At 61.6% G+C, this 55,247-nt stretch carries 59 protein-coding genes, 4 tRNA genes and 1 pseudogene (1 of these 64 running past the window's edge); 22 read left to right on the top strand and 42 right to left on the bottom strand.

The window, feature by feature from the left end; translation table 11 throughout:
* The 3 genes from ettA to VVR41_RS06535 all read right to left on the bottom strand — a co-directional run.
* Positions 1-315, bottom strand: partial view of an energy-dependent translational throttle protein EttA gene (ettA, locus tag VVR41_RS06545; protein ID WP_321103789.1) — the 5' portion only. The gene continues 1,356 nt to the left of window position 1, outside the view; 315 of the gene's 1,671 nt are visible here — the first part of the coding sequence; the start codon lies at positions 313-315; its stop codon lies beyond the left edge, outside the window.
* A 67-nt stretch (positions 316-382) separates the two neighbouring features.
* The gene (locus VVR41_RS06540) at positions 383-886 is read right to left on the bottom strand and encodes a single-stranded DNA-binding protein (RefSeq protein WP_368524085.1); all 504 of its coding nucleotides are present in this window, start codon (positions 884-886) and stop codon (positions 383-385) included.
* Positions 887-1,039: 153 nt separating this feature from the next.
* Positions 1,040-3,064 carry a bifunctional copper resistance protein CopD/cytochrome c oxidase assembly protein gene (locus VVR41_RS06535; RefSeq protein WP_368524084.1) on the bottom strand — a complete coding sequence of 675 codons (2,025 nt, stop codon included), beginning with the start codon at positions 3,062-3,064 and terminating at the stop codon, positions 1,040-1,042.
* Between the two features lie 75 nt (positions 3,065-3,139).
* Here VVR41_RS06535 and VVR41_RS06530 point away from each other — a divergent pair.
* From VVR41_RS06530 to VVR41_RS06480, 11 genes are all read left to right on the top strand, one after another.
* Positions 3,140-3,213, top strand: a tRNA-Arg gene (locus tag VVR41_RS06530).
* A gap of 127 nt (positions 3,214-3,340) precedes the next feature.
* Positions 3,341-3,808, top strand: a complete 468-nt coding sequence (locus VVR41_RS06525) for a hypothetical protein (protein ID WP_368524083.1) — start codon at positions 3,341-3,343, stop codon at positions 3,806-3,808.
* Between the two features lie 64 nt (positions 3,809-3,872).
* Positions 3,873-4,004 carry a hypothetical protein gene (locus tag VVR41_RS06520; protein ID WP_321103785.1) on the top strand — a complete coding sequence of 44 codons (132 nt, stop codon included), beginning with the start codon at positions 3,873-3,875 and terminating at the stop codon, positions 4,002-4,004.
* A gap of 239 nt (positions 4,005-4,243) precedes the next feature.
* Positions 4,244-5,632, top strand: a complete 1,389-nt coding sequence (locus VVR41_RS06515; RefSeq protein WP_409338286.1) for an MFS transporter — start codon at positions 4,244-4,246, stop codon at positions 5,630-5,632.
* 21 nt (positions 5,633-5,653) lie between these two features.
* On the top strand, positions 5,654-6,052 hold the full coding sequence (locus VVR41_RS06510) for a hypothetical protein (RefSeq protein ID WP_368524082.1): 399 nt from the start codon (positions 5,654-5,656) through the stop codon (positions 6,050-6,052).
* Positions 6,052-6,360 carry a transcriptional regulator gene (locus VVR41_RS06505; protein ID WP_321103783.1) on the top strand — a complete coding sequence of 103 codons (309 nt, stop codon included), beginning with the start codon at positions 6,052-6,054 and terminating at the stop codon, positions 6,358-6,360. Before VVR41_RS06510 ends, VVR41_RS06505 begins: the two co-directional genes overlap by 1 nt.
* 70 nt (positions 6,361-6,430) lie before the next feature.
* Positions 6,431-6,967, top strand: a complete 537-nt coding sequence (locus VVR41_RS06500) for a hypothetical protein (protein ID WP_368524081.1) — start codon at positions 6,431-6,433, stop codon at positions 6,965-6,967.
* Positions 6,960-7,187: a helix-turn-helix domain-containing protein gene (locus VVR41_RS06495; protein ID WP_321103781.1), complete on the top strand. Its 228-nt coding sequence runs from the start codon at positions 6,960-6,962 to the stop codon at positions 7,185-7,187. Before VVR41_RS06500 ends, VVR41_RS06495 begins: the two co-directional genes overlap by 8 nt.
* 13 nt (positions 7,188-7,200) lie before the next feature.
* Positions 7,201-8,007, top strand: coding sequence for a mycolate reductase (cmrA, locus tag VVR41_RS06490; protein ID WP_368524080.1), 807 nt, complete (start codon positions 7,201-7,203; stop codon positions 8,005-8,007).
* A complete protein-coding gene (gene orn / locus VVR41_RS06485) occupies positions 8,008-8,631 on the top strand; it encodes an oligoribonuclease (protein WP_368524079.1) in 624 nt (207 codons plus the stop codon). It abuts the gene before it with no gap.
* A gap of 62 nt (positions 8,632-8,693) precedes the next feature.
* Positions 8,694-8,766: transfer RNA gene (locus tag VVR41_RS06480), tRNA-His, on the top strand.
* A 59-nt stretch (positions 8,767-8,825) separates the two neighbouring features.
* Here VVR41_RS06480 and VVR41_RS06475 read toward each other — a convergent pair.
* The 6 genes from VVR41_RS06475 to VVR41_RS06450 form a co-directional block, all read right to left on the bottom strand.
* Positions 8,826-9,491 carry a metal-dependent transcriptional regulator gene (locus VVR41_RS06475; protein WP_368524078.1) on the bottom strand — a complete coding sequence of 222 codons (666 nt, stop codon included), beginning with the start codon at positions 9,489-9,491 and terminating at the stop codon, positions 8,826-8,828.
* A 10-nt stretch (positions 9,492-9,501) separates the two neighbouring features.
* A complete protein-coding gene (locus VVR41_RS06470; RefSeq protein ID WP_368524077.1) occupies positions 9,502-10,320 on the bottom strand; it encodes a metal ABC transporter permease in 819 nt (272 codons plus the stop codon).
* Positions 10,317-11,129, bottom strand: coding sequence for a metal ABC transporter permease (locus VVR41_RS06465; protein WP_368524076.1), 813 nt, complete (start codon positions 11,127-11,129; stop codon positions 10,317-10,319). Before VVR41_RS06465 ends, VVR41_RS06470 begins: the two co-directional genes overlap by 4 nt.
* On the bottom strand, positions 11,126-11,749 hold the full coding sequence (locus tag VVR41_RS06460; protein ID WP_368524075.1) for a metal ABC transporter ATP-binding protein: 624 nt from the start codon (positions 11,747-11,749) through the stop codon (positions 11,126-11,128). The genes VVR41_RS06465 and VVR41_RS06460 overlap by 4 nt, the downstream gene beginning before the upstream one ends.
* Positions 11,750-12,790, bottom strand: a complete 1,041-nt coding sequence (locus VVR41_RS06455; RefSeq protein WP_321103775.1) for a metal ABC transporter substrate-binding protein — start codon at positions 12,788-12,790, stop codon at positions 11,750-11,752.
* A 157-nt stretch (positions 12,791-12,947) separates the two neighbouring features.
* On the bottom strand, positions 12,948-14,120 hold the full coding sequence (locus tag VVR41_RS06450) for an Ig-like domain-containing protein (protein WP_368524074.1): 1,173 nt from the start codon (positions 14,118-14,120) through the stop codon (positions 12,948-12,950).
* A 196-nt stretch (positions 14,121-14,316) separates the two neighbouring features.
* Between VVR41_RS06450 and VVR41_RS06445 the strand changes: the two genes are divergently transcribed.
* Positions 14,317-14,389: transfer RNA gene (locus VVR41_RS06445), tRNA-Lys, on the top strand.
* Between the two features lie 64 nt (positions 14,390-14,453).
* Positions 14,454-15,017: an isochorismatase family protein gene (locus tag VVR41_RS06440; RefSeq protein WP_368524073.1), complete on the top strand. Its 564-nt coding sequence runs from the start codon at positions 14,454-14,456 to the stop codon at positions 15,015-15,017.
* Positions 15,018-15,096: 79 nt separating this feature from the next.
* On the opposite strand, the gene VVR41_RS06435 is transcribed toward VVR41_RS06440, so the two are convergent.
* Positions 15,097-15,372 (bottom strand): DUF3618 domain-containing protein, encoded by a 276-nt coding sequence (locus VVR41_RS06435; RefSeq protein WP_368524072.1) that lies wholly within the window; start codon positions 15,370-15,372, stop codon positions 15,097-15,099.
* Positions 15,373-15,441: 69 nt separating this feature from the next.
* On the opposite strand from VVR41_RS06435, the gene bcp reads away from it, so the two are divergent.
* A complete protein-coding gene (bcp, locus tag VVR41_RS06430; protein WP_368524071.1) occupies positions 15,442-15,915 on the top strand; it encodes a thioredoxin-dependent thiol peroxidase in 474 nt (157 codons plus the stop codon).
* 29 nt (positions 15,916-15,944) lie between these two features.
* Here bcp and VVR41_RS06425 read toward each other — a convergent pair.
* Positions 15,945-16,026: transfer RNA gene (locus tag VVR41_RS06425), tRNA-Leu, on the bottom strand.
* 97 nt (positions 16,027-16,123) lie between these two features.
* Between VVR41_RS06425 and VVR41_RS06420 the strand changes: the two genes are divergently transcribed.
* Complete coding sequence (locus VVR41_RS06420) at positions 16,124-16,561, top strand: hypothetical protein (RefSeq protein WP_368524070.1); 438 nt, start codon at positions 16,124-16,126, stop codon at positions 16,559-16,561.
* The gene (locus tag VVR41_RS06415; protein ID WP_368524069.1) at positions 16,561-16,944 is read left to right on the top strand and encodes a DUF3817 domain-containing protein; all 384 of its coding nucleotides are present in this window, start codon (positions 16,561-16,563) and stop codon (positions 16,942-16,944) included. The genes VVR41_RS06420 and VVR41_RS06415 overlap by 1 nt, the downstream gene beginning before the upstream one ends.
* Positions 16,945-17,008: 64 nt before the next feature.
* Here the strand turns inward: VVR41_RS06415 and VVR41_RS06410 are convergent, their stop codons facing one another.
* From VVR41_RS06410 to clpS, 9 genes are all read right to left on the bottom strand, one after another.
* Positions 17,009-17,368, bottom strand: a complete 360-nt coding sequence (locus VVR41_RS06410; protein WP_368524068.1) for a hypothetical protein — start codon at positions 17,366-17,368, stop codon at positions 17,009-17,011.
* Positions 17,369-17,377: 9 nt separating this feature from the next.
* Entirely contained in the window at positions 17,378-17,974 is a 597-nt protein-coding gene (gene rdgB / locus VVR41_RS06405) for an RdgB/HAM1 family non-canonical purine NTP pyrophosphatase (RefSeq protein WP_321103767.1), read from the bottom strand.
* A complete protein-coding gene (rph, locus tag VVR41_RS06400; protein ID WP_368524067.1) occupies positions 17,968-18,702 on the bottom strand; it encodes a ribonuclease PH in 735 nt (244 codons plus the stop codon). Before rph ends, rdgB begins: the two co-directional genes overlap by 7 nt.
* Positions 18,703-18,717: 15 nt before the next feature.
* Positions 18,718-19,497: an MBL fold metallo-hydrolase gene (locus VVR41_RS06395; protein WP_368524066.1), complete on the bottom strand. Its 780-nt coding sequence runs from the start codon at positions 19,495-19,497 to the stop codon at positions 18,718-18,720.
* Between the two features lie 66 nt (positions 19,498-19,563).
* Complete coding sequence (gene murI, locus VVR41_RS06390; RefSeq protein WP_368524065.1) at positions 19,564-20,394, bottom strand: glutamate racemase; 831 nt, start codon at positions 20,392-20,394, stop codon at positions 19,564-19,566.
* A gap of 29 nt (positions 20,395-20,423) precedes the next feature.
* Positions 20,424-21,191 carry a rhomboid family intramembrane serine protease gene (locus VVR41_RS06385; protein WP_409338284.1) on the bottom strand — a complete coding sequence of 256 codons (768 nt, stop codon included), beginning with the start codon at positions 21,189-21,191 and terminating at the stop codon, positions 20,424-20,426.
* An 11-nt stretch (positions 21,192-21,202) separates the two neighbouring features.
* The gene (locus VVR41_RS06380) at positions 21,203-22,153 is read right to left on the bottom strand and encodes a P1 family peptidase (RefSeq protein WP_368524064.1); all 951 of its coding nucleotides are present in this window, start codon (positions 22,151-22,153) and stop codon (positions 21,203-21,205) included.
* A 10-nt stretch (positions 22,154-22,163) separates the two neighbouring features.
* On the bottom strand, positions 22,164-22,703 hold the full coding sequence (locus VVR41_RS06375) for a DUF2017 domain-containing protein (protein ID WP_368524063.1): 540 nt from the start codon (positions 22,701-22,703) through the stop codon (positions 22,164-22,166).
* A gap of 40 nt (positions 22,704-22,743) precedes the next feature.
* Positions 22,744-23,031 (bottom strand): ATP-dependent Clp protease adapter ClpS, encoded by a 288-nt coding sequence (clpS, locus tag VVR41_RS06370; protein WP_321102006.1) that lies wholly within the window; start codon positions 23,029-23,031, stop codon positions 22,744-22,746.
* Positions 23,032-23,115: 84 nt separating this feature from the next.
* Here clpS and VVR41_RS06365 point away from each other — a divergent pair, with 84 nt between their 5' ends.
* On the top strand, positions 23,116-24,462 hold the full coding sequence (locus tag VVR41_RS06365) for a nicotinate phosphoribosyltransferase (protein WP_368524062.1): 1,347 nt from the start codon (positions 23,116-23,118) through the stop codon (positions 24,460-24,462).
* Positions 24,463-24,493: 31 nt separating this feature from the next.
* The gene (locus VVR41_RS06360) at positions 24,494-26,455 is read left to right on the top strand and encodes an ATP-dependent DNA helicase (protein ID WP_368524061.1); all 1,962 of its coding nucleotides are present in this window, start codon (positions 24,494-24,496) and stop codon (positions 26,453-26,455) included.
* On the opposite strand, the gene VVR41_RS06355 is transcribed toward VVR41_RS06360, so the two are convergent.
* The 8 genes from VVR41_RS06355 to ykgO form a co-directional block, all read right to left on the bottom strand.
* A complete protein-coding gene (locus VVR41_RS06355) occupies positions 26,452-27,177 on the bottom strand; it encodes a peptidyl-tRNA hydrolase (RefSeq protein ID WP_368524060.1) in 726 nt (241 codons plus the stop codon). The two genes, VVR41_RS06360 and VVR41_RS06355, sit on opposite strands and share 4 nt — an antisense overlap.
* On the bottom strand, positions 27,174-28,415 hold the full coding sequence (gene serB / locus VVR41_RS06350) for a phosphoserine phosphatase SerB (RefSeq protein WP_368524059.1): 1,242 nt from the start codon (positions 28,413-28,415) through the stop codon (positions 27,174-27,176). Before serB ends, VVR41_RS06355 begins: the two co-directional genes overlap by 4 nt.
* 123 nt (positions 28,416-28,538) lie before the next feature.
* Positions 28,539-30,341, bottom strand: a complete 1,803-nt coding sequence (gene ctaD, locus VVR41_RS06345; RefSeq protein WP_368524058.1) for a cytochrome c oxidase subunit I — start codon at positions 30,339-30,341, stop codon at positions 28,539-28,541.
* Positions 30,342-30,640: 299 nt separating this feature from the next.
* A complete protein-coding gene (nrdF, locus tag VVR41_RS06340) occupies positions 30,641-31,642 on the bottom strand; it encodes a class 1b ribonucleoside-diphosphate reductase subunit beta (protein ID WP_368524057.1) in 1,002 nt (333 codons plus the stop codon).
* Between the two features lie 109 nt (positions 31,643-31,751).
* A complete protein-coding gene (nrdE, locus tag VVR41_RS06335; RefSeq protein WP_368524056.1) occupies positions 31,752-33,926 on the bottom strand; it encodes a class 1b ribonucleoside-diphosphate reductase subunit alpha in 2,175 nt (724 codons plus the stop codon).
* A gap of 13 nt (positions 33,927-33,939) precedes the next feature.
* Positions 33,940-34,488, bottom strand: a complete 549-nt coding sequence (gene nrdI, locus VVR41_RS06330) for a class Ib ribonucleoside-diphosphate reductase assembly flavoprotein NrdI (protein WP_368524055.1) — start codon at positions 34,486-34,488, stop codon at positions 33,940-33,942.
* 69 nt (positions 34,489-34,557) lie between these two features.
* Complete coding sequence (nrdH, locus tag VVR41_RS06325) at positions 34,558-34,788, bottom strand: glutaredoxin-like protein NrdH (RefSeq protein ID WP_321102936.1); 231 nt, start codon at positions 34,786-34,788, stop codon at positions 34,558-34,560.
* Positions 34,789-35,098: 310 nt separating this feature from the next.
* On the bottom strand, positions 35,099-35,221 hold the full coding sequence (gene ykgO / locus VVR41_RS06320; RefSeq protein ID WP_012732041.1) for a type B 50S ribosomal protein L36: 123 nt from the start codon (positions 35,219-35,221) through the stop codon (positions 35,099-35,101).
* A 159-nt stretch (positions 35,222-35,380) separates the two neighbouring features.
* Between ykgO and nadE the strand changes: the two genes are divergently transcribed.
* Positions 35,381-36,235, top strand: coding sequence for an ammonia-dependent NAD(+) synthetase (gene nadE, locus VVR41_RS06315; protein ID WP_368524054.1), 855 nt, complete (start codon positions 35,381-35,383; stop codon positions 36,233-36,235).
* Here nadE and bioD read toward each other — a convergent pair.
* The 12 genes from bioD to VVR41_RS06255 form a co-directional block, all read right to left on the bottom strand.
* On the bottom strand, positions 36,232-36,945 hold the full coding sequence (bioD, locus tag VVR41_RS06310) for a dethiobiotin synthase (protein WP_368524053.1): 714 nt from the start codon (positions 36,943-36,945) through the stop codon (positions 36,232-36,234). The genes nadE and bioD overlap by 4 nt on opposite strands.
* Positions 36,942-38,093 carry an 8-amino-7-oxononanoate synthase gene (locus tag VVR41_RS06305; protein ID WP_368524052.1) on the bottom strand — a complete coding sequence of 384 codons (1,152 nt, stop codon included), beginning with the start codon at positions 38,091-38,093 and terminating at the stop codon, positions 36,942-36,944. Before VVR41_RS06305 ends, bioD begins: the two co-directional genes overlap by 4 nt.
* A complete protein-coding gene (locus tag VVR41_RS06300) occupies positions 38,090-39,376 on the bottom strand; it encodes an adenosylmethionine--8-amino-7-oxononanoate transaminase (protein WP_368524106.1) in 1,287 nt (428 codons plus the stop codon). Before VVR41_RS06300 ends, VVR41_RS06305 begins: the two co-directional genes overlap by 4 nt.
* A gap of 19 nt (positions 39,377-39,395) precedes the next feature.
* Positions 39,396-40,157 (bottom strand): fructosamine kinase family protein, encoded by a 762-nt coding sequence (locus VVR41_RS06295; RefSeq protein ID WP_368524051.1) that lies wholly within the window; start codon positions 40,155-40,157, stop codon positions 39,396-39,398.
* Positions 40,157-40,654, bottom strand: coding sequence for a methylated-DNA--[protein]-cysteine S-methyltransferase (locus VVR41_RS06290; RefSeq protein ID WP_368524050.1), 498 nt, complete (start codon positions 40,652-40,654; stop codon positions 40,157-40,159). Before VVR41_RS06290 ends, VVR41_RS06295 begins: the two co-directional genes overlap by 1 nt.
* A 191-nt stretch (positions 40,655-40,845) precedes the next feature.
* Positions 40,846-41,544 (bottom strand): TetR/AcrR family transcriptional regulator, encoded by a 699-nt coding sequence (locus tag VVR41_RS06285; RefSeq protein ID WP_368524049.1) that lies wholly within the window; start codon positions 41,542-41,544, stop codon positions 40,846-40,848.
* A 25-nt stretch (positions 41,545-41,569) separates the two neighbouring features.
* Positions 41,570-42,985 carry an ABC transporter ATP-binding protein gene (locus VVR41_RS06280; protein WP_368524048.1) on the bottom strand — a complete coding sequence of 472 codons (1,416 nt, stop codon included), beginning with the start codon at positions 42,983-42,985 and terminating at the stop codon, positions 41,570-41,572.
* Positions 42,982-43,668: an ABC transporter permease subunit gene (locus tag VVR41_RS06275; RefSeq protein ID WP_368524047.1), complete on the bottom strand. Its 687-nt coding sequence runs from the start codon at positions 43,666-43,668 to the stop codon at positions 42,982-42,984. Before VVR41_RS06275 ends, VVR41_RS06280 begins: the two co-directional genes overlap by 4 nt.
* Before the next feature lie 93 nt (positions 43,669-43,761).
* The gene (locus VVR41_RS06270) at positions 43,762-44,739 is read right to left on the bottom strand and encodes an ABC transporter permease (protein WP_368524046.1); all 978 of its coding nucleotides are present in this window, start codon (positions 44,737-44,739) and stop codon (positions 43,762-43,764) included.
* A gap of 2 nt (positions 44,740-44,741) precedes the next feature.
* On the bottom strand, positions 44,742-46,271 hold the full coding sequence (locus tag VVR41_RS06265) for an ABC transporter substrate-binding protein (RefSeq protein WP_368524045.1): 1,530 nt from the start codon (positions 46,269-46,271) through the stop codon (positions 44,742-44,744).
* A gap of 39 nt (positions 46,272-46,310) precedes the next feature.
* Positions 46,311-48,062, bottom strand: coding sequence for an ABC transporter ATP-binding protein (locus VVR41_RS06260; RefSeq protein WP_368524044.1), 1,752 nt, complete (start codon positions 48,060-48,062; stop codon positions 46,311-46,313).
* A complete protein-coding gene (locus tag VVR41_RS06255; protein WP_368524043.1) occupies positions 48,062-49,942 on the bottom strand; it encodes an ABC transporter ATP-binding protein in 1,881 nt (626 codons plus the stop codon). Before VVR41_RS06255 ends, VVR41_RS06260 begins: the two co-directional genes overlap by 1 nt.
* A gap of 297 nt (positions 49,943-50,239) precedes the next feature.
* On the opposite strand from VVR41_RS06255, the pseudogene VVR41_RS06250 reads away from it, so the two are divergent.
* Positions 50,240-51,141, top strand: a pseudogene (locus tag VVR41_RS06250) (IS256 family transposase); the annotation flags it as partial.
* Positions 51,142-51,192: 51 nt separating this feature from the next.
* A complete protein-coding gene (locus VVR41_RS06245; RefSeq protein WP_368524105.1) occupies positions 51,193-52,878 on the top strand; it encodes an IS30 family transposase in 1,686 nt (561 codons plus the stop codon).
* Between the two features lie 236 nt (positions 52,879-53,114).
* Here the strand turns inward: VVR41_RS06245 and VVR41_RS06240 are convergent, their stop codons facing one another.
* On the bottom strand, positions 53,115-53,876 hold the full coding sequence (locus VVR41_RS06240) for a hypothetical protein (protein WP_368524042.1): 762 nt from the start codon (positions 53,874-53,876) through the stop codon (positions 53,115-53,117).
* A 359-nt stretch (positions 53,877-54,235) separates the two neighbouring features.
* Entirely contained in the window at positions 54,236-54,448 is a 213-nt protein-coding gene (locus tag VVR41_RS06235) for a transposase (protein WP_368524041.1), read from the bottom strand.
* Positions 54,449-54,772: 324 nt separating this feature from the next.
* Between VVR41_RS06235 and VVR41_RS06230 the strand changes: the two genes are divergently transcribed.
* Complete coding sequence (locus VVR41_RS06230; RefSeq protein WP_368524104.1) at positions 54,773-55,084, top strand: terminase gpP N-terminus-related DNA-binding protein; 312 nt, start codon at positions 54,773-54,775, stop codon at positions 55,082-55,084.
* Positions 55,085-55,247 lie beyond the last annotated feature (163 nt).

The following is a 55,247-nucleotide window of genomic DNA, read 5'->3' as shown; positions in this document are numbered from 1 at the left end:
CTGCTCGAAGCGCTGCTTCTTTTCAAAGATCTCGCCGAGGCCCTCCTCGACGTTCTCGCGCACGGTCTTATCCTCGTTGAGGGGCGGCTCCTGCAGCAGGATGCCCACGGTCGCACCCGGGTCGAGGAAGGCCTCGCCGTTGTTGGGCTGGTCCATGCCGGCCATGATCTTGAGCAACGACGACTTACCCGCGCCGTTGGGGCCCACGACACCAATTTTGGCGCCGGGGTAAAAGGCCATGGTGACATTGTCCAGAATGACTTTGTCACCGATGGCCCTGCGTACGTTCTTCATCGTGTAGATGAACTCAGCCACGTGTTATCCCCTTCGTGTTGAAAGAATTCTCCACTCAGGGTACCCCACCTCCACAGGCCGCGATTGTCTAGAACGGAGCCACCGCGTCCCCTCGCGTGGCCTGCGCCATCTGCAGGTCTTCGGCCGACTGCAGCGTGACGGGTTCCTGGCCCTCGAGGGTGTTACCGGCGGCGCTGCTGCGAAGCGATGAGACCTGAGAGTTGCTCAGCTCGAAGCCCACACGCGTGGCCTTAAGCTTGGTCGTGTAGCGCGCTTCTGTCTTCTTCGCGCCGTTTTCCTCGAGTTCTTTCTCCCAAACGTCGGTGATGAGGTAGCCACAGACGACGACCGGGAAGCCCTTGCGCAGCGAGGCACCGACGTTGACGGCGAGTTGGCCCCAGCATTCGACGTCGACGTAGAGGTTGTCGGTGTCTTTCCAGATCGGTGCACCCTTCGGGTCTTTTTCCTCGGTCCGGTAGCGGCGCGAGGTAGCAACGCGGATCTTGCACAGAGTGGAACCGGTGTCCTCGAAGGTGCGGAACTCCGGGTCGGCGATCAGGTTTCCGTTGATGGTCACGGGCATTTGGCTCATGGTGATTCCCCCCAGTTGGTCTGAACCCGGGCCCGTGTCTCGGACCCGGCACACTCCACACTGCTACCTGTGCGCCCTCCTGAAAAGAGCAAGCGAAAAGGCCTGTGGACAACCCTCTCGGAGCATCCACAAGCCCACATGCAAATCGCTGTTTTACTTGCCAGAGCCACCGGTGTGGGAGTACTGCGCGAGCATCTCGTTGTAGCGGCGCCACTCCTCGTCGTCGGACTCCTGCGCCTCTCGGTCGATCTTCTGCGATTCTGCGCGGTCCTCCGACCACCACGCCCAGAACAGGGCTCCGAAGACGATGACGAGCGGGAAGGATCCTGATGCCCACGCGATGCCGCCGCCGACTTTCTGGTCGGCAAGCAGATCCGGCTGCCACGACAGCGCGAGGGAGCGGTAAAACTCCTCCCCCATGACGATGTTGAGCTGCATGAGGTAGACGCCCATGAACAGGTGGATAGGCATGGACACCCACAGCCACGCGAGGCGGGCCCGGGCGGAGAAGCGACCGGCGATGTGGTCGGGACCGATTAGTTCCCAGAAGTAGAAGTATCCGGAGATGAGGAACACCGCGTTCATGATGACGTGGCCCGCGTGCTCGGAAATGAGCAGCTCGTAGAGCGGGATTGAGACGTACATGACGTAGAAGAAGAACACGAACTGGCACATGGACACTGGCGGGTAGGTAACCACGCGGAGGAAACGCGAGCGTTCGAAGGACTCGACCCACAGCCGCGGGTTGAACTCTCCTGCCGGGTAGGCGCGCTTGACCAGGGTCAGCGGCGCGCCGAGCACGAGAGCGACGGGCACGGTCATGGACAAGATCATGTGGACGACCATGTGCGCGGTAAATGAGGCCGGCATATGCATACCGATTCCAGAGGACATCGTGACCACCGTGATCGCATTTCCCAGTAGCCACCACACGGTGCGCCCGATCTTCCAGTCGTCTACACGCCGGGTCAGCCACAGGTAATAGCCCGCCAGAAGGAGGGCGATGACGCTGTAGAGCAGCTCCGGGCGCCACATTCCGAGCCAGTTGAAAGTGGTCAACGGTTGATCAAGCTCGTAGCCGAGCGCGAGCTGCATCTCGCTGAGGTTCGGGTCGCGCGGCGGGGGCGGAGGGGTGCGCCCGAGGGTAACGGCTAGGCCCGTCACCAGCGCCATTAGTAGTACCTCAATCGTCGCCAGGCGCACGAAGCCGGGTTCGCCGCGACGCAGGCGCGGGATAATGACCTGCCTGTGGGCGTACCCCACCAGGCCCAGCACGAGAAGGCCGACAGTCTTTGCCACCAGCACCCACCCGTAGTTGTAGGCGGTGAGGTCCTCGGGCCGGACGCGGATCGCCGCGTTGATGACACCGGAGAGCAGCATGACGATGAACGCGAACAACGCAATGCGGGAGTAGCGCTCCACCGCCGCCGGCAGGTGCGGGCCGAGCCGGCGCCCGTGTGCGACAAGCGCCATGAGCGCGCCGACCCAGATGAGCATGAAGGTCAGGTGCCACAGATACGAGTTCGTCCCGTAGTCGTGGTCGCCTCCGCTGGCCGAGTGGCCGGTCAGGCCGAGCGGCATGATCGAGATAATCGCGCCGATAAACAGTGCGACCTGCGACCACCAGGAACGGCTCACTAGCGCTGCGACGCCCACGACTAAAGAGATAGCCCCGACGATAAGCCATGTCCGCGCGTCCGCGACCTGGGACAGCGCCGTCTCCCAGGAGAGGGGCTGCAGCACGACGGAGCCGAACGGCGTGCCGGAGACGTCGGAAAGCACTAGCGGAATCATCGTCAGCGCGATCAACGCAACGCTTATCGACGCCCACCCGCCAGCGCGCGACGCAATGTGGCCGTCCACGGTCAACCGAGCCCCGTTGAGATCGGGGCCCGCCTGGCGGGGCGGGATAAGGAAGGCGGAGAAGAGAAACGAGCCCACGGCGAGGGCGACGAGCATCCACGCGGTACCGCGCAGGGCAGGCAGTGCGAAGGTGGTTAACGCGCCCGGATCCGGGATGCCGAGCGCGGCGAGGGACTCGGTGAGAAAGACTTGCGAGACCCCGCCGGCGATGAGCGCGCTGACGGCAAGCACCGTCAGATAAAACGTCCACGCGCTACGGACTCCCCGCCCGGCGCGCGCGCCATTGTCCTTCGTGACCGCTACCTTCTCCGACATGGCCCCGATCCTACGTTCGGTGGAGACGGGTACCTAACCGAAGAGCACGGGCGGGTGCGCTAAGATATGTGCGCTGCCTCCGTAGCTCAGTGGATTAGAGCATCCGGTTTCTACCCGGCTGGTCGCGGGTTCGAATCCTGCCGGGGGCACTTTTCCATTTCCCCTGTTTTCGCAGGTAGGATACCCTATCCTGACGCAGCGAACTGGTGGCCAAACGGCGACGATTTGCCGGTTTTCTGTCAGCTCCCTGCATGCCAGGTGCGCGAAGATTCGTCCATGTTCATGAGTATCGCGGGCATTCCCGCCCACCCGCTTGTCATCCATCTCGCTGCCGTCGCCGCCCCGTTGGCCGCGGCACTCGCGATCGCCTGGGCGCTTCAGCCCGGCCGCTTCACGCGGTCGTGGCGTATTACGGCATTGATTACTTCTGTGGTGGCAGCTGCGTCGATGTTGGCCGCGCGCAGCACGGGAGAGTCACTTCTCGCTCCGATGGGGTTGAGCGAGAGCAACCTCGGCGAGGTGGCGCAGCACGCGGCGTACGCGAACGCCGCCACCGCTGCAGTCGTTGTCCTGCTCGGCGCGGTTGCGCTGTTCTTCATCCACAGCACTGGGCGTTTTTCCATTCCCGCCCCGGGCGCCATTCGCGGACTTATGGTGGTCGCCGCGATCGCGACGATCATCAGCGTTGTCTTGGTCGGCCACGCCGGCGCTCAGCTGGCGTGGGCGGATTTACCTGGAAACTAGCACGGGGGGCGTCGCTAAGCTCGATGGCGACCCACTGGAAGCCCCTCAACGCAAGGAGAATGCCATGACGCTCGATAACAACGGACGCGCGGGGTCGACCCCCACGAACGAAGACAGCATTGACCACCTGGGCGACCCGGACGCCGACGGCGACTTCCAGCGCGACGCCTCCGCTAGCGACGACGAGGAGAAGTAGCTGAGCTCGCAGTCCCCGTCGACAGGCGGCGATGACCCTGATCGGCTGCTCGAGGCCGGGAAGCACCATATCGGCAGCGAGCCGGAGTCCACAGAAGACCCGAACTAAACCCCTTCACCTGAACCACCCCGCACACGCTGCGGGGTGGTTTTTCGTACCTCGGGGGCACCCGGTTGCGAGCCATGTATCCCACGGTGTAAAACTTGAATCCCACATACTGGAACGCTTTGAGAGGAGACATCGTGGCGCCGCCCGTTGACACCCAGACCGCGACCGTTGCACCGACGGTCGACACTGCCCCGCGCACCACCACTCGGGAGGAGCGGCGCCGCGTGCGCTTCGCCTCCACGATTGGCACCACGATTGAGTTCTACGACTTCTACGTCTACGCAACGGCGGCAGTCGCAGTGCTTCCGTTTTTGTTCTTCCCGGCGTCGGAAAGCTCCACTGTCGCGCTACTGCAGTCCTTCGCCACCTTCGGGCTCGCGTTCATCGCCCGCCCGCTGGGATCGGTCGTGTTCGGCCACTTCGGCGACCGCGTCGGCCGCAAGGCCACGCTGGTTGGCGCGCTGCTCACGATGGGCATCGCCACATTCATCATCGGCCTTCTGCCCACCTACGCGCAGGCCGGCATCTGGGCCCCCGCGCTGCTCGCCCTGATGCGTTTCGGTCAGGGACTCGGCCTCGGCGGCGAATGGTCCGGCGCAGCGCTGCTGTCCACCGAAACTGCCGCAAAGGGACGGCGCGCATGGGCCGCGATGTGGCCGCAGCTCGGAGCTCCGTTCGGGTTCGTCCTGGCCAACGGACTGTTCCTCGTCCTGGTCACGTGGCTGGGCCACGCCCGAGGCGATCTCGAAGGCGCGTTCATGACATGGGGCTGGCGCATCCCCTTCCTGATGTCCGCGGTCATGGTCGCCGTCGGACTGTGGATCCGCCTTCAGGTCGAGGAGACCCCGGTCTTCCAACAGGTTTTGGACAAGGACGAAAAGCTGTCCTCGCCACTGTCCGAGGTTTTCAAAAACGGCTGGCGCCCGCTCCTGCAGGGCACCTTCATCATGGTCGGCTGCTACACGCTGTTCTACATCGTCACCACGTGGTTCCTGTCCTACGGAATCGGCAACCCCGCTGAGGGCGTTGGCCTGGGCATCCCCTACGTCGACTTCCTCAAGCTGCAGCTGGTGTGCATCTTCGGCTTCATGATCGGCATCCCGGTCGCCTGCCACCTGGCCGACACGCACGGCCGCCGGCCGGTCCTGGGACTGACCTCCGTGGCCATCATCGCCTACGGCCTGAGCTTCCGCTGGCTGCTCAACCCCGACTCCTTCACCATGGTGTCTCTGGGCGTGTTCCTCTTCATCGGCATGATCTTGATGGGCCTAATCTTCGGCCCGATGTCCGCCATCCTGCCCGAGCTGTTCCCCTCTAACGTCCGCTACACCGGGTCCGGAATCTCGTACAACGTCTCGTCCATCCTGGGTGCCGCGATCGCCCCCTTCATCGCCACCGCACTGAACGCCGCATATGGCCCGCAGGCCGTCGGTATCTACCTGGTGGTGGTCACCGCCATCTCCCTGGCCGCGATCATGTGGTCGCCGGAGACCAAGCACACGGAGATGCACGAGGTGTAAGACCGCCCTATACTTTCCATCATGGAAAGTAAGGACGCACATGAGGCGCTCGAGGCCGTCCGCGACGTCGAATCGCGGGCGACTCCGGCGCCTTCGCTCGTTTACATTGCCCTGCCAAGCGCCCTTCTTGGGCTAGCCGTCTTTTTCGTTTTGCAGGAACAGCTCTTGTGGGCATTGCTATTCGGCGCCGCCACGGTTCTCTCCGCATTTGTCGCCCCCCGGAAGAGGCGCGGCGTGCGCTACGCAATGAAGCAACCGATCGGGGAAGACCCGCAGTTTTCATGGACCTCCCTCCTCCCCTTTCTTTTCACCTACGCCCTGATCGCCTTTGTCCCCAAAGGCGATCCGTACATCTCAGCGGCGGCCGGACTCGCGGCCACAGGCGCGGCGGCCACCTTACTGTGGCGGGAAGGCCGCTAATGGAGCTCGATCCCGTCATCCACCCCATTCATCGCCTCACAATTTGTGCCGCACTCAACGCTGCGGGGGCCGTGGAGGGCGAGGCGCGCTACGAGATGCGATTCTCGCGACTGCGTGACATCACCAAGCTTTCCGACGCCACACTATCCAAGCAGCTCACAACGCTTGAGTCCGCCGGTTACATCACCAGGTTTCGCGAGTACGGCCCAACTCGTGCGAAGGACACCGTATGGGTCAGCCTCACCGAACAAGGCAAAAACGCCTTTGAGTGCCACGTCGCGGCCCTGCGCGAAATTGCCGGAGAGTAGCGCTTGTGCGCTTATCGAAAAACGCTATTATCGGATATCGATACCATCGCCATTCGATAAGGAGCGTGCCATGTCAACCAGGTCCCGCAACGATTTTGCCCAGTCACTCACCGCCATCGTCATCGGCACAGTCATCTGGTGTATCCCCGAGATCATTCAGATGGCACGAACCGGGTCATTCATCACCCGCCTGTCCCCCGCCCTGCCCCAGGGCCTGCTCGCCGGCGAGCTCAGCGGTGGCGCGGTCACGTTTCTCACGACCGCACTGGTACTGAAGTACGCGGCGCTCACGGCAACAGCGGTGTTTCTCGCCCGGGCCCTTGTACCAATGATGCGCGGTGAGATCTTCACAGCCGGAAGCATCCGCAATCTCAACGTCGCCGGTTGGATGATGGGAGTGTGGATCCTCGTCCGGCTTGGGGTTGAGGGCATGGCCAACAATCTCGCCGCCTCTGAACTGGGTGTCGAACACTGGTGGGAGACGGCGTCTCGCACACCCCTGTCGGACATCGCCCCGGCGTTCGCACTCACCATCACGCTGGGTATCCTCGCAAGCGTCGTGAAGCGCGGCGCAGCGCTCGAGAAGGAGGTAGAGGGACTTGTCTGAATCCCGCCCCGAGCCCCGGGTCGTTTGCCACCTCGACCGGCTCATTGAAAAGCGCGGCACGACCGGCGCAGCCCTCGCCGAGGAGGTCGGCATCACGCCCGTCAACCTCTCGGTGCTGCGGAACAATCGCGCAAAGGCCGTGCGCTTTTCGACGCTCACCGCGCTCTGCGCAGCCCTCGACTGCCAACCCGGCGACCTCTTCACTGTCGAAACTGACTAGTACCCTGGGGGCCATGACTTTCCCCTCCCCCACTATCGACTCCTACGCGCTCGTCACGGGCGCGTCCCAGGGCATCGGCGAGGCGATCGCCCGCGATCTCGCCGCCGCCGGGTACAACCTGATCGTTGTCGCCCGGCGCGAGGACGTGCTGATGGCGCTCGCGAACGAGCTATCGTCCCGCCACGGCGTCAACGTCGACGTGTTCGCGGCGGACCTGTCCAAGGAGCGCGACGTTACCGCGCTGCTCGACTACATCAACGCCCGCACCGTCACCATCTGCATCAACTCCGCGGGCATCGCCTCGTTCGGCCCGTTCATGAAGCAGGACTGGACCTACGAGACCAACCAGTACAACCTGAACGCCACCGCAGTGTTCCGCATCACCAAAGCCGTGCTCAACCAGATGGTGCCGCGCGGCGAGGGTGCACTGTGCAACGTGGGCTCGGCCGCGGGCAACATCCCGATCCCCAACAACGCCACCTATGTCTTCACCAAGGCCGGCGTGAACACGTTCACCGAGGCACTGCACTACGAGCTCAATGACTCCGGGGTCCACGTCACCCTCCTCGCCCCGGGGCCCGTGCGCGAGGCGCACATCCCGGAGGACGAGCAGACCATCGTGGACAAGGTCGTCCCGGATTTCCTCTGGACCACCTACGAGTCCTGCTCGCGCGACACGCTCAACGCTTTGCGACGCAACAAGCGCCGCGTCGTGCCCGGGCCGCTCTCCAAGGCCATGGACGTCGTGTCCACCTACGGCCCGCGTGGGATCATCGCCCCGATCGTGGGCTCCTTCTACGCCAAGATGGGAGACGAGTAAATGAGCACCAAGCACGACAGGATCGTCTGGGTCGATTTGGAGATGACGGGCCTGGAACCGGAGCGCCACGTCATCGTTGAGGTCGCGGCCCTTGTCACCGACGCCGATCTGAACATCCTCGACGAGGGCATCGACCTCGTGGTCCACGCCACCGACGCGCAGCTCGCGGAGATGGACGACTTTGTCAGCGCGATGCACTCGGAAAACGGGCTTCTGGACGACATCACCACCTCCACCGTCACCATCGAGGAGGCGGAAAAGGCGGTTCTGGAGCTCGTGGCCAAGCACTGCGACCCGAACCACCCCGCACCGCTTGCGGGAAACTCGATCGCCACCGACCGCTCCTTCATCCGCGCGCACATGCCCGCACTCGATAAGGCGCTGCACTACCGCATGATCGACGTCTCCACCGTCAAGGAGCTCTCACGGCGCTGGTTCCCCAAGGCCTACTTCAACCAGCCCGAAAAGGGCATGAAGCACCGGGCGCTGGCCGACATCGTCGACTCCGTCCGCGAGCTCGACTACTACCGCCGCTGTGTGTTCGTCCCCGCCCCCGGCCCGGAATCCGAGGACGCCGCCCGCGCAGCTGCCGCCGCCAGCGACGCCTACCAGCGGTTTTTGTAAAACAACCGCCGCGTACTAATGTGCTTGATGTTGCCTGCGGCGCGAGCTAGACAGCAACGATGGTGGCTGTAGTTCAGCTGGTAGAGCACCAGGTTGTGATCCTGGGTGTCGCGGGTTCGAGTCCCGTCAGCCACCCCGAATGAAACGGTCCTGCGCAAGCAGGGCCGTTTTTCCGTTTGCACCTTAGCCCCTGGCTACGCTGTGCTGACGTCGATGGCGGCGACGGCGGCGTCGGCAAGCGCGACCTCGCGGTCCCCAGCGCGCACCAAGCGCATCTGTGCGAACCGCGTCCCCGTCATGGTGACAGTAACCCCGGGGCGGATGCCTACCTCCGCGAGGTAGCGCAACAGCTCGGAGTCTGAATCGTGGATCCGCTCGACGGTTCCGCTCGCGCCATCGCCTAGCGACGCCAAACTCTGCACCTGCAGCACCTCCACCTCACCCCGCTCGTTGGGAATGGGATCACCGTGCGGGTCCCGCGTGGGGTGGCCCAGGACCGCGTCGATCCGGGAGATGAAGGTGTCGGACACCGCGTGCTCGAGGTTGTCTGCCTCCTCGTGCACTTCGTCCCAGCTGTAACCGAGCCGCTCCACGAGGTAGGTCTCCAGCAGGCGGTGGCGCCGCGCCATCGTCGTGGCCAGTTCGCGGCCGGCGCCCGTCAGCGAAATGCCCCCGTAGGGCTCGTAATCGACCAAGCCCTTCTCCGCGAGCCGCTTGATCCCTTCGGTCGTCGTCGACGGGCGCTGCTCCATACGCTCGGCCACCTTGCCCATCGCGGCAGGCGAGTTCGTGCGTTCGGTGAGATCGAAGATTACCTTCAGGTAATCCTGGGTTTTAGCCGGTAACGCGGAGACATCCATAACCTCGATACTATGTCAGGTGGCGCGCCACCGAGGAGCCCGCGAAGACAACACCCGCCCACAGCGCGATCATGCCGCCGGCGGACAATCCCCACACCTCGGCGGTAAGCAAACCACCCACGCCGAGCAGGACACCAACGACCGGTGCAGCCCACACCAGCGCTGATGGGGAGCGCACCCACGGACGCAGAATCGCCGCCGGGGCAGCTAACAGCGCGATGGACACGATCGTGCCGACAGCGGGGATGGCCACGACAATGCCGAGGCAGATGAGGGTGAGCACGGTGGCGTCGTAAAGCGTAAGCGAGCGCCCCTGAGCTGTGTAGAGCTCCCGGGAAAACCCGAGCGCAACGATGCGCGGGCCCGCCCACCACTCGACGAGGACCGCTGCGGCCAGAACGATGCCCGCCGCCGCGACATCCGTCGCGTTCGCGGTGAGCACCGACCCCGTCAGGAAGGAATCGACGTGCACCGGCAAAGGCTTAAACCAGGTCGCGGCGAAGTAACCCAGGCCAAACCCGGCAGAGAGGACGATGCCCGCGGCTGACTGGCTGGTCATTCCGCGCATCCTGGCGAGCCCCGCCATCGCGGCGGACAGCAGGGCACAGCCGAGTAACGCGCCAGCGAAAAGCAGCTCGGTAATGTGGTCCGGCGCTACGGCAGCGCCGACGACGACGCCAAGCACCGCTCCGGGAAACGTCGCGTGCGAGACAGCTTCCGCAAAGAAAATGCGGCGGTGCATCAGCGCGTACGATCCGATAAGTCCCGTGGCCGCACCGACGAGGACTACTTCCCACAGCGCAAAAGCATTGAGGTGCCACCAGCTCATCGTCGCACCACCGCCCCCGCTGCCGCTGCGATGAGAAAGCCGCCCAGCAAGGCAACAACCACGCACGCTTGTGGCGAGACAGGGTGCGACAGCGGCTGGGACACGACCCACATCCCGACCAACGAACTGATTGTGGCGAGGACGACTGCCCACACCCCCATCGTTCGTGGCGAGCTACTTACCAGTCGAGCCCCAGCCGCAGGAATAACGAGGAACCCGATGACCAAAAGCACCCCGACAGCCGCCGCGCCGGCCACCACAACGGCAGCGACAGCGGCGTTGAAAAATGCGTCCTGGCGCAGCGTGGGCACTCCCGCCGCGCTAGCACCACGGCGGTCAAACGCTAGGGCCACCTGGGCCGGCCAGTAGGCGGCAACAAGCACGGCCGCGAGAGCACAGGCGATAACCCCCTGCATCAGACGTGGCGTGGACATCTCCAGCAAACGACCGAACATGAGCGCCTCTAACTGACCGGACTTGTCCGAGTGCGCGAGCGAAATCACGACGCCTGCTGCGTAAAAGGTCGACAGGGTAATCGCGATGCCCGCTTCGTCCGCTTTCCCGGCACGGTTGCCCGCAACAGTCAGGACAGCAGCAGCGATCGCACCTGCCACAGCCCCGCCCGGAACGATCCCGTCTAGGCCTGCCACGATGAATCCAATGACGATCCCGGGGAACACCGCGTGAGAGAGGGCCTCCGCGGAGAACTCCGCACGGCGCAGGTTGATCAGCGTTCCGACGAGAGCAGAACTTAACCCGAGGGCAAGCAACATGAGCAACGGACGCAGAATCCAAGGGACGAGGATCATTGGCTGATCCTCCCGTTGGCAACTGTTAGGGTCGCGTTACACACCGCGTCCGACAAGGCGAGGTCGTGCGTGGACAGAAGTACCGCGACCCCCTTGCGCTTTTGCTCTTCAAGGACCTCAATCAAGACGCGCCTGTTATCACAGTCGAGCCCGTTGAAAGGCTCGTCCAAAACGAGCACAGGTGGGGCGCTGACAATGGCGCGGGCCACGAGCACCCGTTGACGCTGCCCGCCGCTGAGGTCAGCGAAGCGGACTCGCGCCCGGGCTTCGAGGCCCACAGCCGCGAGGGCGTCGAGGCTGCGCTGACGCCCAGACGCGCCAATGCGCTGGAAGGGCTTCAGCTCATGAACCAGCCCGAGTGCCACGACCTCACCGGCCGTGATCGGAAACTCCGAGGCGGTCTCCGCGTGCTGGGGAACGTAGCCAATCGCGCCGTCCACCTTTACCTCGCCGCCGAGGACGTCCGCCAGACCGACGGTGGCCTTGAGCACTGTGGATTTGCCAGTGCCGTTCGATCCCAAAATCCCGACGGCGTGGCCGGGGCGAACCGTCATAGACACATCGCTCAGGACTACGGTGCGACCGTAGCCGAGGAATGCCTCGTTGAACTCAACTGCCATTTAGATGACGTCTTTCGGCTCTGCCCCCGCCAGCGAAGCAGGAAGCGGCGCGACCTGCCCGCCCCAGGCCCGAACAAGGTTGGTCACGTTGTGGACGATAGAGCCGATGTAGGTTGCTCCATCGGTACCTTCCGGCCCGAGCGAGTCACCGTAGAGGGCGTCGTCTCCCGTCACTGCGCGCACGCCCGCAGCCCGAGCAATTGCCTCGATGGACTTGGCGTTGTTGGAGTTCTCCCCGAAGATCACCTTCGCGTGTGCGTCGGCGACCTGCTGGGCGCCGAGCTTGATGTGTGCCGCGGAGGCATCCTGCTGGGCGTTGAAGTCCGACAACGCGGATCCGATGAAGTCGATGTCGTAGTCGCGGGCTAGGTACCCGAAGGCATCGTGCGAGGTGAACAAGACGCGGTCCTCGCGCGGAACTGAGTTAAGGGACTCTCCCACCCACTGGTCGAGGTCCTTCAGCTGGTCCAGGTACGCAGAGGCGCGCTCACTCCACTCTGTTGTTCCGCTCGCCTTGTCCAGGGCGTCCGCGATGTTTTCTACCTGAATCGCAGCTCCGCGCGGACTCGTCCATACGTGGGGGTCGAAGGTGAACTCCGCTTCTTCCCCCGGTTCCGGTTCGAAGGGCCAGGGCGCGATGTCGACCTTGTTTACGCCTTCGTCCACGGTGAACCTGCCCTCAGGGGCGGCACCCGCGTAGCCGCTGGTCACGGTCATGGTTCCGGCGAATCCGGATGAGACGATTGCTTGGTCCAAGAACCGTTCGAGGTCAACGCCGTTGACCAACACAACGTCCGCGCGGTTGAGCGCACCCATCTGCTCGTTGGTCATCTCGTGTTCGTGGGCAGACGCGTTCGGTGAAAGCAGGCACGTCAGGTCGAGGGAAGCATCCGCGTCCAGGTTCTTCACGTAGTCGCAGATTTGGGTCGTTGCAGCGACCACGTGCAGTCGTTCGTCCTCGCTCTGGCCGGCGCAGGAGGTCAGAGCAAGGCTGGTTGCCAGGGTTGCGGTGAGAGTGACAGCAGCGCGTGTCAGCGTCATGATGGTCCTTTCGTGGGTGCTTGTCGACGCCCCCCATCGACAACAGTTTTCAACTAACAAGGTGACCCTAACACTTGATGCAAGCCGAAAGGAAGATAGGTTTTCAATTAATTGAACTTCTGGGAGCCAACGGGCACGCTACCTGCACTTACGCGCGCTACGCCAGCTCCGGGTTCCCCTTCTCCCACTGCTCCCATGGGATGTTCCAGTACCCCAACCCGTCGGTCCCGCGCAAAGTTCCACCGCGGGTATTGACCACCTCAACGGGATCGCCGCGTTTCACCGTCTTGAGATACCACGCAGCGTCCTCAGGCGAGGCGTTAATGCAGCCGTGTGACTGATTCGTGTTACCGAGCGCCCACATCGCCCACGGTGCGGCGTGAACGTAGATTCCGGAGTACGACAGCTGGGTCGCGCTCGCAACATCCGTAACGTACCCACCCGCATCGAGCGCGAGCCCATACGATCGCGAATCCATCTGCAATGCGTTGTGCTGGTCACCGACCACGTACACGCCGTTTGGCGTATCCCATTGTCCGTCCGTTCCCAGCGACACTGGGAAGGACTTAATTGCCTCGCCATTGCGCAGCACTGTCAGCGTCTTCGTGGCGTTATCGACCCGGGTAATCACCTCGTCACCGATAGTGAAGTGTGTTTCCGCGTCGCTTGCACCCCACACTCCCCCGCCCAGGTTCTTGCCGTACAGGTCAATCTCCACACTCACCTCAGTGCCCGGCTCCCAGTAGTCCTTCGGGCGCCACCGCAGCTCATACGGATCGAGCCAATAGAAGTCGCCGACTGTGTTGTTGGAGGTGTTCACCGTGATGGCATCCTCGACAGCGTCGCGGTCCTGGGGCGCGGCAGAAAAGCGCACCGTCACGGCCTGCCCAACGCCAACCATCGACCCTTCGACCGGGCCAAGGTAGGCCTCGGCCCGAACGTTAGGAATAACCGTGGAAAATGTCGTGGAAATCTCGTTGCCCGCACGGTCATGACCCTCGATCGTGTATGCGCGGCCGAAACCGAGGTCTTCGCTGGTTTCCCACTCAGTCATGTCGTTGTTAAAGGTGCCCTCGACTCGCTTGCCTGCCTCGTTGGTCATCACAAGCGCACGCAGGCCTGCCTCGGCCATCACCGTCACGGGGTCCGCGGGCGCGACCCCGGTGGCCTCATCGCGGACTGACACCTCGGGCTCTCCGGCATGTTCTAGCGTGGCCGCGGAGGTCTCAGCCTCCGGAGCGCTTCCCGCACCGCCAACTCCCGCGCATCCTGCAAGTAGCGCGCACATCGCCGCAGCGGCAAACACACGAATCCCACGAAGTGCCATCATCTCTCCGACCTCATCACACCACACGCACCCTTAATCGCCAGCGCCTCTCACCCTATCGCCCCGGGCATGCCAAAAGCCAGTCCGCGCGACACCTTCACAACACACCACTTTACGGCCGTGAACAGGCGATTTCATGCGTTGCGAGAATCGGTGTTATATTCTTCTTCGTTGCCGAGAGCGACACAAACTAAAAAATGCGCCACTAGCTCAATTGGCAGAGCAACTGACTCTTAATCAGTGGGTTCGGGGTTCGATTCCCTGGTGGCGCACACCGCAAAGGCCGGAGCGCGTACGCGCCCGGCCTTTTCTCATGGCCGCGTACACTGCGATTATATGACTACCGCACTCGTAATTGTCGACGTTCAGGGCGACTTCTGCCCCGGCGGTTCGCTCGCCACCGCGCAGGGTGACGAGGTCGCGAATAAAATTGCGCAGCTCCTCGCCAACCCCGATATCCGGTCGCGCTTTTACTCCCACATTGTGGCCACTCAGGACTGGCACATCGATCCGGGCGAGCATTTTTCTGCCGAGCCCGACTTCGTCGATTCCTGGCCCGTTCACTGCGTCGCGGGTACCGAGGGGGCAGCAATCCGCGAGCCCATTAACACCGCGCTTATCGACGCCTTCTTTCGCAAAGGCGAGTACTCCGCCGCCTACTCCGGCTTCGAGGGCGCAGCCGACGGTGTCGGCCTCGGCGACTGGCTGCGCGAGCGCGGCGTCGACGCGATCGACGTCTGCGGCATCGCCATCGACCACTGCGTGCGGGCAACGGTCCTCGACGGACTCAAGGGAGGCTTCGCCGTCCGAGTCCTGCGGGACATGTGCTCGCCTGTCGACGCCACCCGCGGCGAACTAGCCCTCGCCGAGATGCGCGACGCCGGCGCTGAGTTGGCCTGATAGGAAGACCCACAACAGAACCCCCGCACCACCGTGTGTCAGTTCACGGTGATGCGGGGGTTCGGCAACGCTGCGTCGCTTAGCGGCGGGCGAGGAGCTTCTGCAGCTCCTTGAGCTCCCTCTTGCGCTTGTTTCCGTTGAGCACCTTGACGGCTACCAGGAGAACAATTCCGGCGCTGATTCCGGCGAGAACCTTCTGCACGGTCTCGTCCTGGAGCAGGCTGGCGGCCTTGTCCTTGGCGTTGTCCGCCAAGTTCGACGGGTTGGCGCGGTCCGCCAGCTCGTCGAGGGTGCTAGCCAGCTGGCCGCGGGTGCGTTCGATGTCGCGCTCGATATCGTTGATGTCTCGTGCCACGGTGATGAACTCCTACTTGAATTTGTACTAAGACGTGTCCGTTTCAACAGTAGTGTAAAACGGGCAAGTATGACTGAAAATAAGCGACTGGAACCAGGCGACACAGCCCCCGCATTCAGCCTTCTCAACGACCGTGGCGAGACCGTCTCGCTGGCCGATTACGCAGGCAAGCGCGTCATCGTGTACCTCTACCCGCGCGCCAACACCCCCGGCTGTACCACCGAGGCGTGCGACTTCACTGAGCGCTTCGACGAGTTCATCGGCGCTGGCGTTGAGGTAGTCGGCATCAGCCCGGACACCCCGGAAAAGCTCGCCGCGTTCCGCGCGGACCACGACCTCGCCGTCACGCTGCTGTCGGACCCGACAAAGGAAACAATGACCGCCTGGGGCGCGTTCGGTGAGAAGAAAAACTACGGCAAGACGGTCCAGGGTGTGATCCGCTCGACTTTCCTGGTGGATCCCGACGGGACCATCGCCCAGGCGCAGTACAACGTGCGCGCTTCCGGCCACGTCGGCCGGATCCTGCGCGACTGGGGTATCTAGAATCGCTTCGTCTCCCCCGATGCGTGTTGTGCGCCCGGGGAGACTTGAACTCCCACGTCATAAGACACTGGAACCTAAATCCAGCGCGTCTGCCAATTCCGCCACGGGCGCGAGTGCCCCTCACTTTACATGGGAGCTCACGCCCACCTGAAAAGCAGCGGTCGGGAGGATAATCTGCCGCAGCCGCGGGTTGCTAGACTTACCGGTTGTGAGCCACTCCAACGAACCTGCCCCCAAGCGCGAACGCGTGCGGGTGCGGGCCTGGCACATTATCTTGCTGGTAGCGGCGGTCATCTGCACCGTGCTTCTCGCCTGGTGGCAGTGGACCCGGTTCCAGTCTGGCACGGGCAGCTTCCAAAACCTCGGTTACGCCCTGCAGTGGCCGTTTTTCGGCGCTTTCTTCGTCTATGCCTACCGCATGGGCCTGAAGATGGAGAACGAGAAGATCGACGCAATCAACTCAGGCACCGCTATGGAAGACCTTTACGAGGCCGACACCCGCCTGTTTGGCGAGGACCGCTCCGCCACAGCTATCGACGACACCTTCCTCCCCTCCCGGCCCGAACTCGGCGTCGAGGAGTTCAATGCCCTCAATGTCCAGAGGCGCCGCGGAGGGACCGACCCCGACACCACGGAGGCGAACTGATGAGTACCCCCCTTCCCCCTTCCACCGGCGACAACCCGGCACCTGCGCGGATTCACCCGGAGCGCCAGCGCCGCGTCAAGACAGCCCTGACCCTGTTTTCCGCCACCGCGTGGATTACGGGTATCTTGCTGCTCCTGCTGACCGCGCGCATGATTATGGAGTACATCTTCGGCATGGAGGTCGACTTCCTCGCCTGGGTCGCGCGCGTGCACGGTCTGGCGTTTATCGCTTTCCTCGTTGCCTCGATGAACCTCGGCTTGAAAGCCCGTTGGCCGGCAATGACGTGGATTGTCACCGCTATTTCCGGTGTCGTTCCGTTCCTGTCATTCGTGGTCGAGAGGCAGCGCCGCCGCGAGGTCACCGAGAAGTTCCAGCTGGCCTAACGCCAGCAGATCAGCCAGCAGAAAGGGCGGGGAGAATGCTCTCCCCGCCCTTTTCCTACGATGCCTAACTACCAGTCTTGGTCAGCGTCAGCGCACCAACCTTCTCCGCCTGAGAGTTGTCCGGAGCGAGGGTGAGGGTATCGCCCTGCACCGATCCCGTGTAGTCGAGGTCCTGCCCGGTCAGCGGATCAGCAAGCTTGAACTCCTCGTCGTCGCGCTCACAGCGCGCGTCGTTGGTGCGGCCGTCGGCCTCGGTCATCTCCCAGGAACAGTTGCTGCCGTCGACAACCACGGTGGCGTTTCCGCCACCAGCGGCCTGTCCGGTCCAGGTGCCCTGGAAATCATCGCCCCCGCCGCAGGCGGTAAGGAGCGTGCCAGAGAGAACAACGGTGGCTGCAGTTGCAAGAGTCTTCTTCGTCATCATGGTTCCATTCTAGAAATCGGCCAGGTGTTGTGCCAGTTCCCGCAGTGCCTTGCCGCGGTGGGAGCGCGCGTTCTTCTCCTCGGGGGTCAGCTCGGCAGAGGAGCGCCCCGGTGCGTCGTCGGGGGCGAACAACGGGTCGTAACCGAACCCGTTGGTGCCCTGCGGGGCGTGGAGCAGTTGTCCTTCCCAGCGCCCGGTCGCGGTGTACTCCTCGCCGGTGGGGGTGACAAGGGCGCAACAGGACACGAACGCCGCGGTGCGCAACGGCACGTCTTTCATCTGTGCAAGGAGCAGGCGGTTGTTTGCCTCGTCGTCGCCGTGGGTCCCGCTCCAGCGGGCGGAAAGCACCCCCGGCATGCCGTTAAGGGCAGTGACCGCGAGCCCGGAATCGTCCGCTACGCACGGCAGGCCGGTTTTCGCCGCACCCGCGCGCGCCTTGATCAGCGCGTTGTCCTCGAAGGTCAGGCCGTCTTCGGTGGGCTCGGGGTAGGCGGGGACGTCGCGAAGCGAGACGAGCTCGATGCCGTCGATGCCGAGCTCGGTGAGCACTTGTTCGAGTTCGCGGAGCTTTTTCGCGTTGTTCGAGGCGACGAGAACTTTTACCACCCCAGTGCCGCCTTCTGCGCCTCGATAAGTTCGCGGCAACCCTTCTCCGCAACGTCGAGCATCCGGTTAAGCTCCTCGCGGCCGAACAGGCCGTGCTCACCGGTGCCTTGGATCTCCACGAAGTTGCCGCCTTCCTGCATCACCACGTTGAGGTCGACCTCTGCGCGGGAGTCCTCCTCGTACGGCAAGTCAAGCGCGACGTGGCCGTCGATGATGCCGGCTGAGATCGCTGCGATCGGCTTGAGCAGGGGTGTACCGGGAACGACTCCCTGTTGGGAGAGGAACTCGATGGCGTCGGCAAGCGCGACGTAAGCGCCGGTGATCGATGCGGTGCGGGTGCCGCCGTCGGCTTGGAGGACGTCGCAGTCGAGCTGGATCGTGTTCTCGCCGAGCTCGCGCAGATCGACAGCGGCGCGAAGCGAACGCCCCACGAGCCGCGAGATCTCGTGGGTGCGGCCCTTGACCTTGCCCTTCATCGACTCGCGCGGCATGCGCTCGTGCGTGGCGGAGGGAAGCATCGCGTACTCCGCAGTCAGCCAGCCCTCGCCGGAGTCGCGCTTGAAGCGCGGCACGCCGAGCTCGACGGAGGCGGTACACATGACGCGGGTATTGCCGAACTCGACGAGAACACTGCCCGCCGGGTTGGAGGTAAAGCCGCGGGTGATGCGCACCGGGCGCAGCTCGTCGAAGGCGCGGCCGTCGGCACGCTGGAAAGCAATCTCAGTCATGCTCCCAAGCGTAACTTAAAGCTCGAACACCGCCCCTGCCTGGCCCAGCACGATCTCGCCATCAAACTCGCGGCGCGCCGCCTCAAGCGTCGCCTCCGGGTCGCTCCACGGCTGGATATGGACGATTACAAGCTTCTCGACGCCCGCCCGACGCGCAATCTGGCCCGCCTCCTCACCGGAGAGGTGCATGCCCTCCGGCTTGCCTTGCGAGGTCGCACCCCAGGCGGCCTCGCACAGGAAAATGGATGCGTCGCGGGCTGCGTCGACAAGCGTGTCCGTCATGGCCGAGTCCCCGGAGAACGTGACGACCTTGCCCGTTTCGGGGTCTTCGACGCGCAGCGACATCGCATCCACGGCCGGATGGAGCGCCGGGTACGGAGTGACCGTGACCTTTTCAACCTCGACGGGCGTTTCTGCCCGCCAGGTGCGCACCTCAAAAGTGTCGGTGATGTCGTCGAACTCGTCCGGGCCCTCGGCGCTAAAGCGCCCGAAGTGGTCGGCGACGTGCGCCGGGCCGAACATGAGGTGGCGCTGGGACGCCGGCGCGGTCGGATGGAACCTGCGCCACACCAGCAGCGAGGGAAGGTCAGAGCAGTGGTCGGCGTGCAGGTGGGTGAACAGCACGTGCGCGTTTGCCGGGTCGTGCACCGTCTGCATGGCGCCGAGCGCCCCCGGCCCGAAGTCCAGAAGAATACCTGGGGTTTCGGGGCTCTGCGGCGTCGAAAGTAAATATGATGATCCCGGATTGCCGGGCGCGCCCAGACTCCCGGAGCACCCGAGAATAGTCAGCCTCATGGCACAACTGTGCCATGAAACGGCCACGAAATCTAACACATGGCCCCAGACAACCCCGGCGTGTTGTCAGTTCGCGCCGCTTGTTCCCACTGCGTGGACGTGCGGGCCAAGGAATCGCTGGGCGAGGCGGTTAAAGGTGTCGGGGTCGCCCGTGGACTCAAACACCCGCGTCGGCGTGCTGCCCTCCGGGGCTAACATGTCGCGCTCGGTGAGGATGCGCAGCACGTCCTTGGCTGTCTCCTCAGCCGAGGAGACGAGGGTGACGTCGGGCCCGATGGCGAGCTGCACCACACCAGACAGCAGCGGGTAATGGGTGCAGCCCAGGACGACGGTGTCCACGCCGGCGGCCTGGAGCGGCTCGAGGTAGCCCTGGGCCACCCCGAGGATTTGCCGCCCGGAGGTGATGCCGCGCTCAACAAACTCCACGAAGGCCGGACACGCCGCGGCAGTGACCTCCACTCCTGGGCTGAGGTGGAACAAGTCCTGGTAGGCGCCCGAGGTGATCGTGCCGCGGGTGCCGATCACTCCAATGCGGCCGTTGCGCGTGGTGGCAATGGCGCGGCGTACCGCCGGTTTGATCACTTCCACCACGGGGATGTCGTAGCGTTCGCGGGCATCGTGCAAGAACGCAGCGGAGGCGGTGTTGCACGCGATGACCAGCATTTTGCAGCCGCGTTCCACGAGGTCGTCCGCGATGCGTGTGGCGTGGCGGCGCACATCGGCGATCGGCTGCGGGCCGTAGGGGCCGTGCGCGGTGTCGCCGATGTACAAGATGGACTCCTCGCCCAACTGATCCATCACCGCTCGGGCGACCGTGAGCCCGCCCACCCCGGAATCGAACAGGCCGATGGGGCGGGGGTCACCGCTGTTGTCTTTGTCGCGCGTCGGGTCCAGCACGGTGGCCGATTGTACCCGCCGTCGTCAGGCTAGAACCGTGGAGGGACCTGCGTCGGCGGGCGCTGGGCGCGGAGCTGCGCCCGGCGCGCCACGAGCTCGGGCGGGTCGTCGGAGGTGATGATCATGCCGGCGAGGATGCCGCCGATCGCGCCGAAGAGATGCCCTTGCCAGCTCACGCCCGGTGTCAGCGGGAGCACTCCCCAGATGAGTTCCGAGTAGAGGAAGCCGAGGATCACCCCCAACACGATTTGGCGCCCCGACCGGTTGAAGATGCCGCGGATGACCAGGTACGCCAGCCAGCCGTAGACGAGCCCGGAGGCGCCGATGTGGTTGGTGCCCACCCCGCCGAACAACCAGATACCGATGCCGGACGCCAGCACGGAAAAAGCCGTGACTTCCCAGAACACGCGCGCACCGGAGTAGCCGATGAGGAAGCAGAAGATCGCTCCCGGGATGCTGTTGGCCATGATGTGGTTGAGGTCCGCGTGTAGAAGTGGGGCTGTGAAAATGTTCGGCAGCGCGGACGCGTCAAGGGGATGGATACCGAAGAAAGTCAGCCAGCCACCAAGAAAAACGGCGTTGACGATGAAGACCACCCAAATGACGGCGAGGTAGCCGAGCGCGAAGCGGAAGCCTGTCGCGCGCTTTTCGCGGCGCGACTTGCCCATCTGGCGCTGGCTGACCGGCTGCAGGCCGCCCCCGGGCCGGCCGGCGTAGGGTGACGAGGTGAAACCGGGGCGGGGTTGATTCGGATAGTGCGAATACTGCGGGCGCTGCGGGTGCTGGTAGTTCGACATCACCGCTGATTCTAGAGCGCCAACTCGCAATACGCTGGGACACCGTAGCCCGGACCGGCGCGCACGACAGCGTCGACGATCGCGGCTTGGACCACGTCCGCCGCGGCAGTGCACAGGTCCGCCAGGCGCTCCGGGCCCATCCCTCCCGACTGCGAGGCGGTGGACACCGCAAACAGCGTGTCCCCGTCTAGCGGCGAGTGGGCGGGGCGCACCGCGCGGGCGAGGCCGTCGTGGCCGGTCATCGCGAGGCGTTGCAGATGGTGCGGCGGCAGGGGCGCGTCGGTCGCGATCACCCCGATCGTCGTGTTCAGCCGCGGCCCGGGCCTGACCAAACCCTGGTAGGCCACTGGATCCACGGCGGGCCGCGCCGGATCGCCGTACAGCCTGCCCGTCTCCGGGTCGACGGCCGAACCCAGGGCATTGACCACGATGGCGGCCGCGACACGGAATTCGCCCACGCTTATCGACGCCTGCCCGAACCCGCCCCGGATCACCCCGGCCGTCGCCCCGCACCCGGCGCCCACGCTCCCCGACTCCGCCGGTTCTTCCTCCAGCGCCCGGCGCACGGCTGCTGCTCCGTCGGCGCCGGTGGGCCGGTTATCGGGCGAGCCCACCGTGAGGTCGAAGATCACTGCTGCCGGAACGATCGGCACGCGCGGGCCGGGCACGCCCTGACCGAAAACCGGGAACCCGATGCCGCGGCGCTCCAGTTCCAGCATCGCCCCGTCGGCAGCGGCCAACCCGAACGCGGATCCGCCCGCCAGCACGATGGCGTGGACGCGCTCGACGGTGTTGTGCGGCTGCAACAGGTCTGTCTCTCGTGTACCCGGTCCCCCGCCGCGCACGTCGACAGCGGCGAGCATGCCGGCCGGATCGGCCGAGACCACTGCGGTCACTCCGGTGTCGCCCAGTGACTGGTGCCCGAGGCGGATCCCGGGGACGTCGAGAAGCGTCGCGGCCATGGGGAAAGCCCTAGTCCATCATGGCTTCGAGCAGGGAGTCCTGGCAGAAGGCGAGCCACTCCATGAGGCGCTCGCGGTCTTGCTCGGCGGCCTCGCCTCCCCGGTCGTCCTCTGAGACGTAGAGGCGCATGTCGTTGAGCGCGGCGAGGAAGCTTTGCGCCTCCTCTTCCTCGATCGCCACGTCGACGCCACCGGTCGGGCCCAATGCCGCGTTGACCACCTGCAAGTTCATCAGCTTTTCGCGGATGATGTCGTTCTCATGCAGGCTGCGCAGCAACCCGGTGTCCCCGTCGAACTCCTCGTCGCCCTGCATCTGGAAGTCCGGGAGGAGGCGGCGCAGGCGCGGGTCCTCCGGCGCCTCGGAGTGGCCGGCAGACAGGCCCATCATCTCCGAGAACTCGTCCTTCGGCGCCGACTGCGCCCGAGCGATGAGCGCTTCGGAAACAGTCGCAGTCAGATCCCCGATCACCTCGCGCTCCATCGGGTCGAAGCGGGTGGAAAACTTCGCGCTCGCGCGCATGATGCCCTTCTTGCGGCGCCACGGTTGCATCTGTGTTGTAACCCTTCTCTGTGTGCGAATCCGGTTCGCGCTATCCGGCCTGCTGCATCGTCGCCCACAACCCGGCGGTGTGCAGCTTCTTCACGTCGCCTTCAACCTTGTCCTTCTCACCTGAAGACACAACAGCCTTGCCCTCCGTGTGGACCTGCATCATGAGCTCGTTGGCGCGCTTACGGTCGTACCCGAGGACCGTCTGGAAGACGTAGCTGACATAGCTCATCAGGTTCACCGGGTCGTCCCACACAATGCAGAGCCACGGCAAGTTCTCGCTGGCGGCGACGTCGACCTGAATCTGCTCGTCGAGCTCCGGCGTGGCCATGGGCGAACCCATGGCGCGCGCGGCACCATGCTGTGTACGATTCATGGCCCCTACCCTACCGGCCGCGGGGTAGCGTGGGATGCCATGACAGACTTTGAGGCCCACGCGCACCGCTCGACGGCGTTTCTCACCGACATGTACGAACTGACCATGTTGGACGCCGCCTTTAAAGATGGCACCGCGGGTCGCAACTGCTCCTTCGAGGTATTCACCCGCAGGCTCAGCGGCGAGCGCCGCTACGGAGTAGTCGCCGGCACCGCCCGCATTCTCGACGCCATCTCGCGCTTCCGCTTCACCACAGCGCAACTCGAGGTCGCGGACTTCCTGTCCGATGAGGCCAAGGACTACCTGTGCAACTATTCCTTTGGCGGCCAGATCGACGGTTACCGCGAAGGCGAGCTCTACTTTCCCTACTCCCCCATCCTCACCGTGCGCGGCACGTTCGCCGAGTGCGTGATCCTAGAGACGGTGATCCTGTCCATCCTCAACTTCGACTCCGCCGTCGCATCGGCTGCCTCGCGCATGGTCACCGCCGCCGACGGCCGGCCAATCATGGAGATGGGCTCACGCCGCACCAACGAGCGCGCTGCCGTCTCCGCAGCACGCGCAGCCTACATCGCGGGGTTCAACACCACCTCCAACATGGAGGCCGCCAAGCAGTACGGAATTCCGGCGGCTGGCACCGCCGCGCACGCGTGGACGCTGCTGCATGTCGACGACAACGGCGTGCCGGACGAGAAGGCCGCGTTCCGCGCGCAGGTAGATGCCCTCGGACCGGGTACGACGTTGCTCGTGGACACCTTCGACATCACCCGCGGTATCGCCAACGCCCTTGAGGTGGCGGGCACTGAACTCGGCGCGGTGCGCATCGACTCCGGTGACCTCGGCATCGTCTCGCGCCAAGTGCGCACGCAGCTCGACGAGGCCGGCGCCTACGACACGAAGATCATCGTCTCCTCCGACCTGGACGAGTTCGCGATCGCCGGCCTGCGCGGCGACCCCGTCGACGGTTTCGGTGTCGGCACCTCTGTCGTCACCGGTTCCGGGACCCCCACCGCCGGTTTGGTGTACAAGCTCGTCGAGGTCGACGGTCACCCGGTGGCCAAGCGATCGAGCGGCAAGGTCACCTTCGGTGGGACGAAGGCTGCGCTGCGCGCCTACCGCAGCTCTGGCGTGGCCGTCGGGGAAATCGTCTGTCCCCTTGACGAGGTCGACACCGAGGTCGGGCGCAACCCCAAGCTCGACTATCGGCGCATGGATGCACCGCTCATGCGCGACGGCGCTGTCGTCGACCACCAGCCGAGCCTCGATGAGACTCGGGAACACCTCGCGGCTGCGCGTCGCACCCTTCCCTGGGAGGGCCTCGCTTTATCGCGCGACGAACCTGCGATCCCGACGAGCTTCGTCGGATTTCCCCAGCCGACCGATTAGGTCGCGAGCCCTCGCCTTAGAGTAGGTAGCCGTGAGTGATCAGCCCCTCAGCCCGTCTACGCCCGACCTCCTCGCCGCGGCCGTCGCCGCCCTCGGAGGTGCCGAGCGGCCGGGCCAGGTGGCGATGGCCAATGCAGTGACCACGGCCATGGAAAACGAACGCCACCTCGCCGTGGAAGCCGGAACAGGCACAGGCAAGTCTCTTGCCTACCTCGTTCCCGCCATCCGGCACGCGCAGAACACCAACACCTCGGTGATCGTGTCCACCGCGACGATTGCGCTGCAGCGACAGCTAGTCGAACGCGACCTGCCGCGGCTTGCCGACGCCTTAGAGCCCCACCTCGAGCGCAGGCCGACGTTCGCCATTCAGAAGGGCCGCAACAACTACGTCTGCCTGCACAAACTCTCCCTGCCCGGGGACGCACCAGAAGCCCTGATCGACGAAGAGGACATCTCCTGGCTGGGCCGCCACGTCAAGCGTGTCAACGAGTGGGCGCAGGAGACCACCACCGGCGACCGTGACGACCTCGAGCCCGGTGTGCCCGACCTCGCGTGGCGGCAGGTGTCGGTGACCGCCAACGAGTGCCTCGGCGCGTCGCGCTGCCCGCACGGCGAGGACTGCTTCGCCGAGCTCGCGCGCGAGCGCACCCGCGAGGTCGACATTGTGGTGACCAACCACGCGCTGCTCGCCATCGACGCGCTGTCCGATATCGATGTGCTCCCCGAGCACTCCGTGACGATCATCGACGAGGCCCACGAACTCGACGGGCGCATCACGTCGGTCGCGACGAACGACATCTCAGCCAGGGCGCTGACCATGGCGTCCCGCCGCGCTGACAAACTCGGTGCCAAGAAGGGCGAGCTGGAAAACGTCGTTGATGACTTCACCGCTGTCATCGACTTGGAGGAGCCGGGCCGGTGGGAGAACATCTCCGACTCGGCGCGCGCAGGCTTCGTCGCCGTGCGCGACGCCCTGTGGCGCACCCGCGAAGCCGTCGGGCGCAGCCCCGAGGGTGAATCGACTAACCAGCCGGAAACCCACGCCGAGCGCGAAAACCTCAAAAACCACCTGACCGACCTCCACGATGCGATTGTGCGCATCCTCGAGGTCTTCGACGAGCCCGATCCCACGAAACACACTGACGTGGTGTGGTTAACCCGCTCCGAGCGCAACGGCGACTCCGTCTCTGTTGCTCCACTGTCTGTCGCCGGACTCCTGCACGACCGTCTTTTCGGTGAGCAAACGGTCGTGCTGACCTCTGCCACATTGACCATCGGCGGCAACTTCAACGCCATGGCAGCCTCCTGGGGTCTGCCCCGCGGCGAGTGGGACAGCCTCAACGCGGGCACACCTTTCGAGGCGCGTCGCTCCGGGATTCTCTACACCGCACGCCACCTCCCCGCCCCCGGCCGTGACGGCCTCGCCGCCGAGACCCTCGACGAAATCGCTGGCCTGATCACCGCCGCCGGCGGGCGCACCCTCGGGTTGTTCTCCTCTCGCCGCGCGGCCGAACAAGCGGCCGAGGCGATGGCGGCTCGCCTGCCGTTCGACATTCTCGTCCAAGGACAGGACTCCACGGGCGCGCTGGTGGAGAAGTTCGCCGCCAGCGAAAACGTCTGTCTCTTCGGCACTCTCACCCTGTGGCAGGGCGTCGATGTGCCTGGTCGTTCGCTGTCGCTGGTGATCATGGACCGAATCCCCTTCCCCCGTCCCGACGACCCGTTGCTCCAGGCCCGCGCGAAGGCGGCGGACGCGGCGGGCCGTTCCGGGTTCATGGAAGTCTCGGCCACCCACGCGGCACTGCTCATGGCGCAGGGGGCGGGCCGGCTGCTGCGCTCTGTCAACGACAAGGGTGTCGTCGCTGTCTTAGACAGCAGGCTCGTGACAAAGCGCTACGGCTCGTATCTGCGAAAGTCACTGCCCGATTTCTGGGAGACGACTGACCCGCAGGTGGTGCGAGGCGCGCTGGCACGCCTCGTGGAGCAGGGTTAGACGCTGGCAGGCAGCGCCACCACGGTCAGTGAGTTCGGGGCGACCTCGGTGAACCCGGCATCGCGCACCGCGACTGCTCCGGGCATGGTCTCAACACGTGCGAGCTCCGCTGCGCCGACCTCGCGGACGTTTACACCGAAATCGAGCTCGGCCCAGGCACGGACTGCGTCGACGCCGAGCGCGGCGGCGAGCAACATCGAACCGTGGCCTGCCTGCGCAGCAGCCTTTCCCCCGCTCATCTGAAGGTCGGCGTTGAGGTAGAGCGTAGGCACTGCAGCGTTAAGGTCTTCCTCACCACGGTCGGGGAAATCGGTTCCTTTGACCTGAAGCTTCGCAATTTCTCGCGGGACGTCCTCGACCGCGGACGGCACGAAGGCGCGGACCTGCCCAACGGTGACCCCGGGTAATCCCTGAACGTCGTCCCACGCCTTGTTGCGCGCGCGTCTGGCAATCTTGCGGATCCGGTAGGAATACCAGCGGTCGAGGCTTGCGCGCCAGAACCCGTCCTCGCCCGCGCGGGGATCGAGGCAGACCGCCACCACTGCGGAGGCGGCGTCGCAAAGCACTGCATTGCGGGACGGCACCGCGTTCTTGGGCACGTTGACGGCAAGCTGCATCGCCTGGACTGTCGCGGGGTCGGCCGGGTTCTCCACGCACTCAGGATTGTCGTGCGTCATGCGGTCGACGAGAAGCTCGTGCGCACGCGCGAAGGCGTCGCTCACTGCAGCGCCACCTTCGTCGTGCCCTCGATGGAGTCGATCTCCTCGCGCGGAATTCCCAGCATGTACAGCACGGAATCGAGGAAGGGGTGGTTGACGGACGCATCCGCGACCTCCTTGAGCGCAGGCTTGGCGTTAAATGCAATGCCGAGACCTGCGATCGAGATCATGTCAATGTCGTTCGCACCGTCGCCGACAGCGACAGTCTGATTCATCCGCAAGCCTGAGTCGGCGGCGAACTCCGCCAACAGGTCGGCTTTAGCCTTCCTGTCGACGATCTCCCCGATCACACGGCCAGTCAGTTTGCCGTCGACGATTTCCAACGTGTTGGCACGGACGTAATCAAGTTCGAGGTCGCCCGCGAGGGTTTCCAGGACCTGGATGAAACCGCCGGAGACAACTGCGGTGCGGAAACCGAGTGAGTTCAGGGTGCGAATCGTCGTGCGCGCACCCGGGGTCAGCTCGATTGCGTCTGCGACCTCGTCGATGACAGACGCGTCAAGGCCCTTGAGCGCTGCGACGCGCTCACGCAGCGACTCCTCGAAGTCCAGCTCGCCGCGCATTGCCCGCTCTGTCACAGCAGCCACCTCGGCCTCGCGACCGGCGTGGGCGGCAAGCATTTCGATGACTTCTCCCGTAATCAAAGTCGAGTCGCAGTCGAAGCATACGAGGCGCTTGGCACGGCGGTGCAGGCCGGAGTGCTCCATCGCCAAGTCGATCCCCAGCTCGGCCGACAGCTCTGCAAGGGCGCGACGAATCTCTTTGCCCTCCCCTGGCGCATAATCCGGAATGGTGATGCGAAACTCGAGTCCCGTCAGCGGGTAGTTGGAGATCCCGCGGATGCGGTCGATGTTCGCTCCAAACTCCGCCAACGCCATTCCGACACGAGAGATGTGCTCAGCCGTGACGGGGTTGCCCAATGCCACCAACACGTGGGTGGAACGAGCACGAGTAACGGAGCCGGCGTCGTGGCCGGTTTCGATGGTGACGCGTTGCCCGAACTCCCACAGCGCGGCCTTGAGCTCACGCTCGATGTCAAGAAGCGACATCGGATCCATGCCCACCAGTGCGGAGAGCATGAGGCGACCGCGGAAGTCGACCTGGGAGACGTCGAGAAGCTGGACTCCGTGGTGCGCCAAAACGCGGAAGAACGCCGCGGAGACGCCAGGACGGTCCGGGCCCGTGGTGGAAACGACAGCGGGCTTGAGCCCCTCTTTCAACTCAACCTCTAGTGCGGCCATGTATATGTCCTCTTTCGGTGCTTCTCCGGCGTCGTGCTGTGGTCATGCTACCGCACCAAAAAGAGCCCCCTGCCACAAGTGGCAGGGGGCTCGGCCCGTCAGGATGGACCAGAAGGTTGGGCGCTAGACGTCGCGGCGGCCGGTCAGCTCTTGAGCGTCGTGGCGGGCCTCGGCCTCATTGCCGGAGTGGTCGAACTCGTGGGACGCACCCTTCCAGGTGGCCGGAGTGTCGGAGCTGTGTCCGGTGTGTGCCTCGCGGCGCAGGCGCTCCACCATGTGCGGGTAGTGCAGCTCGAACGCAGGGCGCTCGGAGCGGATACGCGGCAGGGAGGTGAAGTTGTGGCGCGGCGGCGGGCACGAGGTGGCCCACTCGAGGGAGTTGCCGTAGCCCCACGGATCGTCGACGGTGACGATCTCGCCGTAGCGCCAGGACTTGAACACGTTCCAGATGAACGGCAGCATACCGATGCCCAGGATGAGGGCGCCGACGGTGGAGACCTGGTTCAGGAAGGTGAAGCCGTCGCTGTCGAGGTAGTCGGCGTAGCGGCGCGGCATACCCATGTTGCCCAGCCAGTGCTGGACCAGGAAGGTCAGGTTGAAACCGATGAAGGTGAACCAGAAGTGGATCTTGCCCAGGCGCTCGTCGAGCATGCGGCCCGTCATCTTCGGGAACCAGTAGTACACGCCGGCGATTGCGGAGAACACCACGGTGCCGAAGAGGGTGTAGTGGAAGTGCGCGACCACGAAGTAGGAGTCGTGCAGGTGGAAGTCCAGCGGCGGAGACGCGAGCATGATGCCGGTCAGACCACCGAAGAGGAAGGTGAACAGGAAGCCCATCACCCACAGCATCGGGGTTTCGAAGGTGATGTGACCGTTCCACATGGTGCCGACCCAGTTGAAGAACTTCACGCCGGTCGGAACGGCGATGAGGAACGTCATGAAGGAGAAGAACGGCAGCAGGATTGCGCCGGTGGCGAACATGTGGTGCGCCCACACGGCCATGGACAGGCCCGCGATGGCCAGCGTCGCGAAGACGAGGCCGATGTAGCCGAAGATCGGCTTGCGGGAGAACACCGGGACAATCTCGGAGATGATGCCGAAGAACGGCAGGGCGAGGACGTAGACCTCAGGGTGGCCGAAGAACCAGAACAGGTGCTGCCACAGGATTGCGCCGCCGTTGGCGGTGTCGTAGATGTGACCGCCAAGGAGACGGTCGTAGAGAACACCCATTGCCGCGGCAAGAAGCAGCGGGAAGATCATCAGGGCGATGATGGAGGTGACGAACACGGTCCAGGTGAACACGGGCATGCGGAACATGGTCAGGCCCGGCGCACGCAGGGTGAGCACGGTGGTGATCATGTTGACCGCGGACGCCACGGTACCGACACCGGTGGCACCGACACCGACGATCCACAGGTTGGCGCTGACAGATGGGGTGTGGGTTGCGTCGGCAAGCGGCATGTACATCGTCCAGCCGAAGTCAGCCGCTCCACCCGGGGTGAGGAATCCGGCCATCATCGCGAGAACGCCGACCTGGGTGATCCAGAAACCGAACGCGTTCAGACGCGGGAACGACACATCGGGCGCGCCGATCTGCAGCGGCAAGATGTAGTTGGCAAAGCCCCACACAATCGGCGTACCGAAGGCGAGCAGCATCACGGTGCCGTGCAGGGTGAACAGCTGGTTGAACTGCTCGTTCGACAGAAACTGCAGGCCCGGGCTGAACAGCTCAGCGCGGATTAGAAGTGCCATCAGGCCACCGACGAAGAACCAGATGAAGGACATCATGATGTAGAAGATGCCCAAGATCTTGTGGTCCGTGGTGGTCAGCAGCGAGTAAAAACGGGTGCCTTTACGGGCGTTGCCCGTCGGCTCCGGACGTGTCGGCGGGACGTAATTGTCCAGCCTTGGCGCCACAGCGGTCATGTGTTCCTCCTGACTAACGGCGCGGTCCCACTGACATGAAGCCAGGTAAGTAACACGCGCCACAACCGATACCGTCTCATCATAAGTGATGGCTTCATGGAATTGCCAGCCACTTCAGCTTCACAACAGCATGCGACAATCGGTCTGAAACCGCATGTGGGACGCACCTCCCCTAACAGGCGTTACGCCGCAACGAGTCGCGCGTACGTCCTTATCGCCGGGATCGCATTTACCTAAGAAAGAGCGCCGGGCCACCCCATAAGAGGTAGCCCGGCGGTCTACACCTTTGCCGTCCTGGGTTAGAAGTCCCAGTCGTCGTCTTGCGTCTCCTCGGCCTTGCCGATGACGTAGGAGGAACCCGAGCCAGAGAAGAAATCGTGGTTCTCGTCGGCGTTCGGGGACAGCGAGGCCAAGATGGCGGGAGAGACGCGAGTTTCGTCCGCCGGGAACAGACCCTCGTAACCGAGGTTGTTCAGTGCTTTGTTGGCGTTGTAGCGCAGGAAGCGCTTGACGTCTTCGGTCCAGCCGAGCGGATCGTAGATGTCCTCGGTGTACTGGATCTCGTTTTCGTAGAGGTCGTAAAGCAGATCGAAGGTGTGCTCTTTGATCTCGTCCTGCCGCTGCTGAGACTGCTCGCGCAGCTCCACCTGGAACTTGTAGCCGATGTAGTAGCCGTGGACGGCCTCGTCGCGGATGATGAGGCGGATAATGTCGGCCGTGTTAGTCAGCTTGGAGTGCACCGACCAATTCAGCGGGAGGTAGAAGCCTGAGTAGAAGAGGAAGGACTCCAGCATCACGGAGGCGACCTTCTTCTTCAGCGGGTCATCGCCGCGGTAGAAGGACTCGACGATCTTCGCCTTGCGCTGGACTTCCTCGTTCTCCTCCGTCCACCGGAATGCATCGTTGATCTGCGGGGTGGACGCCAACGTCATGAAGATATTGGAGTAGCTCTTCGCGTGCACCGACTCCATGAAAGCGATGTTGGTGTAGACGGCTTCTTCGTGGAGGGTACGCGCATCAGGTAGCAGGGAGACTGCACCGACGGTTCCCTGGATCGTGTCCAGAAGCGTCAGGTTGGCGAACACGCGCATCGTTGCCAGCCGCTCGTCGTCAGTGAGTGTCTTCCAGCTGGGGATGTCGTTGGATACCGGGACCTTCTCGGGCAACCAAAAGTTACCCGTGAGTCGGTCCCAGACCTCTGAGTCCTTCTCATCGGGCACATCGTTCCAGTTAATGGCCCGAGCAGGCCCGGAGTGCTCTGCGAGGAATGCGTAGTTTTCGTGCTCAGTCACGCCGCTCATCCTACTCACTCTCACACGCACACTCATAGACCGGATCTGTTACCTCCCACACCCGGAGGTCACAGTGGATCTCCGGCGAGATTCACCACGCGCGTGACCGACGCGCGGGTTAAAGCATGCAGGACACGCAACCTTCGACTGCGGTACCTTCCAGAGCCATCTGGCGCAGCCGGATGTAGTACAAGGATTTGATGCCCTTGCGCCACGCGTAGATCTGGGCACGGTTGATGTCACGGGTGGTGACAGTGTCTTTGAAGAACAGGGTCAAAGAAAGGCCCTGGTCGACGTACTTGGTGGCTTCCGCGTAGGTGTCGATGATCTTTTCAAAGCCGATTTCGTAAGCGTCCTTGAAGAACTCGATGTTCTCGTTGTCCATGTGCGGTGCCGGGTAGTAGACACGGCCGATCTTGCCTTCCTTGCGGATCTCAATCTTGGAGGCGATCGGGTGGATCGATGAGGTCGAGTTGTTGATGTAAGAAATCGATCCGGTCGGCGGCACAGCCTGCAGGTAGCGGTTGTAGATTCCGTCGCGGGCAACATCGGCCTTGAGTTGAGCCCATTGCTCCGCTGTCGGGACTGCGATCGAGGAGTCCTCGAACAGCTGCTTGACCTTCTGCGTCTTCGGCTGGAAGTCGGCCGGGTTGTAGCGGTCGAAGAACGCGCCTGACGCGTACTCGGACTTGTCAAAGTCGGCGAAGCGCTCGCCCTTCTCCACCGCGATGCGGTGTGACGCCTTGATCGCCTCATACATCACGGCCGCGAAGTAGGCATTGGTGAAGTCCAGGCCTTCCTCGGAGCCATACTCGATGTGCTCGCGGCCGAGATAGCCGTGCAAGTTCATCTGACCCAGGCCGATGGAGTGGGAGGAGTTGTTTCCCTCGCGCACCGGCGGCACCGAGTCAATCGATGTCTGGTCGGCCACCGACGTTAGAGCGCGGATGGCGGTTTCCACCGTGCGCGAGAAGTTGTCCGAGTCCATCGCCATGGCGATGTTCATGGAGCCGAGGTTGCAGGAGATATCGTGGCCGATCTCGGCGTAGGTCAGGTCCTCGTTCAGTACCGACGGGGAGTTGACCTGCAGAATCTCCGAGCACAGGTTGGACATGTTGATCCGCCCCGTCTTCACGGGGTTGGCGCGGTTCGCGGTGTCCTCGAACATGATGTACGGGTAACCGGACTCGAATTGGAGCTCGGCGAGCGTCTGGAAGAACTGGCGCGCGTTGATCTTGGTCTTGCGGATGCGCGGGTCTTCGAGCATCTCCTCGTACTTCTCGGTAATGGAGATGTCGCCGAATGCCACACCGTAGACGCGCTCGACGTCGTACGGGGAGAACAGGTACATGTCGTCGTTGCGCTTGGCCAGCTCGAAGGTGATGTCGGGGATGACAACGCCCAAAGAGAGGGTCTTAATGCGGATCTTCTCGTCGGCGTTCTCACGCTTCGTGTCGAGGAAGCTCATGATGTCCGGGTGGTGCGCGCTCAGGTAGACCGCGCCGGCACCCTGGCGTGCACCGAGCTGGTTGGCATAGGAGAAGGAGTCCTCGAGGAGCTTCATCACGGGGATGATGCCGGAGGACTGGTTCTCGATGTGCTTGATCGGGGCGCCAGACTCGCGGATGTTGCTCAGCAGCAGTGCGACGCCGCCGCCGCGCTTCGACAGCTGCAGCGAGGAGTTAATCGCGCGGCCGATGGACTCCATATTGTCCTCGATGCGCAGCAGGAAGCAGGACACGAGCTCGCCGCGCTGTGCTTTACCGGCGTTGAGGAACGTCGGGGTGGCCGGCTGGAAGCGGCCGGTCATGATTTCGTCGACAAGCGAGCTGGCCAAATCCGTGTTTCCGGAGGCAAGGAAAAGAGCCGTCATGGCGACGCGGTCCTCGAAGCGCTCAAGGTAGCGGCGACCATCGAACGTCTTGAGCGTGTATGAGGTGTAGTACTTGTACGCACCGAGGAAGGAGCGGAAGCGGAACTTGTAGCTGTAGGCGCGCTTGAACGTGTCCTTAACAAAGTCCCACTCGTAATTGTCGAGTACCTGCGGCTCGTAGTACTTGTTCTCAATCAGGTAACGCATCTTTTCTTCCAGGTCATGGAAGTAGACGGTGTTCTGATTGACGTGTTGCAAGAAGTACTGGTTCGCGGCCTCGCGGTCCTTATCGAACTGAATCTGTCCGCTCTCGTCGTATAGGTTGAGCAGCGCATTCAACGCGTGGTAATCGAGCTGGTCGGCCTGATTAGCGGGCTCGGGGACGTTGCGGCCGAGGGCCTCGGTGGCGGGGGTGGACATGTCGTGTGCGCTCCTATGCTGTGTGCTTTTCAGTTCTCTGGCCGCGGTGCGCGGCCCTCAGTTGCGCGAGACGTTGCTTCGCGCGTTGGTCCATCTCTTGGTCGCGCGCACGAAGCTTCTCGACGACCGCAGGGTCCGGCGGTACGAGTCCGAGCCTGTCTGCATTGGCAGCCAGCTGCTCGCGGACGTGGCTGGCATCGCCCTCCGCTCCCATCAGCTCAAAGCGATAGAGGTAGGGGACGTTGCACTTGGCTGATATTACGTCACCCGCCAGACAGAAGTCGGGGCCGAAGTTCGAATTTCCGGAAGAAATGACGCCGCGAATCAGCGCGCGGTTGTGCTCATTGTTGAGAAATTTCACCACTTGCCGCGGCACGGGGCGGGAATTCTCATGGGAGATGGATGCCCCTCCCCCGTAAGTCGGGCAGATAAGCACGTAGGGCTCATCAACCGTCAGCTCCGGCTCCGTTACCCGGAGCGGGATACGTGCGGCAGGGAATCCGACTTTGTCCACGAAGTGCTTGGTATTGCCTGTCGCGGATGAGAAATAGACAATCAACATTGACGTTCCTCACGTGGAAAAAGCCGCCACAATATCGACGGCTTTTCTGGGGAGAGAGTTGGGAGAAGGTTAGGCGGCGGCCTGCAGGCCACGGATGCGGTCCGGGCGGAAGCCGGACCAGTGATCGCCGTCAACCTCGACGACGGGGGCCTGGAGGTAGCCGAGGGCCATGACGTAGTCACGGGCTTCATCATCAACAGAGATGTCCACGAGGTTGTACTCGAGGCCGGCCTTATCCAGAGCCTTCTTGGTAGCGGTGCACTGGACGCAGGCGGGCTTGGTGTAAACGGTGATGGACATAACCTTTTGGCTCTTTCTCTACTGAATCTGGCGCTTATGTAGTACTTCTCTACGCCGTGAAATTACGTCGGCGTTACTTCCGTAAACACTATACTTTGTGCCCATTTTCGGCAACTGATACTATATGTAGTAGTTACAGTCGTGATATTCGCAGGACAACACTCGGGGGCTCACCACATGTAGTTCGCGGACAGGTGTGAAGTAGATTCCGGCGGCAAAACGAGTTCCGCGCGCCCGACGAAACGCACTCGTGAATAGCAAAACCCCGCTTTCCACGACGGGAAAACGGGGTTGCGGGAAGCGCGTTGAATTAGCCCTGGCGAGCCTTGAAACGCGGATCCTTCTTGTTGATCACGAAAACCTTGCCGTGGCGACGCACAACCTGAGCGCCCGGCTTGTTCTTCAGCGACCGAAGCGACTTGCGGACCTTCATCGGGCGCTCCTTTCTTCAGTGCGGATTCTTCATTACTGCGCCCCGTCACCGGCCTTACAGCCAGCCGGGCGCGACACGGCAGCTCATGTTACCGGAGAATCGGCCCCACTCAAAATACGGCGCCGCTGCCCTTAACCGCAGCGCGCTACCATAGCGGGCATGTCTTCCACCACCGCACCGGGAGCCGCACCGGACTCCACGCAAAAGGGCATCGCCGACGCCATCGGCGTGGCCCCCACCATCGACCCGGCAACCGAGATCGACGCGCGCGTTACATTCCTCACCGACTACCTCCAGCGCGCGGGCGCGCGCGGCTTCGTGCTCGGAATCTCGGGTGGGCAGGACTCTACCTTGGCTGGGCGCTTGGCTCAGTTGGCCGTGGAAAAGATGCGTAGCGATGGCACCGACGCCGTCTTTGTAGCTGTACGCCTGCCCCACGGCGTCCAGGCAGACGAGGCAGACGCCCAGACCGCGCTGGACTTTATTAGCCCCGATGAGCGTGTCACGGTCAACATCAAGGAGGCCACCAGCGCGCTTTCGGCGCAGGTCGCGACAGCACTCGGAATCGACGCCCTCGGCGACTTCAACAAAGGCAACGTCAAGGCCCGCATGCGCATGATCGCCCAGTACGCCATCGCTGGGGAGCGCAACCTGCTTGTCATCGGCACCGACCACGCCGCCGAGAACGTCACCGGGTTTTTCACCAAACACGGCGACGGCGCCGCCGATCTGCTCCCCCTAGGCGGGCTGACCAAGCGCCAGGGCGCAGCCATGCTGCGTCACCTCGGCGCCGACAGTCGGCTGTGGGAAAAGGCCCCCACCGCCGACTTGGAGGAAGACCGCCCCTCCCTGCCGGATGAGGAGGCGCTCGGCCTAACGTACTCGACTATTGACGACTACCTCGAGGGCAAGCCGGTGGCAGACAGCGACCGCGAGCGCATCGAGCACCTGTGGCGCATCTCCGAGCACAAGCGCCACGTCCCGCCCGCGCCCACCGACACGTGGTGGCGTTAGCTCTCGCTTGTCGACGCCCAGCCCAACAGGGTGCGGGCGAGGGCTGGGTCGAACCACTGACCCACGCCGCGCACTATCTCACCGGGGCCCAAACGCCCGACCCCGGACGGGATGCGGCCGACAAGCGCGACCCCCGTGAGCCGCGGCAGGTCCTCGGCGTTGCAGCGCTGCGCCAGATCCGGCGAGCTCGGCCAGTCACCGATCACGAGCCCCGCGCACGCCACCCCCGCATCGCGTAGGTGGTTCGTGGCCAGCTCGGTATTGGATAAGGTGCCGAGGCCCGACTGTGTCACTAGGACAACCGGCGCCTGGAGCGCGTACGCGACGTCGACGATGGTTAAGTCCGTCCCGAGCCGGGCGAGCACCCCGCCGGCACCTTCCACTAACACGAGGTCGAGCTCGCCGGGAGCCCACGCACGAATGGCATCCGCAAGTTCCTCCGCGGTGGCCTGCTTTACACCCGCGCGGCGCGCGGCCGTCTCCGGGGCCAGCGGCTCGCGCAACCGGCGGTACTCGAAGGAGGTGTCGATGCCTGCCAGCTCGGCGGCGAGGTCGCAGTCTCCCTTCTCCCCGGGATGCAGGCCAGTCTGGATCGGCTTGGCGATGCCCACGCGGGCCCCGTGAGCCTGCAGCAGCGCCGCGAGCGCGCCCGTGACCACCGTCTTCCCGATTTCGGTGCCCGTCCCAGACACCACGACGAAACGCGTCATTTCTCCTCCTTGCTGTATTCCGCCACGACCGCGCGCAGGACCTCCACCGCCGTGTCGAGCTCGGCCCCTTCGAGGTTGGCGCGCGCGGTCAGACGCAACCTCGAGGTTCCTTCCGGCACCGATGGTGGGCGGAAGCATCCCACCGCGACCCCGCGCCGCAGGGCGGCCTTTTGCGCGGCGACGGCGCGCTGCGGATCAGAGAGGATGACCGAGACCACTGCCGACTCCGGTTGCTCGGCGTCTGCAACCTCTGCCAGGGCGGTTGCGGCGCGAAGTACACGAGCGGGCCTGTCTGGTTCGCGCCGCAGTACGTTCAGCGCCGCCTGCGCTGCCCCGACGGCCGCCGGAGTCAGGGCAGTGTCGAAGATGAACGACCGCGCGGTATCGGTTAGCTGCGCGCGCACCCGCTGTGAGGCACACACGACCCCACCCTGCGTGGCTAGGGCCTTCGACAGTGTCGCCGTGACCACCAAGTCTTCGTGCCCGGCGCGCCCGAGCTCGTCGACTAGGCCGCGGCCGCCGCGGCCGCGCACCCCCAGACCGTGCGCCTCGTCGACGACGAGCACCGCGTGGTGGGCGCGCGCCACGTCGTGCAGCTCAGCAACCGGTGCCAGCGCGCCGTCGATGGAATAAACGGAATCGGTCAGGACCACGGCGCGCTCTTCGCTTCGCTCGGCGAGTGCGCGTCGCACAGCAGCCACGTTGCCGCGCGGGGTGGCCACGACTCGGGCGCGTGAGAGCCGGCAGGCGTCGATAAGCGAAGCGTGCGCCCCGCCGTCGGACACCACGAGGCTGCCGCGCCCACTCAGCGCGGTGACCGCCCCAATGTTGGCCATGTAGCCGGAGGAAAACAGCAGTGCGGATTCGTGCCCGCAGAAGTCAGCGAGCTCGGCTTCGAGCGTTTCGTGGAGGGTGGTCGTTCCTGTTACCAAGCGGGAACCCGTCGCGCCGGCGCCCCACTCGTCGAGTGCCGCTTTCGCCCCGGCGATAACCTCGGGGTGGCGCGCTAGCCCAAGGTAGTCGTTCGAGGCGAGATCGATGACGGGGCTGTCGGACGTGCGCGCATGGATCTCGCGGTGCACCCCGGCTGCCTCCCTCGCGCGGGCGGCAGCGTCCAGCCAATCGAGCGTGGGCGACTTCTCTATCATGACGCCACCGCCCTTGCCGTTGCCCTCGCCCCCGCGATCACCGCGCGGCAGATCGCAGCGACCTCGTCCGCGGAACAGATGTACGGCGGCATGGTGTAGACGAGATTGCGGAATGGTCGCAGCCACACACCCTCGGCAGTGATCGCGTCGGTGGCAGCTTGCATATCGACGTCGCGGTCGAGCTCGACAACCCCGATCGCTCCCAGCACGCGCACGTCTACGACCCCGGGGAGCTCGCGAGCAGGCTCGAGGCCGCGCAAGAGACCCTGCTGAATCTGTGCCACCTGCGCGCGCCACCGGCCCGTCTCGATGAGGTCCAGTGAGGCATTGGCGATGGCACATGCGAGCGGGTTGCCCATAAAGGTCGGGCCGTGGGCAAGGCCGCCCGCCTCGCCGGCGCTGATCGCCTCGGCAATCTCCGCCGTAGTTAATGTCGCGGCGAGGGTGAGGTATCCCCCGGTCAGTGCTTTGCCCACGCACATGATGTCGGGGGCGATGCCTGCGTGCTCGACAGCGAACAAGGCTCCGGTGCGCCCGAAAGCGGTCGCGATCTCGTCCGCGATCAGCACAACCCCGGTCTCGTCACAGACCTCGCGCAGTGTGCGCAGATAGTCGGGCGCGTGGAAGCGCATTCCTCCGGCTCCCTGCACCACGGGCTCGACGATGACCGCGGCCAGCTCATCTGCGTGGTTGCGCACCATCGCGCGCAATTGGTCGTGATAGGCCTCGTCGTTGTGCGCCGGTGGAGCCTCAGTGAAGACCTGGGCCGGCAGCACGCCCTTCCACATCGCGTGCATGCCACCGTCCGGGTCGCACACACTCATCGGGGTCAGGGTGTCGCCGTGGTAGCCGCCGCGCCACGTGGCAAGCTTTGTGCGGCCCGGCAGTCCTCGTGCGCGCTGGTACTGCAGCGCCATTTTCGCTGCGACCTCGACGCTGACAGAACCAGAGTCGGCGAGGAACACTTTCTCCAGATTGCCCGGCGCCATTGTTGCCAACCGCTCGGCGAGGCGGACCGCTGGCTCGTGTGTCAGTCCGCCGAACATGACGTGGCTAAACGCATCGATTTGGCCGTGGGCAGCGGCATCGAGCGCGGGGTTGCGGTAGCCGTGGATGGCCGCCCACCAGGAGCTCATGCCGTCGATGAGCTCGCGGGCGTCGGCAAGCGTCAGGCGCACCCCAGAGGCACCAACTATAGGCAAGGGGCTTGTCGACGCCGGGAAGCCCCCATAGGGATGCCACACATGCCGCGCGTCGGCCTCCAGCAATTGAACAGTGTTCATCCTCGTCATTTCGACGAGTTTAGCGCGCCATGATCTCCAGCGTTTGTTCCGCGGCGCGCACAAGCGCGCGGCCGTAGCTCGGCCCGTGGGTCCACGCATGCACCGCGAGCGGGTGCAGCTGATGGATTGGAATGCGACGCTGCCAGTCGCGGCCGAGCTCGCCGGCCTCGAGGTAGCCCTCCACCAGTGCGTCGAGGTGCGGGGCGCCGAACAGCTCCAGCATCGCGATATCTGTCAGCGGGTGCCCGCCGTGCGCCGCTGGATCAATAAACCGCGGGCCGTCAGGCGAAAAAAGCAGGTTCCCGGACCACAAATCGCCATGAATGCGCGCCAGCGGCGCGTCCTCATCTTCCTGCCGCAGCGCCGCACACGCACGCCTAACCGTCTCAAGGCCTGCCGCATCCAGGTTGCCCGCATCGTGCGCCGCCTTGGCGAATGGCAGGACGCGCTGGGTGACATAGAACTCGGCCCACCGCGGCGTCGGCACGCAGTCCTGCTGCTTACGCCCGATGAAGTTCGGCCCGTCCCACCCCGCCGCGGGGGCGCCGAACGCGTCCGCCGACAACGCGTGGATCGCCGCCAACTCGCGGCCCGCGGCTCGGGCAGCCTCCGGAGTCGGAGGCACGCTTTCCACGTACTCGATGTCGACGGTGTTCGCGTCCTCGTCGACGCCGACGACCTCGACGACCGCGTTGCTGCCCTCCCGCAGCCACCTCAAGTACGCAGCTTCCGCGGCCGCAGCCCCTGGTGCGCTGCCGTGCTTCCGAAACGTCTTCCCCATCACGCAACCCCGCTTTCCAGCTCAAGCAACATCTTCTTCATCGCGGCGCCGCCACGGTAATTTCCCAGACTCCCATCCGAGCGCACAACCCGGTGGCACGGCGCCAGGATAGGGAGCGGATTGCTCGCACACCCCGACCCCACCGCACGCACGGCCTTCGGGTTGTCCAGCCGAAGTGCGATGTCGGCGTAGCTCTGGGTCTCGCCGTAGGGAATATCGATCAGCGCGCGCTGCACGCGGGCTCGGAACCCCTGGGTCAGGCGCCAGTCCAGGGCCACGTCGAAGGCTGTGCGCTCGCCGGCGAAGTACTCGGCGAGCTGTGTTTCCAGCTCCTCGCTCTCTCCCTCGACCAGTGTCTCCCCCGTCGCTGCAGCCACAGATTGGCGGACCTCGTCGAAGCCCTCGCAAGCGAAGGCGACGCGAGCCACGCCGCGTGGCGAGGTCACAAGCAACAGCTCCCCCACGGGAGTCGACGAGGTGGTCCAGGTCAGTGCCATGGCACCCGATTCTACGCAGGCTGTGTGGGCGTGCCGGGGCAACAGAAAACGGGCCGGCCACTCAACCAAAGCTACGTATATCGCTCGATCTGATACGAGGCTCCGGGTCGGCGAAAAGGTACGGCGGGAAGATGAAAACAGACCACGAATCTGTTTTCCGCTTCCTACAACTGCACCAAAGAAGTGGCTATCTAGTCGTGATTACGGCCATCTCGGAGAAAAGTTTGTTCCAACCCGTCGAAAACAACTTTAAGCAGAAGATCAAAATACTCATCAGACATCCGGCTTTCATTGTCAGGATGAGACAAAGGCTCGAAATAGCTCTCCACCATGTTTTTCAATCCAACAGATCTCGTCATCATTGGTTTGAGGCGATCAAGCAATTCATTGAGGTCGTGACGCTCACCCTTTTGATGCGTAGTGCGTAGATTACGAGCACCAATCGCGTGCAGCGTCGAGTTCGTAATTATGGTGTACACCAAGGCGATTTGGTCGCCGAAACCCGCCTGTTCCAGTTTTCGATAGGACGCATCCAAAACCGGCAAAGCCCCCTCGGTGAACTTCCCTCGAGCAAGCCGATCAGTAACCCCGTAGTAGCGAAGGAGAACGGCACGAATCTGGTGAACCATTTCCGTAAACCATTCCCTCCACTCCTTGTCCTCATCGGGGAGCTGAATGCTCGCCCATATTCGGTCAACTACTGCATCACAAAGAGCCTCTTTGTTATGAAAGTAGTGGTAGACGACCGATGGCACCACACCAAGCGATTTAGTAATGTCGCGAATCGACCATCCATCAATTCCGACTTCCTCAGACAGAGAGAGGGCTGCATCGATAACGCGGTCTTGAGTCAACCCAGCTCTTCGGCCTGTAGATGCTGATGCTTGCATGCTTCGACTTTATCGGACGTGGTCTTTACGCCTCGATGGCCGCCCCAGTAGCTGAGCTCAGTACGATCTCACGGTCGCATACTCGAGAAACAACATGCGGATCATGGGTTATAACAATCAGCGGGATTGTTCGTTTTATTTCATTCAGAAGCTCGCAAATCTCATCGCGAGTTTCGGTGTCAAGACTCGATGTTACTTCGTCTAATACAAGAACCCTTGCTCCCGCCACTATCGCTCTCGCAATTGAGAAGCGCTGCAGTTGGCCACCAGAAAGCTGTTTGGGATAGCGTTCTTCCCAATCCTTTGGGAGTCCAAGACGCTGGCAGCTTTCATTGCTTTTCGTTTCAGAGTCCTCCTTAAGGCAAGCATTTCTGGCCGCTGCCCGACGCATACTGGTGCCGAGCCTCAGCACCGGATTTACACTGGTGCTCGAATCCTGAGGAACCCAACCGATCGCGCCCCGAAGCTGTCTTGGCCAGTCGCGTATGGAAGGTGGCAACATGGTTCCATCAAGCTCGATTGTTCCGGCTCGTCGTGGCCATAGTCCGACTAAGGTTTTAGCAACGGTCGATTTGCCACAACCTGACGGGCCGGTTATCGCAATCGCTTCTCCTTGGTAAACCGCAAAACTCAGCTGTCGTATCGGCGGAGTTCGCAGTGATGGCGCAGCGGCTGTCAGATTAGAAACGTGAAGGAGACTCGGAGCGTCAGGTTCCACTGACGAGACAAAAGGCGGTTCTGGCTTCGGAGCAGGAAGCCGGATCTGCGTAATGCTCTTATTTCGTATCTCGAAATAGTTGTTTGCCAATCCGTGTGCTACTTCGGGGTCATGCGTGATCACTAACAACGTAGAGTCCAAAGAACTGACTAGCTTACGTACGAGTTCCAACGTCGCATCCCTGGCACGTACGTCCAACCCGGCTGTAGGCTCATCCAAAATCAACAGCTCGGGTTGACGCAGAAGTGTGCAAGCCAAAGCCACTCGTCTACGTTGCCCACCAGAGAGCTCGCCACAATATCGATCAAGGAACTCTTTGTCTGTGGGGAGACCGAAAAGCTCAAGGGCCTCGACCATTCGCCTTGACACTACGTCTTTCGACCCTGGCGCTAGCTCTGTTACGAGCTTGGAGATCCGATGAGCAGGGTTGAGCGCAGCCGATGGCGACTGATCTAGCCTTCCGATACGACGTCGCACCTGTCGGAGCTGCTTAGCAGCCACTGGTACGCCATCGACAATGACGGGCTGGCCTAACACTGTTACGTTTCCACGGACTGTCAACCCATCGCTTACTTCACCCAGTAGGGCCAAGGATAGAGTTGACTTACCAGTCCCAGAAGACCCAAGCAGCGCACAACGATCTCCAGGTCGAACCCGCAGCGACACTTCGTCTAGGATTCTTTTGGATCTGTTTCCAACGGCCAGCTTGTCAACGTTAATCATGATCTCTGTTCCCGTACAGAATCGATAAGCATGTTCAATGGCAGTGTCACCGCGATGATGGCCACAAGCGGGGCTAAAACTGACCACGGGTTAAGGGCAAAACCAACCAGGTTTTGGGAAACCATAGCGGACCACAAAAACCCGGATTCCTCTGATTGAGTGCCTAAGAACGACACAGTCGCCAAAATGTAAATTGCTGTAATAGTCGAATATCCAAACTCGACCAATATGACTCTCTTTAGCACCGGCAGGACTTCTCGAATCACTGCCATCATCGGTCGATCTCCCGCCACCAATGCCTGCTCAAAAAACCCTGTCGTGACTAGTGGCGTTGCCGCGGCCTGGTAATAGCGGGAAGTAAAGGGAACGGTCAAAAGCGCTGCCAGAGGGATCACCGCCATAATCGATGCGCCTGCAGCTGCGTAGAAAACTAGAGAAACTACAATCATTGGGAGAATAAGAATGAGGTCCAGCGCAAATCTGACTATCGCGTAACCCCACGGCTTCATTGTGAGCCAAAGCCCGATCCCAACACCGCACAGCTGCGCTAACGCCGCGCTTGCCAGAGAAGCCAACAGTAGTGTTCGTCCGCCTTCGATAAGCTGCGGCGCTACCGGACGACCAAGATAGTCTGCTCCTAGACCCCAAAGACCTCCAGTATCGAACGCGACAGTAGTTGACACGGACGAGTCGGCTAACAAGGGCGCAAACCAGGGACCACAGAGAGCGATCACGAAAGTAGCAGTAACGATGGTTGCCCACACCTTGGAGCGCATCTAGATCACCGCCGTGATTCGTTCTTGACGTTTTTTCAGCAGATCCGCACCCGTGTAGCTAACCAACGCACACCCTACTAGCACTGTGCCTATGGCCATCACTAGAGGAGTTTCCCTAGAGTTCACGGCTTCGACCAGAGAGTAGCCCATGCCGGGAAAACTGGTGACAGTCTCAACGATTACCGTGCCCCCCAGAAGGTAGGGCACAGTGTGGGCGAACAGCTGGGCAATGCTGGGGCTGACCGCAGGAAGTAAGTGCACAAACAAAATGCGCGGTGTGGACAGACCCGCCAATCTGGCATCCCTGATGTAGGGGCTGATCACATAGGAGGAAACTAGTGATCGAATACGCCGCAGCATTGGGGCCGAGCAAATGACCCATAGAGTCAGGCTGGGAAGAACCAAACATATCGGTTTGCGCCAAACGGTCTCGCCTCCACCAGGGCTGGATAGCACCGGCAGAATCCTGAGATACTGGCTAACCAGGACAAGAAGACCGATAGAGGTTACGAACTCCGGCAGTGCGCTAATCACAATAGACGCTCCGGAAAAAGCTCTCTCTACGCGGCCTTGCGTTGCTCCAAAATAGAAAGCAGCCGGGATTGTTACCGCAAGAAGCAATCCCATCACGATTGCTGCCACCGTCAGACTTGCTAGCACTTGGTTATGCAGAACTCTGGCAACTGGCGCGCCGGTAATCAATGAGCTGCCCAGATCGCCTTTGAGGAACCGGGCGAGCCATTCGCCATATCGATGAATCAAGGGTCGGTCCAGACCCATCTCGTTCCTGACATGCTCCACGGCTACGGTGCCATGCTTTCCAACGGAGACGGATGCTGCGTCCCCAGGCAGCATCTGCACCGACATGAAGAGCAGAAGCGTAGCGAGAAAGAAGAGCGCAATGCCACGAGTGATTCGCAGGGCCACCCACGCGCGGAAGGAGTGCGGGCGGTCTAAGCATGCTTTCAGGCGTGTCATAGTTAGCTGACTGGGGTGAACGTGGCCTCAGCAATCCACGGCATCGACTGTGTAATAACTACTCCGTCAAGCCCCTCACGATAAGCGAGAGTCTCCTTCTGATAGCCCCAGATTAGGTCACCTCCCTGAGCATGAACCTCGCTTGATATATCCGCCACTAGCTGTTCTTGTTCCTTCTCATCGACAGTGGCACTCGCCTTGTCGAGGTTGGATTGCAGAGTATCTGAGGTATAACCGGAGACGTTGTACAGCGAGGTTGCAGACGTTTGACTCTTCAAGTTCGTAAGTGGCATTCGGTTGATCCAGTAGAAAGTGAACGCCGAGGTTTCATATAAGGATGGCATTTGTGAGAAGAAAGACTGTGGATCGACAGTCTCGATCTTCATCTCAAGCCCAACCTGTTTGAACTCTTGCGCCATTAGTTCGGCAGAAGCTACCAGACCAGGAGCAACATCGGATGCCACCACGGTGAACTGAGTAACGCCTTTCTCCGCAAAAATCCGACGAGCTTCGTCTTTATTCACCGTCGTCTGCTCAATATTCACCGGATATGTTGGGTAGCCCATACCAACCAGATCATTACCGACAACCCCCTGATCACCGAGCAGAGTCGTCACCATCTTCTGGCGATCAACGGTCAGTTTTGCCGCTCGGCGGACCTCGGGGTCATTGAAGGGCGCAACCCTGGTATTCAAAACCAGTTCTTTGATTGTCGCCCCTTCCAGTGAACCTGAGGGCAAGGCGATCCCCTCAGATTCCTTTAGGATTTTCATGGAGGCTGGTTCGAGACCCCAGGCATAGTCAATCTCTCCAGTTCGCAGAGCGCGTGCCCGAGAGTCTGAATCTGGAATACTCTTCATCACAACCGACGGGATGGCTGGCTTCCCCCCGTAATAGCTCTCGTTAGCTTCCAACGTATAGCCGGTAGTCGGGTCCCCCTTGACAAAGCTGAACGGACCTGCACCGACCCCGTCGAATTCCCCATTAGGTGCGACAGGGGAGAACATGGCCAACGACGAGACGAGGAAATCTGATGCCGGTTCCTTCATTGCTAGGAAGACGGTGCTCCCATCGGCAGATGACTTATCGAAGTCAATGTTGCCGTACATCTCCTGGAAGCTAGGTACAACCGATAGGTGCTCCAGCGAAGCAATCAGATCTGTGCCCGTGACATCGTCGCCATTGGAGAACTTGGCATCCTTGAGCTTGATCGTCCATTGGTCTGCAGTCTCGTTTGGGGTCACAGACTCTGCCAACAGCAGCTTTTCCCCCTCAGAGGTCATCAGTGCTACGGAGTCGTACAGATAAAAGCTCAGGGCCATTGCACCCGGGGATGCAGCAGTAGCAGGATCGAGGGAATCGGTAGAAGCAAACGTCGCACCAAGACGGAACTCCTCGGAAGCTTTGCTTGTCGACGATTGCTCGCCAGATGGAGCCTGAGCGACATCCCTACCATTTGAGCAGCCAGACAACGCTAGTGCCCCAGCGACTACTGTCGCTACCACGGAAACAATCCTCTTTTTTGTACTCATACTCTCCTACTTAGGTATTAGTTCTTGTTAGAAAACCCGCTATGCCAAAGTCCAGCCGATGCCTGCATTTCGGTATTGCCAGAAAGATCGGTATCGGCCTTCCTGCGCGATCAGCTCAGTATGAGAACCGACTTGCTCTACTCGGCCATAGTCATCTAGGACAACAATGCTGTCTGCGCTTTTAACCGTTTCGAGCTTGTGCGCGATGACTATGAGCGTCGAGCTCTCCCGGAGTGCATTCATAGATTCGACGATGTGGGCTTCATTTTCCGCGTCCAAAGCTGAGGTAGCCTCGTCAAGCAGGACGATTGGCGCCTTCTTAATAAGTGCTCTTGCTATCGAGACCCGCTGGCGCTCACCACCGGATAACACCCTTCCGCCTTCACCGACCCGAGCTTGCCAGCCCCCGGGTAGCCTCTCGGCGATTTCGCTTACCCCAGCAAGCTCTGCCGCCCAGGCGATTTCCTCATCATTGGCCGTGGGGTTTCCGACCCGGATATTCGCTAGCAAGGTGTCGTCATACAAGTAGACGTCTTGGAAAACCATTGACAACTGAGCCATCAAGTCCTCGATGCGCTGATCCCTAACATCGATACCACCGACTAGGACTTGCCCCTCATCTACGTCGTAGAACCGTGAAATCAACCGCGCAATTGTTGTTTTCCCGCTACCAGAAGGACCAATAAGTGCACACATATGACCAGGTTCAACATCGAAGCTGACATCCCTTACCACCGGCTGGCTCGGTTCATATCCGAACGTCACATTGCGCAGACTTACCGCGCCAGGCCGGGTTACTTCACGAGTGGATTCGATTTCTGGCAACTCCTCGGTGTCCAGAATCTCGTCGATGTGATCCATCATTTGATTACGCTCACCAAGCGCAGCGATCGCTGCCCCTAGGTCTTCGAGGAGGGTGGTAAATCTCAGACTTATGCCTATCGTGACGATCGCTTGCAACGGCGTGAGATTTCCAGAAATCGTCGAGGCAACCGTAATCAAAATCATTGCGACCACGATGATCTGAGTGAACGCCCCCGAAAGGACAATTCCGCTAGTCTCGAGCCACAACCCGCGTCGGCCTAGGCGGGCATTATCGTCGAACGCTCGCTCGAGCTCTGGGTAGTCAGCCCCGATCCCTGCGGATCGCAGTGTGCCTTGTGAACGACCGAACTCAACGATTCGATGCGACAGATTCTGCTCGGCCGGCTCAGACACAGCCTTGCCCGCGTCCACCAATTTCCGATTACCCCACAGCACCAAAACCAGTACTGGTACTGCCAGCGTAAGCAGCAAGCCTAGGCGCCAGTCCCAAAACCAGGAACCAACACAGATCACTAGTGCAGAAAAAAGACTCTGAGTGAGCTTGTAGAGAGAATGCGCCGCCGACTGCGCAAGGCTCATCATTTCTTGAGTAACTAAGCGAGACAGTCTTCCATCCGAACCTGCGTTAAACCAGCCCAACGGCAGGCGGGCAACTTTGTTTCCGATCGTATAATGAACATCACGCATGAAACCGAGTGCACCAATGTAGCCCGTTTTTGTGCCGTAGTAATCGATCACTACGCAAACCGCAGCCAAAACAGCTAATGCGATAAGCCAGCCACCGAAGTCGAGCCCCCACACCGACTGACTGGTTTCAAGCGCAACCGATGCAGGAAGCATTACCAGCAGTGAGCACCCGGTGAGCACTCCCACGAGCATTCCAAGTGTGGAGCCTTTCGAAAAATCACTCCACGCTTGTTCTCCCATCAGCCGCTTATACCGAGATATCGGTAGAAACTTACGCATCACAGCCCTCCTTGAGCGCCGGATTCGGCAAGCAGCTTTCGGTAGTGATGGTTCTGCAGTAGCTCCTTGTGAGTACCGATCACTTCGACTCGTCCTTTCTCTAGAACCACAATCTGATTTGCTCCTTTGACCACTGTGGGCCGGTGTGCGATTACCAGAACGGTGCGATCCTTCACAAGACGACTTAGCGCTTTTTGGATTTCGGCCTCTGATTCCGGATCTGCGAAGGCTGTAGCTTCATCCAATATCAGCACCGGCGCATCCTTCACCAATGCGCGTGCGATTGCGAGTCTCTGCTGTTGTCCCCCAGATAATCTGGTGTCCGTGCCCACCACGGTGTCGTAACCCTTCGGCAACGACATGATGAAATCATGGATTTGCGCATCCCTAGCAGCCTGAGTTATCCGCAGATCAGAGCAGCTTTTGCTTCCTAGAGCAATATTGTTCCGGATGCTTGTGTTTAACAACTGTGGGTCTTGTAGGACGAACCCCACGTTAGAGTACAGAGTCGCCGAGTCGAGAGCTTTTAGGTCTTGACCGCCAAGCGTGATTACTCCACTCGATGGGTCATCGAATCTAGCGATCAATGTTGCTAGCGTGGTCTTGCCAGAACCGGAGGGGCCAATCAACGCGGTCACGGCCCCTGGGGCCAGATCTAGGCTCACATCGTCTACAGCAAGTGAGTTTGTAGCTTTCGCAACGGTTTCTGTTGGACTTGAAGTTGAGTAGCTATAGGAAACGTTCCGGATAGAGACATGGTTTCCGTTCGGCTCGCCACCTTTTTCCAGAAATGGAAGCTCTTCGGTGTCCAATAAGGCGCAGAGGCGAACTGCGGCCGCGCCTGCCAACTGATACGCCCAGCCGATGCTCGCAATCGCATTTAAAGCACCAGGCAAAACGAGCGCAATCAACGTGCACGTAATTACCTGCACCACATTCACATAGCCGGCATGGAGCAGAAGCCCCCCACCACCCAGGTTCACTAGCAAGATCACAGCAACTGAAATCCACGACTGGGCGATACAACACATCGACACCAATGGCAAGCTCCAGCCACGATAAAACTCGTTGAACTCTTCTGCAGCATCCAAGTATCTGGAATGTGCTCTGCCGACCTGACCAAACGCTTTTACTACGCCGATCCCGGCAACGAACTCGACCATGGTTGACGAAACCTTGTCGAGTTTCACATTCAATTCCGCAGTTCTCTCCGACATACCACGCATCGCCACGGAGTAGAAAGCTACGAATAGCGGGATCGTCGCGATGCTCAGCAGCGCCAGTCGCCAATCAACATAGATAGACAGAGCGAAGAGCATAAGTGGAGTAACCACCGCGTTCAAGAGATCGATCGGCCCGTGAGCAATAACCGTATGGACGGTTGCGGTGTCATCCTGAATAGCCTTGCGTAACGCACCAGAATTAGATTCGGTAAACCAGGAGAGCCGAACTCTCCCCAGTCTGTCCACAATTCTTCGACGCATCAAATCCCGCAGCTTTAGATCGGCGAAATGCGACACCAGAAGAGCGATGAAGTAGACAAAAAGACGCAGACAAAACACTGACACCAAGAAGAACGCCACCGACCACGCCTTCTCCGTATCAACCGCACCAGAGTGATGTCCGGCTAGAAAAATCTCGCCTAATTCAAATAGCGCGATATAAGGGGCGATAGCTAATGCGCCCGAAATAGCTACCAAAAGCTGGCTCACCAACAGCCTGCCTCGAATAGGTCGCTGTAAACGTTTGATCGCCGCCTTCCCCGCGCGGTGCTCCTCCTGATAATCGGGGTGGCTGTCGGTCCCCGCCACTTCGCTAGCACCGGCATCAGGCGGGTTTTTAAGAACGGATGCAACACCCATTGTTTCCTTGGAATCCATATGACCTCGAAAGTGAGAGAGTAACCCTATTGCCTTAGGTTAGGCTAGCCTCAACTCTAGAACAGCATTCTAGTCCAGTCAATATCCAGCTCCACCGAGGACTGAACCATCCCGGTTTTATTGCCACCGTCAGTAAAGTGCCACGGGTTTGTTCCGCTCGAGCAGATAAGAGCAAAGGTTGTGTCCGTTAGCGTGGTGCATCTGTGACCGCCGGTGAGGGGCCTCATGAATGTGTGAGGCGGCCACCGCAGAACCTTTCGAATCAACTCCTGCATCTCCTCGAAAGGAATAACCGCGATCGCCGCTGCACCCAATCAAATCGACCCAGACCGCCTACCTTGATGAGCTGCTCGCCCACACCTCCCCGGATCTGATGCGCCAGATGCTGCAGAACTCCATCAACCAGATCCTTTCCCCCCGGGCAGACAGCGTCTGCGGGGGTGGACTACGCCACCGTCAGCGACACCCGCACCAACCACCGAAACAGCTGCCACCACCGCGACCTGGACACACGCGTGGGCACCATCGGCGTGAAAATCCCGAAGCTTCGCCACGACTCGTTCTTCCCCGACTGGTTATTGGAGCACCGCTCACGAGCACAACGCGCCCTGGCTACCGTCGTAGCCACCTGCTACCGCAAAGGGGGGTCTCCACTCGCCGCATGAACAACCTTGTCGCCACGCTCGGGATCACCAACCTATCGAAGTCACAAGTCTCCGACATGGCCAAAGAACTCGACGTGATAGTGGAAGACTTCCACACCCGCCCGTTGGACACCGGGCCGTACCTCTATGTTTCCTTCGACGTGCTGACCATGAAGGTGCGTGAAGCCGGGCGCGTCGTTAAAACCGGCGTGCTGCTGGCTACCGGGGTGAACGCCGACGGGTACCGGGAGTTTGCTTGGCATGCAGGTCGCCACCGCGGAATCGGCCGCATCGTGGACCGGGTTCTTCCGCGACCTGAAAGGCCGAGGCCTGGATCAGGTGTACCTGGTCACCAGTGACGCCCACCTGGGCATCCACGCCGCTGTGGGTAACTGCCTGCCGCAGGCCAGCTGGCAACGGTGCCGCACCCATTTCGTCAAGAACCTGTTATTGATGGTGCCGAAAACCCAGTGGCCGACATTGTCGGCGATGTTTCAGACGATCCTCCAGCAACCCGGCGCCGACAGCGCACACCACCAGGCCCGGGATGTCATTGCGTGGTCTCAAGTTGTCGTTGCAACACTTTCTCATCAGAAAGGTTGTTTCATGACCACACCAGGGCCGTATCACTGCCTGAGTATTGATGACCAAAACCGCTTACGCAAGCGTCTCCTTACCGGTGACAGCGTCGCAGCCGCCGTCCGCCACATCGGCTGCTACTACGTCCACGCGTTGAACTTCGCCCACCACCATCACCTCATTCAACCTCGACGACGCGACGTCGTCTCTGACACCGCACGCACACACTTCCTCGAAAACATCACCACGTATGGCCTGACCATGCACCACGCCGCACAGACAACGGGCATCCCAGTCTCGGCGGGTTACCGCCTCGCTTACGAAGCCGGCATTCACACACGGCTCAGTCACACACAAAGACGCATCCTTGCCACCGAACGCCGCATCGACTTTCTCCGACTGCGTCTGACCGGCTCATCAATCATCGCCGCGTCAACCGCGGTCGGTATCAACCCCCGCGACGGTTACGACTTCAACAAAGGCCTGGTAAAAGCAGACAATCAACGCAAGCGTTTCATCCCTACCGGCACCAACGCCAAAACGTATAACAAGCTCATGACCGCCCTAATCGAACGCGATGATGTCATCGAAGAAGGCCGCATGGCTGAGCCCGCCCTCCCGGTGGGCATCGACCCGTATCAGCGAATTAGTCCTCGGTACTTAAACATCGATGAGCGCATCATGATCGCTGATCTCATTCGCGACGGCCACACCATCCGCCACATCGCCCGGCGACTGGGACGCAGCGCATCAACGATTAGCAGGGAGATGAGGCGCAATCACCACGCTTTTGGGCCGTACCGTCCTGATACCGCTCAGAAGAAAGCCGCCGGGCGTCGGTTACGGCTCAAGCCAACGAAGCTTAGCAGCAACAAGCAGTTGTACGACTATGTCGTGACCAAGCTGCGGGCACAATGGTCACCGGAGCAAATAGCCCACCGGATCCGCCACGACCACCCCGACGACCAGGAGATGTGCATCAGCCACGAAACGATCTACCAGGCGTTCTACCTGCACGCGAAAGGTCGACTCGCCCAGCAAGGGTTAGAGCTTCCCACTGGGTGCAAGGAACGACGCTTGCGTACTCGGGTGAGAACAAGCGGGGTTGAGCGCTTCGTTGACGCGATGGTCATGATCGATGACCGCGCCGATGAGGTAGACGAACGCATCCTGCCCGGGCATTGGGAAGATGATGTGATCATGGGCGCAAAAAACGCATCCGCGGTGATCACCCTGGTTGAACGGGTCAGCCGGTTTACCCTGCTAGGACACCTGCCCAATGGGCATTGCAGTACAGACGTCCTCACAGCCTTGCAGCACATGGTTGCACGGCTGGATAGATCGATCTGGTCGTCGATCACGTGGGATCAGGGTTCGGAGAAAGCCGGGCATAAGCGCTTCACGATGGCCACCGATGTGCCGATTTTCTTCTGCCATCCGGGCTCACCCTGGGAACGTGGGACGAATGAAAACACTAACGGCAGGCTGCGGCGTAACCTGGCGAACTCCTCGGATCTGTCGATCTATAGTGCTGAGGATTTAGAGATGATCGCCAATATCCACAATCACAAACCACGTAAAACCCTCAACTGGTTAACACCAGCAGAAGTCATGGCCGCTGCACTCCAACAAACCGCTAGCATCACAAGTAGGCGTCCACCGCTGCAACGGTCCTTAGAACCGGCTACGGCCATCAGCGGCCCAACGACCTAACCCGATCATTAACATTAGTCTTCTCCACCAACGGCTTAAGACAAGTTGGCAAGGTCTGACAATAGTTGACTGTTAACGTTCGGGGTGCCACAGATCTGCTGTCGCCAACTATCCATCTTCGCGGACACCTGAGGCCATGCGGTTAGAGGATAAGCGTAGCCAATAGCTGAGTGAAACATCTGTCTCTGCCTCTTTAACTTGAACCAGAAACTCGAAGGGCTGAGGGTTGCAAAAGACTATTTGATGGTGTCTTCCAGATGTTTAATAGCCGCTTTAATTTCCTTTTCAGAATATTGTTGCTTTGTCATCTCATTTCGCAACTCCTCAGTTGAGAAATCATGACTATTTGAGGAGTAATACGATTCCGCGAAACTGTCCGCGTAATCCTGCCAAGATAGCTCATTCTTAGCGAAGAAGTACTCGAGGCTTTTACGAGCGGCTTCGGATTCTTCTTTTGTCATTTGCAACTCATCCATCCAAGCCTCAAACTGGGGCTCATTGAGTGCAATGCTTTCATAGCCGTCATTGCGATACACCGTGCGGAACGGGTATTTAACACGGTCTCTGACAAACTTGGCCATTTCGTAGGCAAAATAGCGAAAGTCAACATTATCCTCGATTGCTCGGAGAACCAGATCAGTATCTGCAGGGCCAGAAGTCGAATCTTGTTCATAGCTCGGTAAAGCCTGGTTCCTCTGAGGATCAGTGCGAGCCTTACGGAACTGCTGCTCAAAGCTGCTGTAACTATAGAAGTTTCCGCTCGCAGCCCAGCTTATGGCATTATCCAGCAGCGCCCGCTTCTCTAACGGCACGCTCGCTACAATTTTCTCCCGCTCTTCCTTCGAAACTCCACTGAGGGCGTTTACATAATCTGCATGGGGATATTTCTTCTCACTCCCGCTTTTTGAGGCCGATTGTGACGATTCTGACGCTTGATCAGCGTTGGGGGCCGTTGAAGCGAAAGAGCAGCCCGCCAAGCCCAGGGACGCACTGACCAAACTTGCTAGAATTACTAATCGCTTAGAGAAGAAGCGAGAGTAGACTCCCGTTACCAAGATGAAGCTCCCATACAGTCGAAAGAAAACATTTAAGTGCCGCTCAGCCGAGCCAAGGCATTGTCATATATTATACCAACAGAAAGCTGTTGTTTGTCGCTTCAACGAGCTCAAGTCCACGCGGGTGTTGTCTCTTTTCGATTAGCAGTTAGCATGGTGACCTTAAGTGCCGCCACGAGCCCAATACGGGGACCGGCTCATGCGATCTCTTAAGCGGCTTCACCGGCGTCGATGACGCTGATGTTTACCTTCGCCCTAGTCTGTTACAGACTCGTCAACGACATTTACCATTACTGCTGGCTTCAGCCACCATGTTGATCAGCGAGTACCACTCCGACAGGGCAGACGACGGCGTTGCAGTTGGGGAGGATTCCCACGAAATTAGCGTGCCCGCGGATATCCCGATTGAGCCGCTCGGTAGGGTTATTCGTCCACATTCCATTCGGAGCCTGGGTGAACGCCAGCAGCTCATCAAAAACTTCCTCCAGGCAGTGCGCGACGTGCAGGAACTTCAAATCGCGTAAGGCAACAACGCCGCGGGCCCGGGTTCACGCCAATGCGGCACCGGTTACTGGAAGATGGTGTGGAGCATTGACAACAAGGTAGGGCTAAGGGTCGAAAGAGAATGCGGACGGAATCTTGGAGGATTTCGTTATGAACCGTTCCTACACCGCACAACGCTGAAGGTTTACAAGCGCACCCAATCGATCACAAAGACAGTCCGGGAGCTCGGATACCCAGGCCGGAGGACTATTAATAAGTGGCCTCGTAAGCCCACCAAACCTAGCCGCACACCCACGCAGACCCGCACACTGACGCACTCCCTGTTCGACGTGAAGATGCGCGCAGTCAACTTATTCAACGAAGGATCGCACCCAGCTGATAACGCCCTTAAATGTGGTCTCACGTCAAAAATGAGCGTGTACTCAGGGGCTCAACGATTCCGCGACGAGGGACAATGGGGATTGATGAGCAAAAGACAACGCGCAGAACACGCGCGCACACCCACCACAGCAGCGTTTGAAACATCATTGCCTGATGATCCCGCCCAGTTAAACAAGCAGATGGCGAAGCTTCTCGTTGACAAAGCCGTGCTGGAAAAGGAGCTGGAATTAGTAAAAAAGACGCCAGGCACGCCCCAGGTCAGCTGAGTAACAGTCACAAAGACCGATGTGGTTGACGCGCTACGCACCACGTTTCCACTCCGTTTGCTGTGGGATTCCATCGGCTGTGCAGCGTCGAGTTTCTACTACCATCTTCACAACCGACAGCTCCCTGACACACACGCGCATGTCAGCCAAGCCTTTGTCACCC

Source organism: Corynebacterium sp. LK2510 (assembly GCF_040946405.1).
Classification (GTDB): Bacteria; Actinomycetota; Actinomycetes; order Mycobacteriales; family Mycobacteriaceae; genus Corynebacterium.
This window is presented reverse-complemented; position numbering and strand designations above follow the sequence as displayed.

What these genes read in the sequence shown, in the direction of transcription:
- VVR41_RS06540 (WP_368524085.1), bottom strand. Translation starts at nt 886, where the DNA reads ATGAGCCAAATGCCCGTGACCATCAACGGAAACCTGATCGCCGACCCG.
- VVR41_RS06535 (WP_368524084.1), bottom strand. Translation starts at nt 3,064, where the DNA reads ATGTCGGAGAAGGTAGCGGTCACGAAGGACAATGGCGCGCGCGCCGGG.
- VVR41_RS06525 (WP_368524083.1), top strand. Translation starts at nt 3,341, where the DNA reads ATGTTCATGAGTATCGCGGGCATTCCCGCCCACCCGCTTGTCATCCAT.
- VVR41_RS06520 (WP_321103785.1), top strand. Translation starts at nt 3,873, where the DNA reads ATGACGCTCGATAACAACGGACGCGCGGGGTCGACCCCCACGAACGAA.
- VVR41_RS06510 (WP_368524082.1), top strand. Translation starts at nt 5,654, where the DNA reads ATGGAAAGTAAGGACGCACATGAGGCGCTCGAGGCCGTCCGCGACGTC.
- VVR41_RS06505 (WP_321103783.1), top strand. Translation starts at nt 6,052, where the DNA reads ATGGAGCTCGATCCCGTCATCCACCCCATTCATCGCCTCACAATTTGT.
- VVR41_RS06500 (WP_368524081.1), top strand. Translation starts at nt 6,431, where the DNA reads ATGTCAACCAGGTCCCGCAACGATTTTGCCCAGTCACTCACCGCCATC.
- cmrA (WP_368524080.1), top strand. Translation starts at nt 7,201, where the DNA reads ATGACTTTCCCCTCCCCCACTATCGACTCCTACGCGCTCGTCACGGGC.
- orn (WP_368524079.1), top strand. Translation starts at nt 8,008, where the DNA reads ATGAGCACCAAGCACGACAGGATCGTCTGGGTCGATTTGGAGATGACG.
- VVR41_RS06475 (WP_368524078.1), bottom strand. Translation starts at nt 9,491, where the DNA reads ATGGATGTCTCCGCGTTACCGGCTAAAACCCAGGATTACCTGAAGGTA.
- VVR41_RS06470 (WP_368524077.1), bottom strand. Translation starts at nt 10,320, where the DNA reads ATGAGCTGGTGGCACCTCAATGCTTTTGCGCTGTGGGAAGTAGTCCTC.
- VVR41_RS06465 (WP_368524076.1), bottom strand. Translation starts at nt 11,129, where the DNA reads ATGATCCTCGTCCCTTGGATTCTGCGTCCGTTGCTCATGTTGCTTGCC.
- VVR41_RS06460 (WP_368524075.1), bottom strand. Translation starts at nt 11,749, where the DNA reads ATGGCAGTTGAGTTCAACGAGGCATTCCTCGGCTACGGTCGCACCGTA.
- VVR41_RS06455 (WP_321103775.1), bottom strand. Translation starts at nt 12,790, where the DNA reads ATGACGCTGACACGCGCTGCTGTCACTCTCACCGCAACCCTGGCAACC.
- VVR41_RS06450 (WP_368524074.1), bottom strand. Translation starts at nt 14,120, where the DNA reads ATGATGGCACTTCGTGGGATTCGTGTGTTTGCCGCTGCGGCGATGTGC.
- VVR41_RS06440 (WP_368524073.1), top strand. Translation starts at nt 14,454, where the DNA reads ATGACTACCGCACTCGTAATTGTCGACGTTCAGGGCGACTTCTGCCCC.
- bcp (WP_368524071.1), top strand. Translation starts at nt 15,442, where the DNA reads ATGACTGAAAATAAGCGACTGGAACCAGGCGACACAGCCCCCGCATTC.
- VVR41_RS06415 (WP_368524069.1), top strand. Translation starts at nt 16,561, where the DNA reads ATGAGTACCCCCCTTCCCCCTTCCACCGGCGACAACCCGGCACCTGCG.
- VVR41_RS06410 (WP_368524068.1), bottom strand. Translation starts at nt 17,368, where the DNA reads ATGATGACGAAGAAGACTCTTGCAACTGCAGCCACCGTTGTTCTCTCT.
- rph (WP_368524067.1), bottom strand. Translation starts at nt 18,702, where the DNA reads ATGACTGAGATTGCTTTCCAGCGTGCCGACGGCCGCGCCTTCGACGAG.
- VVR41_RS06395 (WP_368524066.1), bottom strand. Translation starts at nt 19,497, where the DNA reads ATGAGGCTGACTATTCTCGGGTGCTCCGGGAGTCTGGGCGCGCCCGGC.
- VVR41_RS06385 (WP_409338284.1), bottom strand. Translation starts at nt 21,191, where the DNA reads ATGTCGAACTACCAGCACCCGCAGCGCCCGCAGTATTCGCACTATCCG.
- VVR41_RS06380 (WP_368524064.1), bottom strand. Translation starts at nt 22,153, where the DNA reads ATGGCCGCGACGCTTCTCGACGTCCCCGGGATCCGCCTCGGGCACCAG.
- VVR41_RS06375 (WP_368524063.1), bottom strand. Translation starts at nt 22,703, where the DNA reads ATGCAACCGTGGCGCCGCAAGAAGGGCATCATGCGCGCGAGCGCGAAG.
- clpS (WP_321102006.1), bottom strand. Translation starts at nt 23,031, where the DNA reads ATGGCCACGCCGGAGCTCGACGAGCAGATTCAGGTCGACGTCGCCGCC.
- VVR41_RS06365 (WP_368524062.1), top strand. Translation starts at nt 23,116, where the DNA reads ATGACAGACTTTGAGGCCCACGCGCACCGCTCGACGGCGTTTCTCACC.
- serB (WP_368524059.1), bottom strand. Translation starts at nt 28,415, where the DNA reads ATGGCCGCACTAGAGGTTGAGTTGAAAGAGGGGCTCAAGCCCGCTGTC.
- ctaD (WP_368524058.1), bottom strand. Translation starts at nt 30,341, where the DNA reads ATGACCGCTGTGGCGCCAAGGCTGGACAATTACGTCCCGCCGACACGT.
- nrdF (WP_368524057.1), bottom strand. Translation starts at nt 31,642, where the DNA reads ATGAGCGGCGTGACTGAGCACGAAAACTACGCATTCCTCGCAGAGCAC.
- nrdE (WP_368524056.1), bottom strand. Translation starts at nt 33,926, where the DNA reads ATGTCCACCCCCGCCACCGAGGCCCTCGGCCGCAACGTCCCCGAGCCC.
- nrdI (WP_368524055.1), bottom strand. Translation starts at nt 34,488, where the DNA reads ATGTTGATTGTCTATTTCTCATCCGCGACAGGCAATACCAAGCACTTC.
- nrdH (WP_321102936.1), bottom strand. Translation starts at nt 34,788, where the DNA reads ATGTCCATCACCGTTTACACCAAGCCCGCCTGCGTCCAGTGCACCGCT.
- ykgO (WP_012732041.1), bottom strand. Translation starts at nt 35,221, where the DNA reads ATGAAGGTCCGCAAGTCGCTTCGGTCGCTGAAGAACAAGCCGGGCGCT.
- nadE (WP_368524054.1), top strand. Translation starts at nt 35,381, where the DNA reads ATGTCTTCCACCACCGCACCGGGAGCCGCACCGGACTCCACGCAAAAG.
- bioD (WP_368524053.1), bottom strand. Translation starts at nt 36,945, where the DNA reads ATGACGCGTTTCGTCGTGGTGTCTGGGACGGGCACCGAAATCGGGAAG.
- VVR41_RS06305 (WP_368524052.1), bottom strand. Translation starts at nt 38,093, where the DNA reads ATGATAGAGAAGTCGCCCACGCTCGATTGGCTGGACGCTGCCGCCCGC.
- VVR41_RS06300 (WP_368524106.1), bottom strand. Translation starts at nt 39,376, where the DNA reads ATGAACACTGTTCAATTGCTGGAGGCCGACGCGCGGCATGTGTGGCAT.
- VVR41_RS06295 (WP_368524051.1), bottom strand. Translation starts at nt 40,157, where the DNA reads ATGGGGAAGACGTTTCGGAAGCACGGCAGCGCACCAGGGGCTGCGGCC.
- VVR41_RS06290 (WP_368524050.1), bottom strand. Translation starts at nt 40,654, where the DNA reads ATGGCACTGACCTGGACCACCTCGTCGACTCCCGTGGGGGAGCTGTTG.
- VVR41_RS06285 (WP_368524049.1), bottom strand. Translation starts at nt 41,544, where the DNA reads ATGCAAGCATCAGCATCTACAGGCCGAAGAGCTGGGTTGACTCAAGAC.
- VVR41_RS06280 (WP_368524048.1), bottom strand. Translation starts at nt 42,985, where the DNA reads ATGATTAACGTTGACAAGCTGGCCGTTGGAAACAGATCCAAAAGAATC.
- VVR41_RS06270 (WP_368524046.1), bottom strand. Translation starts at nt 44,739, where the DNA reads ATGACACGCCTGAAAGCATGCTTAGACCGCCCGCACTCCTTCCGCGCG.
- VVR41_RS06265 (WP_368524045.1), bottom strand. Translation starts at nt 46,271, where the DNA reads ATGAGTACAAAAAAGAGGATTGTTTCCGTGGTAGCGACAGTAGTCGCT.
- VVR41_RS06260 (WP_368524044.1), bottom strand. Translation starts at nt 48,062, where the DNA reads ATGCGTAAGTTTCTACCGATATCTCGGTATAAGCGGCTGATGGGAGAA.
- VVR41_RS06255 (WP_368524043.1), bottom strand. Translation starts at nt 49,942, where the DNA reads ATGGATTCCAAGGAAACAATGGGTGTTGCATCCGTTCTTAAAAACCCG.
- VVR41_RS06245 (WP_368524105.1), top strand. Translation starts at nt 51,193, where the DNA reads ATGACCACACCAGGGCCGTATCACTGCCTGAGTATTGATGACCAAAAC.
- VVR41_RS06230 (WP_368524104.1), top strand. Translation starts at nt 54,773, where the DNA reads ATGCGCGCAGTCAACTTATTCAACGAAGGATCGCACCCAGCTGATAAC.